The sequence below is a fragment of the Nitrosomonas limosa genome (genome assembly GCF_054188085.1).
On sequence record NZ_CM135180.1, the window covers coordinates 1,614,803 to 1,672,473 of the forward strand.

56 protein-coding genes and 1 tRNA gene (2 of these 57 running past the window's edge) are annotated in these 57,671 nt (G+C 46.9%); 12 read left to right on the top strand and 45 right to left on the bottom strand.

Annotation, left to right across the window (positions count from 1 at the left end; translation table 11 throughout):
• The 3 genes from ACV7NC_RS07390 to ACV7NC_RS07400 all read right to left on the bottom strand — a co-directional run.
• Positions 1–582: the 5' portion of an MlaA family lipoprotein gene (locus ACV7NC_RS07390; RefSeq protein WP_458151886.1), read on the bottom strand. The gene continues 243 nt to the left of window position 1, outside the view; 582 of the gene's 825 nt are visible here — the first part of the coding sequence; its start codon is at positions 580–582; its stop codon lies off the left edge, out of view.
• An 18-nt stretch (positions 583–600) separates the two neighbouring features.
• On the bottom strand, positions 601–1,617 hold the full coding sequence (locus tag ACV7NC_RS07395) for an NAD-dependent epimerase/dehydratase family protein (protein ID WP_458151887.1): 1,017 nt from the start codon (positions 1,615–1,617) through the stop codon (positions 601–603).
• 100 nt (positions 1,618–1,717) lie between these two features.
• Positions 1,718–2,326, bottom strand: coding sequence for a MotA/TolQ/ExbB proton channel family protein (locus ACV7NC_RS07400; protein WP_458151888.1), 609 nt, complete (start codon positions 2,324–2,326; stop codon positions 1,718–1,720).
• 488 nt (positions 2,327–2,814) lie between these two features.
• Here ACV7NC_RS07400 and xseA point away from each other — a divergent pair, with 488 nt between their 5' ends.
• Positions 2,815–4,161 (top strand): exodeoxyribonuclease VII large subunit, encoded by a 1,347-nt coding sequence (xseA, locus tag ACV7NC_RS07405; protein ID WP_458151889.1) that lies wholly within the window; start codon positions 2,815–2,817, stop codon positions 4,159–4,161.
• A gap of 51 nt (positions 4,162–4,212) precedes the next feature.
• Positions 4,213–4,587, top strand: coding sequence for a DUF423 domain-containing protein (locus ACV7NC_RS07410; protein WP_458151890.1), 375 nt, complete (start codon positions 4,213–4,215; stop codon positions 4,585–4,587).
• A gap of 78 nt (positions 4,588–4,665) precedes the next feature.
• Here the strand turns inward: ACV7NC_RS07410 and ACV7NC_RS07415 are convergent, their stop codons facing one another.
• A complete protein-coding gene (locus ACV7NC_RS07415) occupies positions 4,666–5,016 on the bottom strand; it encodes a hypothetical protein (protein ID WP_458151891.1) in 351 nt (116 codons plus the stop codon).
• Between the two features lie 156 nt (positions 5,017–5,172).
• Here ACV7NC_RS07415 and ACV7NC_RS07420 point away from each other — a divergent pair, with 156 nt between their 5' ends.
• Positions 5,173–5,652: a disulfide bond formation protein B gene (locus ACV7NC_RS07420; protein ID WP_458151892.1), complete on the top strand. Its 480-nt coding sequence runs from the start codon at positions 5,173–5,175 to the stop codon at positions 5,650–5,652.
• Between the two features lies 1 nt (position 5,653).
• Here ACV7NC_RS07420 and xerD read toward each other — a convergent pair whose 3' ends face one another.
• The 33 genes from xerD to ACV7NC_RS07585 all read right to left on the bottom strand — a co-directional run bounded on the left by xerD (position 5,654) and on the right by ACV7NC_RS07585 (position 40,311).
• Entirely contained in the window at positions 5,654–6,565 is a 912-nt protein-coding gene (gene xerD, locus ACV7NC_RS07425; RefSeq protein WP_458151893.1) for a site-specific tyrosine recombinase XerD, read from the bottom strand.
• Entirely contained in the window at positions 6,552–7,058 is a 507-nt protein-coding gene (locus ACV7NC_RS07430) for a methylated-DNA--[protein]-cysteine S-methyltransferase (RefSeq protein ID WP_458151894.1), read from the bottom strand. The genes xerD and ACV7NC_RS07430 overlap by 14 nt, the downstream gene beginning before the upstream one ends.
• Before the next feature lie 152 nt (positions 7,059–7,210).
• Positions 7,211–9,121: a molecular chaperone HtpG gene (gene htpG / locus ACV7NC_RS07435; RefSeq protein ID WP_458151895.1), complete on the bottom strand. Its 1,911-nt coding sequence runs from the start codon at positions 9,119–9,121 to the stop codon at positions 7,211–7,213.
• Between the two features lie 228 nt (positions 9,122–9,349).
• Complete coding sequence (gene nuoN / locus ACV7NC_RS07440) at positions 9,350–10,795, bottom strand: NADH-quinone oxidoreductase subunit NuoN (RefSeq protein WP_458151896.1); 1,446 nt, start codon at positions 10,793–10,795, stop codon at positions 9,350–9,352.
• Positions 10,796–10,837: 42 nt separating this feature from the next.
• Positions 10,838–12,322, bottom strand: a complete 1,485-nt coding sequence (locus ACV7NC_RS07445; RefSeq protein ID WP_458151897.1) for an NADH-quinone oxidoreductase subunit M — start codon at positions 12,320–12,322, stop codon at positions 10,838–10,840.
• A 96-nt stretch (positions 12,323–12,418) separates the two neighbouring features.
• Positions 12,419–14,359, bottom strand: coding sequence for an NADH-quinone oxidoreductase subunit L (gene nuoL, locus ACV7NC_RS07450; RefSeq protein ID WP_458151898.1), 1,941 nt, complete (start codon positions 14,357–14,359; stop codon positions 12,419–12,421).
• A 51-nt stretch (positions 14,360–14,410) separates the two neighbouring features.
• Positions 14,411–14,716, bottom strand: a complete 306-nt coding sequence (gene nuoK / locus ACV7NC_RS07455; protein ID WP_013966893.1) for an NADH-quinone oxidoreductase subunit NuoK — start codon at positions 14,714–14,716, stop codon at positions 14,411–14,413.
• Positions 14,717–14,759: 43 nt separating this feature from the next.
• Positions 14,760–15,365 carry an NADH-quinone oxidoreductase subunit J gene (locus ACV7NC_RS07460; protein WP_458151899.1) on the bottom strand — a complete coding sequence of 202 codons (606 nt, stop codon included), beginning with the start codon at positions 15,363–15,365 and terminating at the stop codon, positions 14,760–14,762.
• A 19-nt stretch (positions 15,366–15,384) separates the two neighbouring features.
• The gene (gene nuoI / locus ACV7NC_RS07465) at positions 15,385–15,873 is read right to left on the bottom strand and encodes an NADH-quinone oxidoreductase subunit NuoI (protein ID WP_458151900.1); all 489 of its coding nucleotides are present in this window, start codon (positions 15,871–15,873) and stop codon (positions 15,385–15,387) included.
• A 15-nt stretch (positions 15,874–15,888) separates the two neighbouring features.
• The gene (nuoH, locus tag ACV7NC_RS07470; RefSeq protein ID WP_458151901.1) at positions 15,889–16,986 is read right to left on the bottom strand and encodes an NADH-quinone oxidoreductase subunit NuoH; all 1,098 of its coding nucleotides are present in this window, start codon (positions 16,984–16,986) and stop codon (positions 15,889–15,891) included.
• Positions 16,987–17,008: 22 nt separating this feature from the next.
• Complete coding sequence (gene nuoG, locus ACV7NC_RS07475) at positions 17,009–19,417, bottom strand: NADH-quinone oxidoreductase subunit NuoG (protein WP_458151902.1); 2,409 nt, start codon at positions 19,415–19,417, stop codon at positions 17,009–17,011.
• A gap of 67 nt (positions 19,418–19,484) precedes the next feature.
• Positions 19,485–20,762 (bottom strand): NADH-quinone oxidoreductase subunit NuoF, encoded by a 1,278-nt coding sequence (gene nuoF / locus ACV7NC_RS07480; protein WP_458151903.1) that lies wholly within the window; start codon positions 20,760–20,762, stop codon positions 19,485–19,487.
• A complete protein-coding gene (gene nuoE, locus ACV7NC_RS07485) occupies positions 20,759–21,235 on the bottom strand; it encodes an NADH-quinone oxidoreductase subunit NuoE (RefSeq protein WP_458151904.1) in 477 nt (158 codons plus the stop codon). Before nuoE ends, nuoF begins: the two co-directional genes overlap by 4 nt.
• Positions 21,236–21,237: 2 nt before the next feature.
• Positions 21,238–22,491: an NADH-quinone oxidoreductase subunit D gene (locus tag ACV7NC_RS07490; protein ID WP_458151905.1), complete on the bottom strand. Its 1,254-nt coding sequence runs from the start codon at positions 22,489–22,491 to the stop codon at positions 21,238–21,240.
• Positions 22,492–22,539: 48 nt separating this feature from the next.
• On the bottom strand, positions 22,540–23,160 hold the full coding sequence (locus ACV7NC_RS07495; protein ID WP_458151906.1) for an NADH-quinone oxidoreductase subunit C: 621 nt from the start codon (positions 23,158–23,160) through the stop codon (positions 22,540–22,542).
• A 6-nt stretch (positions 23,161–23,166) separates the two neighbouring features.
• Complete coding sequence (locus ACV7NC_RS07500; protein WP_458151907.1) at positions 23,167–23,643, bottom strand: NuoB/complex I 20 kDa subunit family protein; 477 nt, start codon at positions 23,641–23,643, stop codon at positions 23,167–23,169.
• A 4-nt stretch (positions 23,644–23,647) separates the two neighbouring features.
• Complete coding sequence (locus tag ACV7NC_RS07505; protein WP_458151908.1) at positions 23,648–24,004, bottom strand: NADH-quinone oxidoreductase subunit A; 357 nt, start codon at positions 24,002–24,004, stop codon at positions 23,648–23,650.
• 54 nt (positions 24,005–24,058) lie between these two features.
• Positions 24,059–24,140, bottom strand: a tRNA-Leu gene (locus tag ACV7NC_RS07510).
• A 57-nt stretch (positions 24,141–24,197) separates the two neighbouring features.
• Entirely contained in the window at positions 24,198–24,572 is a 375-nt protein-coding gene (secG, locus tag ACV7NC_RS07515) for a preprotein translocase subunit SecG (RefSeq protein WP_458151909.1), read from the bottom strand.
• Positions 24,573–24,590: 18 nt separating this feature from the next.
• A complete protein-coding gene (tpiA, locus tag ACV7NC_RS07520; RefSeq protein WP_458151910.1) occupies positions 24,591–25,346 on the bottom strand; it encodes a triose-phosphate isomerase in 756 nt (251 codons plus the stop codon).
• Between the two features lie 149 nt (positions 25,347–25,495).
• Positions 25,496–26,290: a phosphate ABC transporter ATP-binding protein PstB gene (gene pstB, locus ACV7NC_RS07525; RefSeq protein WP_458151911.1), complete on the bottom strand. Its 795-nt coding sequence runs from the start codon at positions 26,288–26,290 to the stop codon at positions 25,496–25,498.
• Between the two features lie 7 nt (positions 26,291–26,297).
• Positions 26,298–27,224 (bottom strand): phosphate ABC transporter permease PstA, encoded by a 927-nt coding sequence (gene pstA, locus ACV7NC_RS07530; protein WP_458151912.1) that lies wholly within the window; start codon positions 27,222–27,224, stop codon positions 26,298–26,300.
• Positions 27,225–27,303: 79 nt separating this feature from the next.
• The gene (pstC, locus tag ACV7NC_RS07535) at positions 27,304–28,215 is read right to left on the bottom strand and encodes a phosphate ABC transporter permease subunit PstC (RefSeq protein ID WP_458154872.1); all 912 of its coding nucleotides are present in this window, start codon (positions 28,213–28,215) and stop codon (positions 27,304–27,306) included.
• A gap of 277 nt (positions 28,216–28,492) precedes the next feature.
• The gene (locus ACV7NC_RS07540) at positions 28,493–29,185 is read right to left on the bottom strand and encodes a NapC/NirT family cytochrome c (protein WP_458151913.1); all 693 of its coding nucleotides are present in this window, start codon (positions 29,183–29,185) and stop codon (positions 28,493–28,495) included.
• Positions 29,185–29,898 (bottom strand): cytochrome c-550 CycA, encoded by a 714-nt coding sequence (gene cycA, locus ACV7NC_RS07545; RefSeq protein WP_458151914.1) that lies wholly within the window; start codon positions 29,896–29,898, stop codon positions 29,185–29,187. The genes ACV7NC_RS07540 and cycA overlap by 1 nt, the downstream gene beginning before the upstream one ends.
• A gap of 160 nt (positions 29,899–30,058) precedes the next feature.
• Positions 30,059–31,096: a hydroxylamine oxidation protein HaoB gene (gene haoB, locus ACV7NC_RS07550; RefSeq protein WP_458151915.1), complete on the bottom strand. Its 1,038-nt coding sequence runs from the start codon at positions 31,094–31,096 to the stop codon at positions 30,059–30,061.
• Positions 31,093–32,808, bottom strand: coding sequence for a multiheme c-type cytochrome (locus ACV7NC_RS07555; RefSeq protein ID WP_458151916.1), 1,716 nt, complete (start codon positions 32,806–32,808; stop codon positions 31,093–31,095). Before ACV7NC_RS07555 ends, haoB begins: the two co-directional genes overlap by 4 nt.
• A gap of 292 nt (positions 32,809–33,100) precedes the next feature.
• Complete coding sequence (locus ACV7NC_RS07560) at positions 33,101–33,853, bottom strand: hypothetical protein (RefSeq protein WP_458151917.1); 753 nt, start codon at positions 33,851–33,853, stop codon at positions 33,101–33,103.
• A gap of 151 nt (positions 33,854–34,004) precedes the next feature.
• Positions 34,005–35,249, bottom strand: coding sequence for a glycolate oxidase subunit GlcF (gene glcF, locus ACV7NC_RS07565; RefSeq protein ID WP_458151918.1), 1,245 nt, complete (start codon positions 35,247–35,249; stop codon positions 34,005–34,007).
• Positions 35,250–36,323 carry a glycolate oxidase subunit GlcE gene (glcE, locus tag ACV7NC_RS07570; protein WP_458151919.1) on the bottom strand — a complete coding sequence of 358 codons (1,074 nt, stop codon included), beginning with the start codon at positions 36,321–36,323 and terminating at the stop codon, positions 35,250–35,252. It lies immediately after the preceding gene.
• A gap of 5 nt (positions 36,324–36,328) precedes the next feature.
• Positions 36,329–37,783, bottom strand: coding sequence for an FAD-linked oxidase C-terminal domain-containing protein (locus ACV7NC_RS07575; protein ID WP_458151920.1), 1,455 nt, complete (start codon positions 37,781–37,783; stop codon positions 36,329–36,331).
• A gap of 148 nt (positions 37,784–37,931) precedes the next feature.
• Entirely contained in the window at positions 37,932–38,846 is a 915-nt protein-coding gene (locus ACV7NC_RS07580) for a 2-hydroxy-3-oxopropionate reductase (RefSeq protein WP_458154873.1), read from the bottom strand.
• A 250-nt stretch (positions 38,847–39,096) separates the two neighbouring features.
• Complete coding sequence (locus ACV7NC_RS07585) at positions 39,097–40,311, bottom strand: SUMF1/EgtB/PvdO family nonheme iron enzyme (protein WP_458151921.1); 1,215 nt, start codon at positions 40,309–40,311, stop codon at positions 39,097–39,099.
• Between the two features lie 210 nt (positions 40,312–40,521).
• Between ACV7NC_RS07585 and ACV7NC_RS07590 the strand changes: the two genes are divergently transcribed.
• Positions 40,522–41,691 carry a L,D-transpeptidase family protein gene (locus ACV7NC_RS07590; protein ID WP_458151922.1) on the top strand — a complete coding sequence of 390 codons (1,170 nt, stop codon included), beginning with the start codon at positions 40,522–40,524 and terminating at the stop codon, positions 41,689–41,691.
• Positions 41,692–41,809: 118 nt separating this feature from the next.
• On the opposite strand, the gene ACV7NC_RS07595 is transcribed toward ACV7NC_RS07590, so the two are convergent.
• The 5 genes from ACV7NC_RS07595 to ACV7NC_RS07615 form a co-directional block, all read right to left on the bottom strand.
• Positions 41,810–42,628, bottom strand: a complete 819-nt coding sequence (locus ACV7NC_RS07595) for a sulfite exporter TauE/SafE family protein (protein ID WP_458151923.1) — start codon at positions 42,626–42,628, stop codon at positions 41,810–41,812.
• 10 nt (positions 42,629–42,638) lie between these two features.
• Complete coding sequence (locus ACV7NC_RS07600) at positions 42,639–44,249, bottom strand: TIGR01244 family sulfur transferase (protein WP_458151924.1); 1,611 nt, start codon at positions 44,247–44,249, stop codon at positions 42,639–42,641.
• A 254-nt stretch (positions 44,250–44,503) separates the two neighbouring features.
• Positions 44,504–44,839: an ArsR/SmtB family transcription factor gene (locus tag ACV7NC_RS07605; protein ID WP_458151925.1), complete on the bottom strand. Its 336-nt coding sequence runs from the start codon at positions 44,837–44,839 to the stop codon at positions 44,504–44,506.
• Positions 44,840–44,943: 104 nt separating this feature from the next.
• Positions 44,944–45,360, bottom strand: coding sequence for a DUF6691 family protein (locus ACV7NC_RS07610; RefSeq protein WP_458151926.1), 417 nt, complete (start codon positions 45,358–45,360; stop codon positions 44,944–44,946).
• Positions 45,361–45,394: 34 nt separating this feature from the next.
• A complete protein-coding gene (locus ACV7NC_RS07615; RefSeq protein ID WP_458151927.1) occupies positions 45,395–45,826 on the bottom strand; it encodes a YeeE/YedE family protein in 432 nt (143 codons plus the stop codon).
• 138 nt (positions 45,827–45,964) lie between these two features.
• Here ACV7NC_RS07615 and ACV7NC_RS07620 point away from each other — a divergent pair, with 138 nt between their 5' ends.
• Positions 45,965–46,825 (top strand): MBL fold metallo-hydrolase, encoded by an 861-nt coding sequence (locus ACV7NC_RS07620; protein WP_458151928.1) that lies wholly within the window; start codon positions 45,965–45,967, stop codon positions 46,823–46,825.
• A 47-nt stretch (positions 46,826–46,872) separates the two neighbouring features.
• Here ACV7NC_RS07620 and ACV7NC_RS07625 read toward each other — a convergent pair whose 3' ends face one another.
• Positions 46,873–47,892 (bottom strand): DnaJ domain-containing protein, encoded by a 1,020-nt coding sequence (locus ACV7NC_RS07625; RefSeq protein WP_458151929.1) that lies wholly within the window; start codon positions 47,890–47,892, stop codon positions 46,873–46,875.
• Between the two features lie 332 nt (positions 47,893–48,224).
• Between ACV7NC_RS07625 and ACV7NC_RS07630 the strand changes: the two genes are divergently transcribed.
• Positions 48,225–48,440 carry a hypothetical protein gene (locus tag ACV7NC_RS07630; protein ID WP_458151930.1) on the top strand — a complete coding sequence of 72 codons (216 nt, stop codon included), beginning with the start codon at positions 48,225–48,227 and terminating at the stop codon, positions 48,438–48,440.
• 5 nt (positions 48,441–48,445) lie between these two features.
• On the opposite strand, the gene ACV7NC_RS07635 is transcribed toward ACV7NC_RS07630, so the two are convergent.
• Positions 48,446–49,615, bottom strand: a complete 1,170-nt coding sequence (locus ACV7NC_RS07635) for a GGDEF domain-containing protein (protein WP_458151931.1) — start codon at positions 49,613–49,615, stop codon at positions 48,446–48,448.
• On the opposite strand from ACV7NC_RS07635, the gene ACV7NC_RS07640 reads away from it, so the two are divergent.
• Entirely contained in the window at positions 49,597–50,634 is a 1,038-nt protein-coding gene (locus ACV7NC_RS07640) for an IS630 family transposase (protein WP_458151853.1), read from the top strand. The two genes, ACV7NC_RS07635 and ACV7NC_RS07640, sit on opposite strands and share 19 nt — an antisense overlap.
• 10 nt (positions 50,635–50,644) lie before the next feature.
• On the opposite strand, the gene ACV7NC_RS07645 is transcribed toward ACV7NC_RS07640, so the two are convergent.
• On the bottom strand, positions 50,645–51,319 hold the full coding sequence (locus ACV7NC_RS07645) for a 7TM-DISM domain-containing protein (RefSeq protein ID WP_458151932.1): 675 nt from the start codon (positions 51,317–51,319) through the stop codon (positions 50,645–50,647).
• 187 nt (positions 51,320–51,506) lie between these two features.
• On the opposite strand from ACV7NC_RS07645, the gene ACV7NC_RS07650 reads away from it, so the two are divergent.
• The 5 genes from ACV7NC_RS07650 to ACV7NC_RS07670 form a co-directional block, all read left to right on the top strand.
• Positions 51,507–52,301 carry a DUF1499 domain-containing protein gene (locus ACV7NC_RS07650; RefSeq protein ID WP_458151933.1) on the top strand — a complete coding sequence of 265 codons (795 nt, stop codon included), beginning with the start codon at positions 51,507–51,509 and terminating at the stop codon, positions 52,299–52,301.
• 392 nt (positions 52,302–52,693) lie between these two features.
• Positions 52,694–55,498, top strand: a complete 2,805-nt coding sequence (locus ACV7NC_RS07655; protein WP_458151934.1) for a monovalent cation/H+ antiporter subunit A — start codon at positions 52,694–52,696, stop codon at positions 55,496–55,498.
• A complete protein-coding gene (locus ACV7NC_RS07660) occupies positions 55,498–55,827 on the top strand; it encodes a Na+/H+ antiporter subunit C (RefSeq protein WP_458151935.1) in 330 nt (109 codons plus the stop codon). The genes ACV7NC_RS07655 and ACV7NC_RS07660 overlap by 1 nt, the downstream gene beginning before the upstream one ends.
• The gene (locus ACV7NC_RS07665; protein ID WP_458151936.1) at positions 55,824–57,365 is read left to right on the top strand and encodes a monovalent cation/H+ antiporter subunit D; all 1,542 of its coding nucleotides are present in this window, start codon (positions 55,824–55,826) and stop codon (positions 57,363–57,365) included. The genes ACV7NC_RS07660 and ACV7NC_RS07665 overlap by 4 nt, the downstream gene beginning before the upstream one ends.
• Positions 57,362–57,671, top strand: the 5' portion of a protein-coding gene (locus ACV7NC_RS07670; protein ID WP_458151937.1) for a Na+/H+ antiporter subunit E. Its footprint extends 191 nt past the window's final position; 310 of the gene's 501 nt are visible here — the first part of the coding sequence; the start codon lies at positions 57,362–57,364; its stop codon lies beyond the right edge, outside the window. The genes ACV7NC_RS07665 and ACV7NC_RS07670 overlap by 4 nt, the downstream gene beginning before the upstream one ends.

The following is a 57,671-nucleotide window of genomic DNA, read 5'->3' on the forward strand; positions in this document are numbered from 1 at the left end:
CAGCCCCGCGTAGAATAAAACGTTAGTCACAAGCCCTATCGGAATATTGGTGACATCCCGTTCGCTACTGGGTCCAATCAAAGGAACAAACAAGTAAGAACCTGGCTTAACCCCCCACACCCCTAATGTTTGGCCGAAATCTTCATCGTGTTTTTGCAGCCCCATGTGCGTCGCCATATCAAACAATCCAAACATGCCAATTGTCGAATTGACAAAAAACCGTAAGGTATCTTCAGCTCCCTGTTTTACTTTGCCTTGAAGAAACGAGTTTAAAGCAACATTAGGATAAGCCAAATTGTCGTAAAAATTACCAATCGACCGTTGCGCCGGATCCGGCACATAATCAATATAGGCATTCACGACGGGTTCGAACACCGCGCGATCAACTTTATCCGTGAAGTCGTACGACGCACGATTGAATTTTTCATGAGGGTCAACCGGATCAAGTTCTTGATCGCCATTCTTGGGTGTTGAAGCACAGCCTTGCAAGACCGAAAAACAAATCGCCAAGACAATCAGCCATAAATAGCCATGATTTGTTTTTGCAAAAGTATTTTTAAAAAGTCCAATAATTCCAGCCATTGGTTTTACAAATCAATCTTAAATTTCTCTCAATAATGGCAAACGCCGCATGATCAAACCGTTATCGAGCAACCATTCAATTTCGTCAGCAATTGCCTGGCGTACGGAATTTTGTGGCAAACCAAGATCATTTACCGCCTTGCTGCAATCAAAATGCATCGGGTAACGCGCCAATCTAACACCAGCAAGCGGTGCCATAGGCGGTTTATGGGTCATGTAATCGGCGACAAACTCACTGACAGCGGCCGCCGCTAATGCGAGCCAATAGGGAATACGTCTTCTGGGCATGTGCAGACCGGTAATCTCTTCAATCCAGCACAATAATTGCCTCAAAGTGATATTTTCATTCCCCAAGATATAGCGCTCTCCGTGTTTTCCATGCGTAGCCGCCAATATATGACCCTGAGCAATATCCCGTACATCCGCCATATTAAAACCGCAATCCAGATAAGCCGGTGTCTTGACATTCAAAAAATCAAGTATCATGCGCGTAGGCGGGGTAATGGATCTATCTCCGGGTCCAACCGGTAATGTCGGTGCGACAATAATAACCGGCAATCCATCTTCAGCCGCTTTTAACGCTTCCCATTCCGCCAATAGCTTTGACTTGCAATAGGGTCCTGGCATTTCGTTTAATTGACATTCCAACGCGGAAAAAGCCGATACATTCCTGCGCACATGGCCGGTCACAATCGATTCGGTCGAAGTATACACGATTACTTCCAGATCATGCTTTGCCGCTTCTGCAAATATAGTCCGGGTGCCTTCAAAGTTGACCCGATTAAAGTCGCTTTTTTTCTGCGTCCATAAATTAGGATTGGCCGCTAAGTGATAAACTCTTTGAACACCTTTAAGCGCTTTACGGACTACATGAGGATCACAAATCGTGCCGCGCACGACTTCCACGTTGGCTGGCAAAGGAACATCCGGGAGCTCCAGGATTCTGACATTATCGCCACTTTCCTGGAGTTGTCTCACCAGATGTGATCCGATAAAGCCGCCGCCTCCGGTCACCAAAGAACGCCGGTTGCTCATAAAATCCCCTCCTATCACAGTGCAACAGCTTCAATGCGAAACATTCAAAACCTGATCAATTTGCGGATAGATCAACGTTGCCAAGACAGGCAAACAACAATCAGCTATCCCGCTCACCATGAACAATCTCCACTAATTTTAAAGCCTGCAGTTCCATTTCAATCACAAAATCATCAACCTTGGCTCGAAAATGGCGGTAGAAAATCATGCTTGGAATAGCAACGAGAATGCCGAATGCCGCATTGTACAAGGCCACTGAAATCCCGTAAGCCAGTTGCGCCGGGTTGCTGCCTGCCGGTGAATTGGATCCGAAAATCTCGATCATACCGACCAAAGTGCCAAATAATCCCATCAAGGGACTCAATGCCGCAATCGTTCCCAATGTTGTCAGATAACGATTCAGCTCATGCGCGATCACCCGGCCCGCTTCTTCTATCGATTCCTTCATAACTTCCCGGGAGCTTTTCACATTCTTAAGACCGGCTGCGAGAATCTGTCCTAGAGGAGAATGTTTTTGCAGCTTCGTCAACATCTCTGAACTTACACCATTACGCTTGTATTCATTAAGTACCTTTGGCAACAATTCCTTAGGTGAAATGACATTTAAACGCAAGGTCCACATGCGCTCTCCGATAATCCCGGCTGCGACTATGGAAGCGATGATAATCGGCCAGATTGGCCAACCTGCTGCTTGAATTAAAGATAACACGAGATAGTCTCCTCACTCACTGTAGATCCGGGTATCATTTTCTCTGAAAATCATCCAGTGTATATTTTAAAACCAAGTCTATCACCCAGTACGATGCAACTTAAAGAAACGCTGATTAATTGACTGCACGAACGGAACATTTTGTTGCGTGGCACTCACACCCACGTCTCTCGGATTGAATGTCCCGGCTGTTGTGTGTCGCGCACCTCGCGCTTCATTACGCTCGTCAAATTCTTCAGCATTTTCTTAATATCGGCTTAAAGATTGACCGATTTTTTTATCCACAATTTCTGTGAATAAATTTGTGAGTATGTCGCGAAAATAAGAATTAAGTTAACAAATCCAAACATCTTTTTTAACTTGATGGTTTTTTGTGCTCACCCATTGTTGATTAACAAACAATAAGTTAATTTGAAATTATATCATTTACAATTAGTTAAGCGGTACCCTGATATCATAAAAATATACATCGACTCTACGGCCTTGATATGAATCTGTTTCCAGTCACCGGACTTGCGCGTAAGATTTTAAGCGTCAGTGAATTAAATAATAGTACCCGGCAATTCCTGGAACAGAATATCCCGTTACTGTGGGTTAAAGGTGAAATTTCCAATTTAAAGCGCTATCAATCCGGTCATTGGTATTTTTCGCTGAAAGATGCCGAAGCTCAGGTACGATGCGTACTGTTCAGTCATAAGAATCGGTATTTCGACTGGCAGCCCGTCGATGGCATGCAAGTGGAAGTACTGGCATTGGTTACGCTATACGAACCTCGTGGAGATTTCCAGTTAAACGTTGAAACCATCCGGAGAGCTGGTCTGGGTGAATTATTCGAGGCTTTTGAGAAACTTAAGGCCAAGTTAGAAAAAGCCGGTTTTTTTAATCCCGGCAAAAAAAAGAAATTACCTGATTTTCCCAAGCAAATTGGCATTATCACATCGCTTGATACGGCTGCGTTGCGGGATGTGCTATCAACCTTGCGGCGGCGCATGCCATCTTTGCCAGTCATTATTTATCCCACGTTGGTTCAAGGAAAAACTGCCGCCGCCAGTATCGCCGATGCTATCGATACTGCCGTACTGCGCAATGAATGCGATGTATTGATTGTGTGTCGCGGGGGCGGAAATATTGAAGATTTGTGGGCATTTAATGAAGAAATTGTTGCATTGGCGATTGCCGGCAGCTCGATTTCTGTTGTGAGCGGCATCGGCCATGAAACAGACTTCACTATCGCGGATTTTGTTGCAGACATGCGCGCACCAACACCAACGGCTGCCGCCGAGTTAGTAAGCAAAGACCGGACTGAATTAAGCCGCCGTCTGAATACGATTTACCAGCGCATGTTCCACATAGCCCTGCATGGTCTCGAACGTGCCATGCAGCGTGTGGATATTCTGTCGCATCGTTTGATTTATCCCGGTAACCGGATTCAGCAGCAACTTTTTCAGTTGCAGTATTTGCAGGATCGGCTCAACAAGAATTGCGCACACTTAATTGAAAAGAAACAGTGGGTAGTGCTCGGATTCAATCAACGGTTAGTTAACACAAATTCTCGTATCGTACATTTGGAACAGCAGCATCAAGTTTTGGCATCACGCTTCCTCAGAGCTTTTTCCCTTTATTTCGAAGCACATTCAGTCAGGTTAAAACATATTCAAGTACAGTTATCACAGCTGAATCCGCAATCGGTCTTGGAGCGTGGGTATAGCATCACTTTTTCCGATGAAGGCACGATCATCCGTAACAGCAAACAGATACATTGTGGTGAAAAAATTCAGGTAAAATTCGCACACGGCTGCTGCGAAGCGGATGTTTCTAACGTCAAGGATTCCTGATCGACGCAGCCGCCCCAGCTCACTTTTTTCATTCAACAGTAAATAATCTTAATGCCTAAAACTTTCTTGATCCTCGGTGCGCTAAATATTTTCTTCTGCATAGCGTTTGGTGCTTTTGGTGCGCATGGCTTAAGGAATTTGCTCTCGGCAGACATGCTGGCAGTCTATCACACTGGGGTACAGTATCATTTCTATCATGCCTTTGGCATCCTCGTTAGCGGCCTGCTTTTAATGCATTTCCCGAACTCACGCTTTATTCCTGCTGCCGCCTGGTTGATGATGATCGGGATTATTCTTTTCAGCTTCAGCCTTTATGTGCTGAGTATTACGGGCATCCGTGCGATCGGCATGATCACGCCGTTTGGTGGAGTCTCATTCCTTACTGCCTGGGCATTGCTCGCGTACGCGATTTGGAAAAATAAATAGTCGGGCGCCACGCCTGTTTAATCTTTTTTTGATCCAATACCTCGCCGTTTTGGGCGAGGCGCTATTTGGTTATTTTGGTTATTTGGTTTTCTCCGCCATTTTCCGGTGAGCAACAGCCATTTCCTTATTACGCTCTACCGCTTTTTCATATTCTCGTAATAACGCTTCATGATGCGAATGAAAATCTTGACCACTCCGGCCATAGTATTCACTATGATCGCTATACTCTTTTAGTAACTCTTTTTGTTTCTCCGCTTTTGCATTCATTTCGTGAGCTTCTTTTTCATACATCTCAGCTAATCCGACATGATCAAACTTAGTTTTAGCTTGAGCTTCAGCTTTATCCATTTTCCCTAATTCTGCAAACGATACGTTTGAAACGAATAAAGCAAAAGTAACCAGTATTGCAATCAATAGCTTTGTTTTCATGACAAGTCCCTCTCAATTTGATAAATGAAATGTATGCTCTAGTGCTACTATAAATATTCGATGAACTGAGCTTTTTCATAATAGCAAACTATGTGAAATCCACAAAGGTTTCATGGATAAACTACGAAATCAACTTTAACAGTAGAAAAATACACAATGAAACTAATATTATTATTTATTCTGCTTTGCTGTATCGCCCTGCTTGGTTATGCACAATACTTACAACACGCCGAAGGATTGCTGCCCTGCCCGTTATGTGTAGCTCAGCGCCTGGCATATTGGCTATTAGGGATAACCGCATTACTGGCAATTCTTCATAATCCCCAAAAGACTGGATACCGTATTTACGCGATTTTGATGTTTGCATTTGCACTAATAGGAGCAGTCATTGCGGCACGTCACGCGTGGCTGATACGTTTTCCTGAAGCATTTGAATGCGGTATTAGCCCGGAAGAAGCTTTTTTGAATTCTTTGCCTGTTGCTGATTGGTGGCCTGGCATGTTTGAAGCCAACGGAGATTGTGCAAATGTTGACTGGGAGTTTTTATCGCTGGCTATACCTGATTGGTCATTAGCGGCTTTTGTAATTCTTGCTATCAGCGCGCTCTATGCATTCTTCACTAAGAAGTCGCCTTAATTTAGCCACGCGGGTGGTGACTAGCGTGTAATTGCTTTAATCGCTCACGCGCAATATGTGTGTATATCTGCGTCGTTGAGATGTCTGCATGCCCCAACAACAACTGCACAACTCGCAAATCCGCTCCATGATTCAGCAGATGCGTAGCAAACGCATGACGCAATGTATGCGGGGAAAGTTGCTTGGTGATGCCGACTTGTTGCGCATAGCGCTTGATAAGATACCAGAATGCTTGCCGGGTCATTGCTGCACCGCGAGTAGTCACAAATATCGTATCGGTCACAATGCCATTGAGCAACGTAGCCCTTGCTTCTTTTGTGTAGCGATTGAGCCATTCGAGCGCTTCTTCGCCTAATGGCGCCAGTCGCTCCTTCCTCCCCTTACCCATGACCCGTAAGACGCCCATGTCCATGCTAACCTGCGAGTACCGGAGATTAATCAATTCCGATACACGTAATCCGCTCGCATACAATACTTCGAGCATTGCACGATCACGCAAACCCAAGGGCAATCCGAGATCCGGGGCGCTTAATAGTAACTCCACTTCTTTTTCGGAAAGACTGTCAGGTAAATGGCGTTGAAGTTTGGGTGTTTCAATGTTTAAACTGGGATCGCTTGAAATCTTTCCTTGACGCAGCAAGAAACGATAGAAACGTTTTAAACTCGATAATTCACGGCTGGTTGTGCTGGCTTTCATCTTTGCAGACACTCTTGATGCAAGAAACTCAAGCAAATCGACATGAGTCGCGTCCGTAAGTATGCCATTACCTTGATTACGCTTTTTTAGCCATTCACCGAAAAGCTGCAAATCATTTCGGTAGCTATCGAGCGTATTTCGCGACAAGCCGTCTTCCAGCCATAACGCATCGGAAAACTCGTCTAGCAAACTGGCGTTAGTCTCAGGTGCTCTCATGGCATAATAACCAGCGCTTGATCTCAAGAGGGTTTCCATCACTTGCGTTCATAAAACCTCCTAATCCACCATTTTTGGATATTACCCGGTGACAAGGTATAATTATCGGGATCCGATTAGCGCCGCAGGCCCGGCCTACCGCTCTTGGCGCTGAATGAAGTTGTGACGCAATTTCTGCATAACTGCTTGTTTGCCCACTTGGAATAGCCATGATAGCTTTCCATACACGCTGTTGATGAGCCGTACCGCTAACATGCAAACTTAAGTCAAATTTGTAGTTAGGTTCCGTCAAATAGGCTGTTAATTGCCTGCATACTTCCTTAGCCAATAAGGTTTGTGGAGGCAATGTTGACGAATCGAGCGGTAAATAATCAATGTCGGTTAACCAGTCTTCATCAGTTCTGATGCCTAAAATAGCAAATGGAGTAGCTAGTTTTGCCTGATAAATTCTAGTTGAAGTGTTTACTCCCTGATCTTCCTTCTGCTTAGTCACTTTTTGCCTATATTAATTATCGAAAATAAAGAAAAAATAACGCTCTTTATCCGTAAAAATGGACATCCAGAATCTACAGAAGTTTCAGCTCCGACTCTTGATCCTCTAGTTACTGATCTTCACTGAAAGTACTATCGATCAAAGATCGAGTATCACGATCTCGACAGTAGCAACTCGTTAAGCCTTTTAACAAATGCAGCCGGATCTTCGAGCTGACCTCCTTCTGCCAACAAGGCTTGATCGAATAATAAATGGCACCAATCTTGGAAATTGTCCACTTCGTTTTTTAGTTTCTGCACCATTGGATGTTGCGGGTTAATTTCCAGAATCGGTTTGGCATGCTGGACTTTTTGACCAGCTGATTTCAATAATCGCTCTAAATTACCACCCATATCGTATGTATCCGCGACCAGACAGGCAGGGGATTCCGTTAGGCGAAACGTGATACGTACATCTTTTACTTGCTCACTGAGTGTTTCTTTCATTTTATCTGTCAGATCCTGGAACGCACCAGCTTCTTTAGCCTGTTCCTCTTTTTCTGCTGCATCCTCCAAAGCGCCCAAATCCAAACCACCTTTTGCAACCGATTGCAACGGTTTTCCTTCAAATTCCGTCAAATTACTGACCAGCCACTCATCCACTCGATCAGACAACAGTAAAACTTCGATTCCTTTTTTACGGAAAACTTCCAGATGTGGACTGTTTCTGGCTGCCTTCAGACTTTCGGCAGTCACATAGTAAATTTTTTCCTGCCCTTCTTTCATCCGTTGAACATAAGTCCCCAATGAAACTGCCGGCTCATCGATTTCAGTATGGGTTGTGACAAAACGCAGCAATTTGGCAATTCGTTCACGATTTGCGTAATCTTCACCGATACCTTCCTTGAGTACTTGTCCAAATTCACGATAAAACGTTTTATATTTGTCTTTTCCTTGCTCATCCTCATTTTTCGAAAGCTCTTCAATCAATCCCAGCACTTTCTTGACAACACCGGCTCTGATTGAATCGATATCCTTGGATTCTTGCAGGATTTCACGCGATACATTCAGTGGTAAATTATTTGAGTCAATCACCCCACGGACAAAACGCAAATAATTCGGCAGCAGTTTTTCCACGTCATCCATAATAAATACTCTTTGGACATAGAGCTTGATACCATGACGGCGTTCGCGATCGAATAAATCGAATGGCGCGCGCGCAGGGATGTAGAGCAACTGTGTGTATTCCTGTTTACCTTCTACACGTGCATGCACATAAGCTAAAGGTGGCTCAAAATCATGAGCGACGTGTTTATAAAATTCGTCATACTGTTCTGCAGTAATTTCGTTCTTCGGCCTTGCCCACAACGCATTGGCTTGATTGATAGTTTCGTCTTCATCAGTAACAACGTTCTTTTTCTCTTCCTGCGACCATTCTTCCTTCTTCATTACAATCGGTAAGGTAATATGATCGGAGTATTTACGGATGATGTTACGAATTCGCATCCCGTTGAGAAACTCATCCTCCTCTTTTCGCAGGTGCAATGTAATGTCTGTGCCACGTTGAGGTTTCACAACAGTTTCTATGGTGTATTCACCTTCACCGCTCGATTCCCAACGCACACCATGCTCGGAAGTCAATCCTGCTCTTCTGGTAATTAAAGTTACTTTATCAGCGATAATGAAGGCGGAATAAAATCCGACTCCAAATTGACCGATTAAATGAGCATCCTTGACTTGATCGCCCGTTAAAGAATTGAAGAATTCCCGGGTACCAGATTTTGCGATGGTACCAATATGATCAATAACTTCTTGTCGAGACATACCAATTCCATTATCAGAAATGTTAATCGTATGTTCGTTACTATCATAACTTACACGGATTTTTAGATCTGAATCAGATTCATAAAGTGCTGGATCAGTTAATCCCTCAAATCGCAATTTATCAGCAGCATCGGATGCGTTTGATATCAGTTCTCGCAAAAAAATTTCCTTATTACTATATAAGGAATGGATCATCAGCTTCAATAACTGTTTAGCTTCTGCCTGAAAACTGAATTGTTCTTTAGGTGTTTCAACTTGCACAATAAGCCTCCATGAAATATATTTTTTTGCAAATATGGGGGTCAGATTAGTAATTTCAAGTTTTTGTAATCAATGCGGTGGTTATCAAAAACACTAAATCTGAGATTACATCAGCAATAGCATTAGGAAATCTTCTATATAATTACAACTCGGCTTTATATGCTAAGATGCAATATAGAAAATGAGTGGGTAGTTACATTTAGGAAAGCATAACTTTCCAAATTTCGATCACATTGAGTTTTGAATGGCGTAGAGACTTAATCCCATCAATGCTTGGGGAAATATTCCAAAAGCCAGAACAGCTAATCCATTTGCACTTAATAGAATCTTCACATCGCTATTTGACACGATCGGTTCATCTGTTTCAGGCTCGTCAAAATACATCAATTTAATAATACGTAAGTAATAAAATGCGCCTATTAACGAAAATAAAACGGCTACAACAGCGAGCCATACAAACCCAGCATTCACTACAGCTTGCAATACTGCAAACTTCGCATAAAAACCGATCATCGGTGGAATACCGGCTAAAGAAAGCATCAGTAAAAGTGTTATAAAAGCATACCAAGCATTTCTTTTACTCAGTCCTTTAAAATCATCGATATTCTCTGCTTCAAATCCACTTCTGCATAGCATCATGATCATTGCAAATGTACCTAATGTCATCAATACATATGCGATTACATAAAAAAGTGCAGAACTATAACCATTCGAATCCGCACTGATAAATCCCAATAACAAAAAACCCATGTGCGAAATCGTTGAATAAGCCAACATCCTTTTAATATTCGTTTGCGCTATCGCAGCGATATTTCCTACCGCCATCGATAAAACCGCCAATATCACCAGCATACCTTGCCAATCAGCTACCATCTCTCCCATTCCTTCAATTAGCAGCCGCATTACAAAACCAAATGCTGCCAGTTTCGGCGCAGATCCAATAAACAAAGTAACTGCAGTCGGTGAACCTTGATAGACGTCAGGAGCCCACATATGAAATGGTGCCGCACTTAATTTAAAACTAATTCCAGCAACGATAAAGACCAGTCCCACAACTAGAACTTCTTTGCTGCTAGCTTCACTCTGAATGATTTGCGTAAGTTGTGATACATGTAAAGTACCAGTTGCACCGTATACCATAGACATGCCATATAGCAAAAAGCCGGATGCTAAAGCTCCCAATACAAAAAACTTCATTGCTGCTTCCGTAGCGATCTGTGAATCACGCCGAAGCGCAACCAATGCATACAAGGACAATGACAATAACTCCAAGCCAATATAGAGCGTCAGGAAGTGGCTTGCAGAAATCATAACCATCATGCCTAGTGTTGCAAAAAGTATCAGACTAAAGAATTCCCCTCGCAGCATACCTCTATCGCTAATGTATGTATGCGAATAGATTAATACAGCAGATACCGTACCATACACCATCAGTTTGAGTATATCCGCCATCGCATCATCAACAAACATGCCAGAAAACGTATGAATCACTTCTGTTGAGAAAGATATGAAGGTAAGCAGCGCGCACCCAAACAACGTGATTTGCGTCAGCAGATATGCTACGTGGCGCCGGTTATTACCGGCGGTAAGATCAGCCAGCATTACTACACACACCATAATGAGCATAAAGATCTCTGAAGAAGCCGGTGCGAAGTCAGGTGGTATAAAATTCATTAACTCTAAATCCTTATTGCTAGATATCCTACAGAATTACATTTACAGCTTGCTGGTGCTGACATGGATTAATAAATGATCAATCGTTGTATGCATCACTTCAACGAGCGGAAATGGATAAACACCGAACCACAGTACAAAAATAGCCAAAATTGCCAATATCAAAAATTCGCGTTTGGAAATATCCTGTAGTCCTTCAACAGCAGAATTAGCTACTGCACCAAATATCACTCGTTTATACATCCATAATGTATAAGCTGCTCCGAAAATCAAAGTCGTAGCTGCTAAAAATGCGTACCAGAAATTGATTTGGATAGCGCTCATGATAACCATAAATTCACCTACAAATCCGCTTGTTCCTGGAAGTCCGGCATTTGCCATCGCGAATAACATGAAGAAAGCTGCGAAAGCAGGCATCTTATTTACAACCCCACCGTAATCCGCAATTTGGCGCGAGTGCAAGCGATCATACAACACTCCCACACAAAGGAACATCGCACCAGATATAAACCCATGCGAGATCATCTGCACCATAGCACCTTCTATGCCATAGGCATTGAATAAGAAGAACCCTAGCGTAACGAATCCCATGTGTGCAACTGACGAATATGCAATCAGTTTTTTCATGTCAGCTTGCATCAGAGCAATTAAACCAATATAAACAACCGCAATTAATGACAAAACGATCATCATATCAGCGAGATACAGACTAGCATCCGGGGCAATAGGCAACGAAAAACGTAAAAAACCATACCCCCCCAATTTCAACAAAATTGCTGCCAAAACAACCGATCCCCCCGTAGGAGCCTCTACGTGAGCATCTGGAAGCCAGGTATGCACAGGCCACATTGGCACTTTAACCGCGAATGCCAGCAAGAATGCAATGAATAAATAAATCTGCGGCGTAAATGGTATCGAAAGTCGATGATAATCTTCGATGGAAAAACTTCCCTCGGATGTCCTATACAAATAAATAAATGCAATCAGCATTAATAAGGAACCTAGAAGCGTATACAGAAAAAACTTGATCGCGGCATAAACTCTATTGGGTCCGCCCCAAATACCGATGATTAAAAACATAGGAATTAGCGATGCTTCCCAAAAAACATAAAACAGAATTGCATCCAGTGATGAAAACACACCATTTACAATTCCGGACATCACGAGGAATGCCCCCATATATTGAGATACGCGTTGCTTAATTACTTCCCACCCTGCTATAACGACGATCGGTGTAATGAAACAATTTAATAAAATCAATGGCATCGATATCCCGTCAACACCAACATGATAATAGACATTAAATCGCTCAAACCAAACATGCTTCTCGACGAATTGCATTGAACCGGTTGTCACGTCAAAGCCGCTGTACAGCGGTATCGCGACCAGAAAACCTAGTGTCGATCCAGTCAGGGAAATCCAACGAGCAAGCTGCGCATTTCGATCATTACCGGTAGCGAATACAGCGATACCAAAAACAATTGGCAACCAAATAATTAAACTGAGTATTGGGAATTCAAACGACATGCTTATTCCGTTCTATTTATTAAAATCTTATGATTCTTGCTCGGTGATATCCCATCATGGATTTCTGACTTGACATTACATTATGAAATTGCAATCTTAATAAAGCCAAAATGTCAAAATAACAAAAATCCCTACAATCATTGTAAATGCATAATGATAGATATAACCCGTTTGATATCGTCTAACTAGTGTAGCTGTTAAAGACACTACTTTCGCTGTTCCATTGACAAAAAAACCATCAATTACTTTGACATCACCAATTTTCCAAAGAATTGTTCCTAAAGAACGAGTTCCTCCTGCAAATAGCCATGAATACAGTTCGTCAATATAGTATTTTCGATCCAGCAAGGTAAAAATCGGGGTACATCTCCCTTTAATCTTTTCAGGAAGATCAGTTTTATAATTATATAAATACCAAGCTGTAAAGATTCCAGCTATTGATAACCAGAAAGGTGCTGTTGAAAAAGCATGTGAAACCATACCCGCAATTCCAGTAAACTCTGCTCCCAATCTCACAATTGCATCATGTTGTGAAGAAACATAAATTGCATCTGTGAAATAATCTCCAAAAACAATTGGGCCAATAAACCACCCTGCAGCGATCGTTGGAATTGCCAATACTATCAGCGGTAACGTAACAACCCATGGCGATTCGTGTAAATGTTCTTTCGTATGTTTGTCCATTCTAGGTTGCCCATGAAAGGTCATAAATATGAGGCGGAACGTATACAATGCTGTTACAAAAACAGTAGCTAGCACACAGAAATAAGCAAAACCAACACCAGGTATATTGGCAAAATGTACAGCTTCAATAATTGCGTCTTTAGAGAAGAATCCTGAAAAGCCGGGTACACCTGCACTTGCCAATGCCGCTATGAACATCGTCCAGTAGGTGATGGGCATATACTTTTTGAGTCCGCCCATTTTTTGCATGTTCTGCTCATGATGCATCGCAATGATGACAGAACCAGCACCCAAAAATAGTACGGCTTTAAAAAAAGCATGCGTCATTAAATGGAAAATCGCAGCGGAATAAGCTGATGCGCCAAGCGCTACTGTCATATAGCCCAATTGTGAAAGAGTTGAATATGCAACCACACGCTTAATATCAGTTTGGACCACCGCGACAAGCGCCATAAACAGCGTTGTAATGCCGCCAATGATCAAGATAGTTGATAAAGCCATTTCCGATAATTCAAACAAGGGCGACATCCTTGCCACCATGAAGATGCCTGCTGTCACCATAGTTGCGGCGTGGATTAGTGCCGAAATCGGGGTCGGCCCTTCCATCGAATCAGGTAACCATACATGCAATGGAAATTGAGCTGATTTACCCATTGCACCAATAAATAATAGAATACAAATCAGTGTTATTACTAGCCAATGAAATCCGGGGATAATTTCAACTGATTTCTCGATTAATTCCGGTGCTTGTGCAAAAACTGCAGTGTAATCCAAGGTACCAAAATACATTAACACCAGCGCTATCCCAAGGAGGAAACCAAAATCACCTACCCGGTTTACCAGGAATGCTTTCAGATTGGCATACACAGCTGTTGGACGGGTATACCAAAAACCGATTAGCAAATACGATACAAGACCAACTGCTTCCCAGCCAAAAAATAATTGTAAGAAATTATTCGACATTACCAACATCATCATGGAGAAGGTAAACAGCGAAATATAACTGAAAAAGCGTTGATAACCGGGATCATCGTGCATATAACCAATGGTATAAATATGAACCATCAGAGAAACCAGACTTACAACGATCATCATGGTCGCTGAAAGATGATCAATTAAGAAGCCAATTTCGAAATGGGTATCCCCGGATATTAACCAAGTATATACGCTGCCGTTATAGCTATTACCTTCCAGAACATCCAAGAAAATAATAATTGATGAAATTAGAGAAACAAAGACTAAAGCAATCGTAACGCGATGGCTCCAATTTCGCCCGATATACCGACCAAATAAGCCAGCAATGATGGATCCTAACAAAGGGGCTAGAGGTACCAATAAATAGAGTTTTTGCATCACAAGTAAGTATTAGTTTTATTATTCAAAGAATTAATTTATAGATTCAAACTAACCTTTTAATTTATCGAGATCGTCAACATTAATAGTGCGCATATTCCGAAAAAGCACAACCAAAATTGCTAAGCCTATCGCTGATTCCGCCGCAGCAACGGTTAAAATAAAAAATACAAAAATTTGCCCTGATATATCTTGTAGATAGTGAGAAAATGCCACGAAATTCATATTGACAGCCAGTAACATCAATTCAATCGACATCAACAAAATAATCACATTTTTCCGATTGAGAAAGATACCAACCAAGCCGATTGCAAACAAAATTGCACCAAGCACCAAATAATGAGATAGCGAAACCAAGATTAATTCCTTTTTAATTCTAGTGATGCTAACAGCGTTGCAATCATTCCTTTTTTTCCGCAGGCATCGCTACAATACGTAACCGATCCTCTTTTCTAATCTTAACTTGCTTCGATGGATTCGGTGATTTTTTATCTTCCCGATGTCGGAGTGTCAATGCTATGGCAGCGATCATTGCTACAAGCAAAAGAACCGCTGCTAACTCGAACGCATAAACGTACTCGGTATAAAGCAGGCGCCCCAATTCCCGAGTGTTACTATAATCCGCATCTTGCGGAGTAGGATTAGGCATTTCTTCCAACCCAAAATGTTTTCCCATAAACACTGCGGACATCTCAGCAATCATGATCACTGAGACAATGGCACCAAATGGAAACCATTTCCAGAATCCTTCGCGCAGTCTATCTAAATTGATATCCAACATCATTACTACAAACAGAAACAGTACCATGACTGCGCCAACATATACTAATACCAATGCGATCGCGAGAAACTCCGCTTCTAGCAATAGCCATAAGCCAGCACAAGTTACGAATGCCAGAACCAACAGCAATGCTGAATTAACTGGATTCCTTACAGTAATGACTCCAAGCGCTGATACTATAAGAACAGTTGAAAAAAAATAAAATAAAAAGTCTTGAAAATTCATTTGAAGTAATTAGCCGAATTTAACGATAGCGTGCATCTGCTTCGCGATCTTTTGCGATTTGTTCCTCATATCGATCACCAATAGCCAATAACATTTCTTTCGTATATATCAAATCGCCCCTTTTTTCGCCGTGATACTCCAAAATGCGAGTCTCAACAATCGAATCAACCGGGCAAGATTCTTCACAAAAACCGCAAAAAATGCATTTACTCAAATCAATATCATAGCGTGTTGTTCGTCTAGTCCCATCCGCACGTTGTTCCGAATCAATAGTAATCGCCATCGCTGGACAAACAGCTTCACACAATTTACAAGCTATACATCGCTCCTCTCCATTTGGGTAACGACGCAACGCGTGCAAACCACGAAAACGTGGTGATTGCGGTGTTTTCTCTTCCGGAAAATGCACTGTAATCTTAGGCTTAAAAAGATACCGCCCGGTGACTGCCATACCTTTTATCAATTCGAATAATAAAAAGGTACTAAAGAATTTTTTAATACGGTTCATTGTACTATCTCTATATTAAAACCAAATGTTCAATGGAAAATAATTTCTCATTGATTCTGGTAATTGCATTATGAATCCTAGGAGCACAATCCATACCAGTGTAATCGGAATAAATATCTTCCAACCCAGTCTCATAATTTGATCATAGCGATAACGCGGAAATGTTGCTCTAAACCAGAGAAAGAAAAATAAAATAAACGCAATTTTCAATAATAACCAAATAAATCCTGGAATTAGGGTAAATGGAGCTATATCAAGCGGCGGCAACCACCCTCCAAGAAACATAATCGATGTCAAAGTTGCGACAAGAATCATGTTTGAATATTCCGCCAAAAAGAATACGGTAAATGCCATACCGGAATAATCCACATGAAATCCAGCTACAATTTCCGATTCACCTTCAGCTACGTCAAATGGCGCGCGATTTGTCTCAGCCACTCCCGAGATCAGATATACTAAAAACATGGGAAACAACGGTATTAAATACCAATTGAGCATACTATCGCCTTGTTGCCCATTAACAATATCACCCAAATTCAGGCTTTGAGCCATCATTAAGACGCATACTAATGCAAATCCCATAGCTAACTCATATGAGACTACTTGTGCAGCTGAACGCATTGCACCCAAAAAAGCATATTTTGAATTTGATGCCCACCCTGCAATAATGATGCCGTATATACCCATTGAAGTCATTGCCAGAATATAGAGCAATCCCGCATTGATATCAGCCAGTACCAATTCCGGCGAAAATGGAATAACTGCCCACGCCGCTAACGCCGGCATAATCGTTAATACCGGTGCAAGAATAAACAAGAATTTATTAGCCCCGGTAGGAATAATAATTTCCTTCATGATTGCTTTGACTGCATCAGCGATTGGCTGTCCCCATCCGCGCAACCACGGAATCCCAAAGAAAGTTACCCTATTTGGCCCAACACGTACCTGCATATAGGCGATTATTTTGCGTTCAGCGAAAGTTAGATATGCAACGCCAAGGAGCAATGGAACAACAATAGCAAAAATGAACAACAGATTTGTTGTCAGAGAAAACAGCATCGCCCCCCATTCTCCGCCAAATATATCCAAAAATAATTGCTCAAAGTTTTCCATCAATCAACTCCATCAACGCCTATTATTTCTTTATTATCTCTAATTCACCGAATAATGCACCCAATCCAAAAGTTTTTGGATGAGCCCCGGCTAGACGAATGCAATTAAATGGCAGTTTCTCATCGTGAGCAACTTCGATAGACAAAGTTTTGTCACCTTGCTTGACTGTTATTTGATCACCTGCCTTAACTCCAATTTTCTCTAGCATTGCTGCAGTCATCCATGCCTTTGGATCCGCGGCGTCTTGGGTGAGTTGAAGTGACTCGGCACGTCGCACAATTGGATCAGCCTGATATATAGGTACTTCACCGATACGTTGTATCCCTTGTGTCTCAGTGATTGTCAGTGTCTCATCGATTGCACTAGACTTATTATTCAAGTAGGACTTAACTTCGTTACCTAAAGGAAATACCTCTTCCCGCACTTGCTCGGAAGTTTCGAAATCAAAGCCTTCTAAATTAAGCAAATTGGCTAATACTCTCAGAACTTTCCAACCTGGCCGCGCATCTCCAAGCGGAGATACAACACCATTAAAACTCTGTATTCTCCCCTCGGTGTTTACGAAAGTGCCTGATGTTTCGCTAAAGGGCGTTATAGGCAGGATCACATCAGCATATTCTTTTGCATTGCCTTGATAGGCACTCAAGGATACAACAAAATCGCCTGCTTGAATGGCTTCAAGCGCTTTCATAGAATCAAAAGTATCAAATTCGGGCTCTATATTCATTAATACATAGGCCCTACATTTATCACTAAAACCTTTTTGGTAACCAAGCATCTGCGCAGCATTTAGACCAGAGTGCGTATTCCCAGCACGCATCGGCAATGAGAGACAACCAATCTCTGGTACCGCACCAGCCAAATAGGCGCCGACACTATTGGCAGCTTCACCCAATATTCCAAAACTTGCGCCCGATATCTCGGCAATCAGACCCGCAAGTATTTGAAGGGACGAATAATCGGGATGATGCTGCGATAAGTTACCCAAATAAATCGCAGCCGGTGCATTTTCGATCAAGCTGGAAGCAATAGCAAATGCATCAGCGGAGCTTGATACATTTGCCACATCAATATACTGTTTAATCGCTTGCGCTTGTTCACTCCCTTTAATCTCAACAGCGGCTTTCAGAATCTCAGCCAACACCTTGACCATAGAAGCTGGGGCAACGATAGCTTTATTCTTAACTTTAGTTAGCAAATCATCGTCTATTGGATTTACGATGTTCACTTCCATTCCGTTCTTAACCGCCTGACGCAGACGCTGAGCAATTAAAGGATGATCTTTACGAAGCGTACTTCCAATAATCAGCGCAGATTTTAAATTTGATATTTCAGCAATGCTAGTACCTAGCCATGGAACACATTGCAGCTTTTTATCCACGCGAAAATCTGATTGACGTAATCGGTGATCAATGTTTCCACTTCCCATTGCTCGTAATAACTTCTGAAGCAAATAAAGCTCTTCTGTCGTACTATGCGCCGATCCTAACGCAGCGATACTTTCCGCGCCATGCCTATGCTTAACAGATTGCAATGCTTGAGCTGTATACTCCAGGGCTTCTTGCCAATCACATTCAGTCCATTGTCCATCCCGCTTAATCATTGGGCGTGTTAATCTGTCTTCTGAATTCAAACCTTCATAAGAGAAGCGATCTTTATCCGACAACCAGCACTCATTGATTGCTTCATTGTCTCGTGGTAGCACACGCATCACACGATTCTGCTTAACTTGAACGACTAGATTTGAACCTAATCCACAATGCGGACTGATTGATTTACGTCGAGATAGCTCCCATGTGCGCGCAGAATATCGAAACGGTTTGCTTACCAACGCACCAACCGGACATAAATCAATAACATTTCCTGACAACTCTGAATCTACGGTTTTTCCAACAAAAGAAAGTATCTCTGAATGTTCTCCGCGCCCCGCCATTCCGAGTTCCATAATTCCGGCAATCTCCTGACCAAACCTTACACAGCGAGTGCAATGTATGCACCGCGTCATATCCGTCGAGATCAAAGGGCCAAGGTTTTTATTAACAACAACTCGCTTGGCTTCAGCATAGCGCGAACCGCTTGCTCCATAACCGACCGCAAGATCTTGCAGTTGACACTCTCCACCTTGATCACAAATAGGGCAATCGAGTGGATGATTGATTAAAAGAAATTCCATCACTCCTTTTTGTGCATTTACTGCTTGCGGAGAGTGGGTAAATACCTTCATACCATCCATAACTGGTGTTGCACAAGCCGGCAAGGGCTTTGGTGCTTTTTCTACTTGCACAAGGCACATACGGCAGTTGGCTGCTATCGATAATTTTTTGTGATAACAGAAATGAGGAATATATACACCAATCTGCTTGGCACCGTCCATAATGGTGCTTCCTTTCGGAACAGATACTTGCTTACCGTCGATTTCGATATTGACCATCGGTTAAAATTCTTGGGTTAATTACGAATAATAGATTCAATGTCATGATTTGATTATGCATAAATAATCAAACCATGCATTTCTTATGATCTATATGGTATAAAAATTCATCGCGAAAATGTTGAATCATTGCACGCACTGGCATTGCAGCCGCATCGCCTAAAGCACAAATTGTCCGCCCTTGAATGTTGTCCGCAATGTTATCAAGCAATTCCAAATCTTCCAGACGTCCTTTACCATGCTCAATACGATTCACGATTCGATATAACCACCCTGTTCCTTCACGGCAAGGTGTACATTGTCCGCACGATTCTTCGAAGTAGAAATATGATAAACGTTCCAGCGCTCTTACCATGCAAGTCGTCTCATCCATGATGATGACTGCCCCGGAACCTAACATGGAACCGGCCTTTGCAATCGAATCATAATCCATATCTGTCTGCATCATCACATCACCGGGCAATACCGGCATTGAGGATCCACCTGGAATACATGCCTTTAACTTCCGGTTCCCACGCATTCCACCAGCCAATTCCAATAATTCAGCAAATGGAGTTCCCAGTGGAATTTCATAATTTCCAGGTTTGTTAACATGACCTGAAACTGAGAATAATTTAGTGCCCCCGTTATTTGGTTTTCCAAGCTGAAGATATTTCTCACCGGTATTTCGAATAATCCATGGTACGGATGCAAAAGTTTCAGTGTTATTGATCGTAGTTGGCTTTCCGTATAAACCATAATTGGCCGGAAATGGCGGTTTAAAACGTGGTTGGCCTTTTTTTCCTTCGATAGATTCTAATAGTGCAGTTTCTTCTCCACAGATATAAGCACCATAACCATGATGATTGAATAATTGAAAACTGAATGTCGATCCTAAAATATTATTTCCCAAATAACCGGCAGCTCGCGCTTCATCAATAGCTTCTTCCATTCTTTCATAGGTTTCCCAGATTTCCCCATGAATATAGTTATAACCTGCTTTTGCCCCCATTGCATAAGCTGCTATTATCATTCCTTCTATCAAGAGATGGGGATTGTACCGTAGTATGTCTCTATCCTTGAAAGTACCCGGTTCACCTTCATCAGAATTACAAACAATATATTTATCCCCTTCATACCCTTTGGGCATGAAACTCCACTTCAATCCTGTAGGGAATCCCGCTCCACCTCTGCCGCGAAGCGCAGACTTTTTAACCTCTTCAATGATCTCTTCGGGGGCAATTTTTTTTGCCAAGACTTTTCTGAGCGCTGCATAACCTTCTCGTTTTTCATAACTCTTCAGGCGCCAATTGTCTGGATCCGTCCGATCAACACCATTCATCAATGTCAGGGGATGCTGATTCATTTGCGCAGCTCCTCCAACAATTGATCAATCTTCTCATTGGACATGAAACTACACATCCGCTTATTGTTTACCAACAAAACAGGCGCGTCACCACAAGCGCCAAAACACTCGCCTTCCTTGAGAGTAAACTTTCCATCCGGCGTGGTTTGATTGAATTCAATCCCCAGTTTTTTCTTTAAATATGTTGCCGTATCGTTACTACCTGAAAGTGCGCAAGGCAGATTAGTGCAAACCGTTATTTTGTGTCGCCCTACAGGCTGCAGGTTATACATATTATAAAATGAGGCCACTTCGTAGACCGCGATGGCCGGCATACCTAAATATTCCGCCACAAAATTCATAGTCTCATTTGCTAACCAGCCTTTTTCATCTTGAGCAATCGCAAGAGCCGACATAACGGCTGATTGTTTTTGATCTGCTGGATACTTCGAGATCTCTCGATCTATTTTTTTTAGTGATTCCGCGCTTAACATCGTTATCTATCTATTTCACCAAATACTATATCTTGAGTGCCAATAATTGCGACGACATCTGAAATCATATGTCCCCGTGACATTTCATCCAACGCAGCTAAATGTGCAAACCCTGGCGCACGAATCTTCAACCGATAAGGTTTATTGGCTCCATTGGATACCAAATAAATCCCAAACTCACCCTTCGGATGCTCGACAGCCACATAAGCTTCTCCAGGAGGAACATGAATCCCTTCGGTAAACAATTTGAAATGATGAATCATTTCCTCCATATTCTGTTTCATCGCAACACGCGATGGCGGTGCAACTTTGTGATTGTCAGTAATCACTGGACCTGGGTTCTTCCTTAACCAATCAACACATTGTTTGATGATACGGTTTGATTGCCGGAGTTCTTCCATACGCACCAAATAACGATCATAGCAATCTCCATTCACACCTACCGGAATATCGAATTCGAGACGATCATAAACTTCGTAGGGTTGTTTCTTTCTTAGATCCCATTCAACACCGGAGCCACGCAACATGGGACCCGTAAAACCTAATGCTTTGGCTCGTTCAGGAGAAACAATCCCGATATCAACCAACCGTTGCTTCCAAATCCTGTTATCAGTCAATAATGTCTCATACTCATCGACATACGCTGGAAAACGATTCGTAAAATCTTCAATAAAATCGAGAAGCGAGCCTTCCCGATTTGCATTTCTCAATCGGGTCTGCTTTTCATCATGAATTTTAGATGATTGATACTTAGGCATCGTATCCGGCAAATCCCGATAGACACCCCCAGGCCGATAGTACGCAGCATGCATTCGAGCACCTGATACCGCTTCATAACAATCCATCAGATCTTCCCGTTCACGGAAAGCATAGAGAAACATTGTCATCGCACCTACATCAAGCGCATGTGCACCAATCCAAAGCAAATGATTAAGTATTCGAGTAATTTCATCAAACATCACCCGTATGTACTGCGCTCTAATTGGCACATCAATCTGCAATAGCTTCTCAATGGCCATGACATATGCATGTTCATTAACCATCATCGATACATAATCCAGCCTGTCCATATAGGGCACCGATTGCAGATACGTCTTATTTTCGGCTAATTTTTCAGTTGCCCTATGCAACAAACCGATATGTGGATCCGCCCGCCGAACCACTTCACCATCCAGCTCCAACACCAGTCGCAAAACGCCGTGCGCCGCCGGATGTTGCGGTCCAAAATTCATGGTGTAATTACGTATTTCTGCCATAAGTTTCTTACTACATTCTCTTCTTCAACAAACTTTAATCAAATGATTTTATGTTTCGCAATCACCATAGAATTCTTCCCGCTTCACAAGTGGGGTTATTTCTCTTGGCTCTATAGTTACCGGTTGGTAGATAACTCGCTTTTGTTGCTCATCATAACGCATTTCAACGTAGCCAGTTATTGGAAAGTCTTTACGGAAAGGATTTCCAATAAATCCATAATCCGTCAGAATCCGACGTAAATCTGGATGGTTAGCAAAAATAATACCATAAAGATCAAATGCTTCCCTCTCAAACCAATTGGCAACCGCCCAAATGTCAGTAACCGAATCAATTACTGGAAAGTCATTATTATCAGCAAGCACTCTAACCCGCAACCTGAGATTTTTTTCAACCGAGAGCAAATGATAAATTACCGCGAATCGTTTATTCTTGAGGCTTAGTTTCTCTGATAATTCATCACCGTATGTCAGATAATCTATCCCGCACAAATCTATCAATGTATCAAATCGAAGCGCTGCATCATCGCGTAAAATTTTACAAACTGTCAAAACCTCTGTTGCATCAACCGCAATGGTAACTTCGTCATATTGTACGTGTAAATCAACGATCTTTTCGCCGAGTATAGTGGTTAAAACTTCCGCAAAATTATTATTTTGTATAGTATTCATACAGAGTTATCGTGCAATCGTGTTAGTTCGATTTATTTTATTTTGTAGCTGTATGATGCCGTACAATAAGGCCTCGGCTGTTGGTGGACACCCTGGCACATAAATATCAACGGGCACAACACGATCGCAACCGCGCACTACCGAGTAAGAATAATGATAATATCCTCCGCCGTTAGCACAGGACCCCATTGAGATCACCCATCGTGGCTCAGCCATCTGGTCATAGACTTTCCGCAATGCTGGAGCCATTTTATTGCATAATGTGCCTGCCACAATCATAACATCTGATTGACGTGGACTTGGACGAAACACTATCCCGAAACGATCAAGATCGTAACGCGAAGCTCCTGTCTCCATCATCTCAACGGCACAGCAAGCTAATCCAAATGTCATTGGCCACATTGATCCCGTGCGACCCCAGTTGATTATTGAGTCAAGGCTCGTTGTCACAAAACCTTTTTCAAGAGTTCCTTCTATGCTCATAACTTCAATCCCACTCTAGCGCACCCTTCATCCACTCGTAAATAAACCCCACTACCAGAATGCTCAAGAAAATCATCATTGCCATGAAACCAAACATACCGATTTCATCAATAACTATCGCCCATGGAAATAAAAACGCAATCTCCAAATCAAATAGAATAAATAGGATAGCTACTAAATAGTAACGCACATCAAACTTCATTCGAGCATCTTCGAAAGCTTCAAAACCACACTCATATGGGGATAATTTTTCGCTATCAGGCCTATTAGGCGCTAGTAACCAGCCACATAGCATCGGCACCACGCCAACCAAGAAGCCAACTATTAGAAATAATAAAATTGGAAAATAATTTTCTAGCATTTTAGTTATTGTGGATTCTCATATTTTAAACAAACGATAGGCAAATTATCGATGTGCCGACGGCGAGAGTCGAACTCGCACAGCTTTCGCCACCGCCCCCTCAAGACGGCGTGTCTACCAATTCCACCACGTCGGCGGCAGAAAAACTTAGCGCTCTGCGATAATTAAGCTATCAAGAAAAATAGTATTTTTATTAGTCGGGTATCTTACTTGCTTTCGAGTTATCGTCACTTTCTAAATCTGTCTGCTTGCCTTCAGCTGCGGCTTTTTCATTGATATTTGAACTCATTGCTTCATCCGATTCTTCCATGATACTCATCACACTTCCGCTTTCAACCCGATTTGCCGAGAAATAAGTCAAACTCATACTTGTAACAAAAAACATGGCTGCCACAAAACTTGTCGCTCGGCTTAAAAAAGTTGCTGAACCGCTAGGACCAAACAAGCTACCTGCAGAACCGCTACCAAATGCCGCTCCCATATCCGCGCCTTTGCCATGCTGCAATAATACCAAAATTACTAATGCGACAGCTAGCAATACATGCGCTGCCCAAACCAAAATCTCCAAGTTTTCACTCCAAAAAATTTAATTCTGTATAGCTTGGCAAATCGCCACAAAATCACTTGCGATCAAGGAAGCCCCACCTATCAACCCCCCATCAATATCAGGCATTGCAAATAATTCAACTGCATTATTAGCCTTGACGCTACCGCCATATAGAATTATCAACTCTTTAGCGGTATCTGAATTCTGCTTAGAAATAACCGATCTGATAAATACATGAATATCTTGCGCCTGCTGTGGCGTCGCTGTTTTTCCTGTCCCGATAGCCCATACCGGTTCATAAGCAATTACTGCTTTCCGCAGCGATTCAACACCTGCTTGGTCCAAAACAGCTGCTAACTGCTCTTCGATGATTTTTTCCGTTATGCCTGTGTCGCGTTGTTCTAGTGTCTCCCCGACACACAATATCGGTATCAAACCAGCCTTCTGAGCTGCCGCATATTTTTCTGCAACTATCGGACTCGTTTCTCCAAACAATGCTCTTCTTTCGGAGTGCCCCACGATTACATAACGACAGTCAAAATCATTGAGCATTGAAGCCGAAATTTCACCGGTATAAGCCCCTTTTTCAAATTGGCTAACATTCTGAGCCCCCCAAGCGATATTGGTATTTTGTAATATACTTTTTACTGAAGGAAGGTAGAGAAATGGAACGCACACTGCAAAATCACCATTGCGAACCTCTTGCAGTCCTTTTATAACTTCATCAAGTAACTGTTTATTGGTCTCCAGACTTCCATGCATCTTCCAATTTCCAGCAACTAACTTCCTACGCATTTACTGCCACCCCGATACTAAAATCGGGGATCGTACAGTTGATTATCCCCCAAGTCAATCTAATGACGACTTTAAATGTCAAATTGCTTATCGGTGAAATCTTAAATTCCATTGCTTTTAAATATTGAAGAAATCATTGTGATCAGAGTTTATCCGAATCTTCCAGTAATATAATCCTCAGTTTGCTTATTTTTCGGTTTGATAAATATTGTATCGGTCACATTAAATTCTATTAATTCCCCCAAATACATATAAGCTGTGTAATCAGAAACTCGCGCGGCTTGTTGCATATTATGGGTGACAATGAGAATAGTTACCTTATTTTTTAAATCAGTAATTAATTCTTCGATGCTTGCTGTCGCAATCGGATCAAGAGCCGAAGTTGGTTCATCAAATAATAGGATCTCAGGATCGGTCGCTAATGCCCGTGCTATGCATAAACGCTGCTGTTGCCCTCCCGAGAGATTGAACGCGAGATCATGCAACCGATCTTTTACTTCATCCCATAAAGCTGAATTACGTAAAGCAATTTCGACTTTCTCATCAAGAATTGCGCGTTGCTTGATACCTCGAACACGTAAACCATAGGCTACATTCTCATAGATTGATTTTGGAAATGGATTCGGTTTTTGAAAAACCATGCTGATTCTCATGCGGACCTCGATTGGATCCACATTTTGTGCCAATATATTCACATTATCGGGATAGATAATGATTTGACCATGGTAGCGATTACCTGGATACAAATCATGCATGCGGTTAAAACAGCGCAAAAATGTCGATTTGCCACACCCGGATGGTCCGATAAGTGCTGTAATTTTTTTGTCGTGCAACACCATATCAATCTTTTTAAGCGCATTAAAACTGCCATAGAAAAAACTGAGATCTTTAACTTCAGATTTATATTTTACTGTCTCTATAGATTTGTCTAAATCATTCTGCATATTTGTTTTACCACTTAATATTTTTGCGCATCCGATAACGCAAATAGATAGCCAATCCATTCATTGCAAGCGTCATTGCGACCAGGATCAGTCCGGCAGCGGCCGCATTCAATTGAAACGCCTCTTCAGGGCGAGACACCCAGTTAAACATTTGAATCGGCATGACAGTAAAAGGTGCTGTCAACCACTCAAAAGACAGGTATGGAAAATCATTTTTAATTGGTGATGGCGGTAAAAAAGCGATAAAGGTTAAAGCACCTATCGTTATGATAGGCGCAGTTTCACCAATCGCTCTTGCCAACCCGATGATAATACCTGTCAGAATTCCCGCTGACGAATACGGCAGCAAATGATCCGCGACCGTCTGCCATTTAGTAGCACCAAGCGCGTATGCACCTTCTCTGATAGATACAGGAATTGATCTTATCGCTTCGCGCGTCGCAACGATAACAACCGGTAAAATTAAAAGCGCTAATGCCAATCCTGCCGCTAATATGCTTTGACCAAAACCAAGCTGATAAACAAATAAGCCCAGTGCGAGTAATCCATAGATAATAGATGGAACGCCTGCTAAATTGGTTACATTAATCTCAATAATCTCTGTCAGTAAGTTCTTGGGGGCGTATTCTTCGAGATAAACTCCAGAGCCTATTCCTAGCGGCACAGCTGCGACAGCGGTAACTAACATCACCAGAGTAGTTCCGACCCAGGCAGACAGAATCCCCGCAGATTCCGGTCTGCGCGAAGGAAAAGATGTAAAAAAATCCAGTGACAAACGCGGCAACCCTTCAATCAGCATGTGCAGAAATAATGCCATAAAAGTCAAAACAGCAATCATCAATGCAATAATTCCTGTAACCAAAAAAATTAGATCCCAGCGCTTGTGGAGACTAATAATTCTTCTGATCTCTTCAAGATTATTAACACTTTTCATTGTGACTTCTTATCCATGATTTTTTTGCAAACAGTATTTCTTAGCTCGCTGTTTGTTTTTATTCTTCCGACTTCTAAAATCAATATATCTCGCGAAATTTTTTGCGCAATACGTGGCCAATAATATTGAACACCAGTGTGATCATCAACAGTGTTAAGCCTGCAGCAAATATGGTTTGATAGCCGATACTGCCATGCGGTAAATCGCCCAAGCTCACTTGCACGATATATGCCGTGATAGTAGCCGCTGGCTCCATAGGATTCCATGTTAAATTGGGTTGCATACCCGCAGCAATTGCCACCACCATAGTTTCTCCTACCGCGCGTGAAATGCCTAAGATATAGGCTGCCGCAATTCCAGAAAATGCGGCAGGCATCACCACTCGAATTGCAGTCTGGAATCTGGTTCCTCCCATTGCATAGGAACCCTCGCGCAGATTCATCGGCACTGCTCTCATAGCATCTTCGGTCATCGAGCTGACATAGGGAATAATCATAATACCCATAACCAATCCGGCGGACAACAAATTGAACCCTGGTAACTCCGGGAAAATCTTTTGTAATAAAGGCGTAACAAATAATAATGCGAAGTATCCATACACGACCGTCGGTATTCCACCAAGCAGTTCAAGAAATGGCTTGGCCATTTCGCGTACAGTAAAAGGTGCAAATTCTGACAAATAGATCGCAATGATTGTCCCCATCGGAAGCGCAACCGATAAAGCGATTAATGAGCTAACTACCGTGCCTGACACCAATGGCAAGATCCCATAGTGAGCATCTGCAAAAAGTGGTGTCCATTGTGTATCGGTCAGAAAATCCCAAACCGAGACATGTTGAAAAAAGACGATGGATTCTTTCAACAGCATTACGATGATTGCAAGCATTATCACAATCGACAAAACTGCTGATAAGAAAAGAAAAGATTCTATAAATCTTTCATGAATTCTTCGGCGAAAGCTATAACCAAGTTTACCCGCGTTCAGAATAATTTTTTTATCTTGTGACTTATCTGCCACAGTGGAGCCCTTCTATAAATGCAGCATTATAGTAAGAGAGATACCAATGAATTAGCAGTTTTATTTTAGTTTTGTTACTTACAACAGTTATCTTATTAATCTTCAAACAATTAGAAATCAACTAAATAACAAAACTTTATTTTTTCCGAATTTTCTCTCAAACTATATAAAAATTCTGGAGATTATCCAACCTCCAGAATTTTCACTTATATCAATGAATCAAACCAAGACTTAGAAGACAGAGTGTCACTTACTCCTCATCTTCCTCATCTTCTTCATCACCTTGGGATTCAGCCTCGCTTGCACTCGCTCCAGCCTCTCCCTCGTCTTCATCTTCTTCGTCTTCCTCGTCTCCACCTTCATCACTGTCTTCATCTTTCATCAGTACCATCTTGCCCGCAGCTAAACTCGCATTCAAGTCCGTCTTCGCTACTTCTTCATGTACCAAATTCTGATGACAGTCTATGCACGTCGCGCCTTCCGTCTTCAGCTTCTTATGCGCTTCCTGTGCATCCGCTCCCGGTGGATTTGGGTCTTTATGACAATCCCTGCATGTCACGCTGTCCCATTTCTTCAGATTCATCCGCGCATCATGCGCCATGATCAACCGCCGTTCGTTAAACTTCTCCAGCGTCGAGTAGTCGTTGATCAGTTCCAAGTACAATTCACGCGCTCCATCCACCGCATGGGTGTATAACGCTAAGTGGAAGTTCTTGAAACCTTGCGGTATATGACAGTCTTTACAGCCAGGATTCACGCCCAACGCGCCATAGTGCGTCGATTGCTTCAGTTCCGTCTGTGTGTAGGTCATCGAGTGACAGCTGGTACAGAATTCTTCAGTCGAGAGCGCTGCTTCTCCACCAAATACCACCGCTACCAGCAATATCCCGAGTAACCCGCCTGTCAGTAGCGTCCCTATCGCTCCTTTTTGTATCCCTGTCATTACTCTTTCCCTTTACCTTTTTTGTCTGCTGTCTTTTCCTTGGCGCTCGCTTGGAATTCATCGTGATACTTGAATTTCGGTTCGCCTACGAAGGTGCCATCCAGCTTGTAGTGTTCGTGCATCGCTTTGACGTCTTTGACCATCTTGTCAAAGTCAAATTTGTATTTCGCGTCTACTTCCGGTGTGAACGGTGTATACGGGGCTTTCGCGCCTTTCCACGGTGAACCTTCGTAGTTTAAGTGACAGGCTGCGCAGGCTTCTTCAAAATGAAAGTCTTGTCCTTTGTCTGCAACCACTTTACGCTGTGTGGTGGTACCTTTGCTTTCAAATGCCTGGCCTGCTTTGCGATGATCCCCACGGTAGTTCTTGCCGCCACCATGACAGGATTCACAGCCAACTGCCGCGAGTGGCTTTTTCGCCGCTTCAATGGTGTAGCCGCCTTTCTTGCCCCAACCGTCAACGTGACAGCCTACGCAGTCTTTATCTTGGGTGTAGTCTTTGTCCGGATCCAATTTCGCTTTGATCTTGGCTTCTTTGCGAGTGCCAGGCTTTAATGATTCCATCGCCTTGGCGTGTGCCGTGTCTTTCCATGATTTCGCTTGCGATTTGTGGCAGGAGCTGCATTTGGTGCGTCCTTCAAAATCAGCATGTGCTGCGCTGGAAAAAAATACCGCTGCCATTATTGACAGTATGTATACGATCGGGTGTTTCATCCTTCCTCCTTTATGCTTTTTTAATCCAATTCCGATGGCTTCGTATTGTACGCTATCGTCCGTTTGTGTAAATGACTATGTGGCTGCTTTGCGCCTTTTTGTTGTGCCTGTGTTGTACTTTCTTTGAGTTCTTCCGGCTTCTTCGAGTTCTTTATTCTTTCTACGGCAGCTTGTATACCCAGTAGCCGCCTTGTTGATAGATCAGTTGCGCCAGCTCCAGTTCTGTCGGTGCCTGCTTGTCTACAAACGGCAGCATTCTGGCCAGTAGCGTTTGGCTGCTCTTTTCGTCGCTCAGGAAGAATACTCTGATTTCATTGTCCGACACCGATTGCAGGGTGTAGGTGTCAAAGTTGTTTTCCTTTACTTGCACTTTCATTTGATTGATCAGGCCGTGCATGTTGCCTGTCATCGGGAAGTTTTGATAGGCTACCCCTATTTCGTCCGGGTACATGAGTCCCAGTTTGTAGAGGTCGGTTACGTGCACTATCAGGTAGGTTTCCCGGTCCGATCCTATCAGTTGCCGCAGTTGTTTGATGCCTTCTTCCGCAGGTGACGCCAGGGCATGGCTGAATCGTTTGAAACTTTCCAGTTCTTTGGCGTCGGGTTTGCTTTCCCAGAATTGCTTTTCATACGCGCGTATCGCTTCACTTTGTTCCAGCCATGGAACCGGTATCATCAGCGGTTCGTTCAGGTGGTTGGTAAAGAAAGTGTCGCGTCCGGTGAGCAGTTTGATTTGCCGCGAGGTGTCCCACCAGGAGAGTATCAGTGCGTCTTTCGGTGCATATTTGTTGATCGCGGTCGCCAGTATCGTTAGTTCCGATGGCTTGCGGTCAAAGTTATAGAGTACTTCGTTGGTGCTGTTCTTCCAGTAAATCAATACTGGCGGTCCATCGCTTTGTTTGGCTACGATAAATTCCGCGATCGGTTTGTCTACGCCTTCCGCTTTGACTTTGTATTCGCTGAGCTTCAGCCCGGACCAGTCATCCAGTCCCATTTTGCTGAATTTCTGTGTCTGCGCGTCGCTTTCTTCAACCAGTTGGTATTGATAGGGGGCCGGAATCGGTTTAAACCAAAGATACGCAAACCAGCCCAGTAAAAGCAAACCTCCCGTCACCAGGAGTATCCCTAATGACGGGAGCAGCTTGTCTCCCGATCGCACTACCGGGGTAGTGCGATCTGTCGTATCAGCGCCTATCAAGCTTCGCTTTGCTTACGTCTGCGCCAGCCTGCTAATGCCAGTGTTCCGGCTAGTAGCATGCCACCACCTAAACCGCCCAGAGAGATTTTCTCTGCTGTGCCGTCCAAGTCGAGTAAGCTGGTTTTCTTGGTTTCAAGATTTTTAACACGTTCTTGCAGTGCAACCATTTCACGGATGCGGGTGTTTTCGTCTTGAATTTCAACGTAGGCACGGTTGATCGGACCCCAGCCTTCGGTGTAAGTCCAGCCGCCCGGGTTAACGTGTGCTAAGCCTACGTGCATTTTAGCCAGGTCGTTTTCGTGCATTTCCAGTACTTTCAGCTCGATCGCTGCCGGGCTGTTGCCTTTCGACCAGAACAGTTGCGCAAAGTAGGCATAGCCTTCTTTTTCCGGTGCTGGTGGTGCAGGACGGTTGGTTTTTTGTCCTGTCAACAGGCCTTCTTTATACAGTTGATGTACGATTGCGTTGGCTTCTTGATATTTCGCCAGTCCTTCCAGGGTGCCTTTGTCCATCAGTTCCAGGTAAGAACGTGCAAAACGCTCGGAGTGGCATTGGGTACAGGTAACTACCCATGAGTCCAAACGCGCTTCCGACCATTCGCTTCTGATGTTTTCCGCAATACCGGGTACAAACGGGTAGTTCGCCCAGCGGATCTTTCTCACCATGTTATGGCTGTATTCGCCTTCGTATTCCATGTGACAGCCCGCACAGGTCGGTGCGTTTTGTCCACCTACTGCGTAGGCGTCTTTCAGCGGCGCTTCCCAGTTCCATTTGTCGCCCAGCATCGATACCATCTTGCCGTGCTTGGACATTGAGTACGCTTCCCAGTTGTTGTGGTCTACACCGCTGTGGCAGGTAGCACAGGCTTCCGGTTTGCGGGATTCCGCTGCCGAGAATTCGTGACGGGTATGGCAGGAGTCGCATTTGTTTTGGTTGGTGTGGCACATCGAGCAGCCTTCCGCTACTTCACGTTGTGGCATCGCCGCCCATACCGTGGTTTCTACGTTGGCTTTGTAGTCCAGCGCGTGCGATGGACGTCCATCCGGCCATTGTCCGTGCGGCCATATCATCGTGTCTCTTTCCGATTCACGTTCGACAAATTCCGCCAAGTGACAGGTTCCGCATACGTCGGCTGTCGGCATGATGATGTCTTTGGTGTGATCCGCTTTTTTCTTCGCGTTCGGTTCTACGTGGCAGTCAATACACCCTACTTCTTTCAGGTTCTCGCCTTCCGCCAGTTTGCCCATCGAGCGCAAGTTCTTTTCTACTTCTTCTAACTTCGCTTTCTTGTAAAATGTCGGGTCGCTCGGTTTTAAATTACGTACCTTGTCCAAATTCGCATGGGTGCTGCGCTTCCATGCTTGTACCCATACCGGCGATTCGTCCGTGTGACATTCTACGCATTCCTTGCGGCTCGCTATCTCTTTGTTCGTGGTCGGCGATTTGTAAAATGTCGCTGGGTCCAAATAGATTCCATACGGTATCGGTTCCCAGTATTGCGCCAGTGTCCCGCGCCCAGCCCCTTGCTCAGGATCCTTGTAACGCTTCACTACCGCTTCATATAATTCCTTCGGCGATACCTTCTCACGATCCAGCTTCAGCGCTTCGTAAAGCTCGTTCGGTACCGTCGGTATGTTGCCCGCTTGTAATCCCCCTCCTAGCAAAAGCCCTAACATCAGCGCCCCGCTCTTCAGCCATCTCTTGGCATTCATCTCTCTCTCCTTTGGTTTTCCATTTTATTCTCCTATCCTTCCAATCTTCTTATTGTTCTTAACCTGTCCCTACTTCTTTCTTCCTTCCTTACTCCATGCCCTTCCCAGGGTCCGCCGACTAGACTACTCAGTCAAATACTCACTGTCAAGATCTTTAGCCCGCTTAAAAAGCTAATGGAAAGATTCAATTTGAATCTTTCCATTTGACTCAAAAGATTACATTCAATCAGATTCCGATACTCTTTTACCATTCACAACCAGCATTATTACCTGATTTCGGTCATTTAAATCTTTAAGCCGCCGTTCCACCCGCTTTCTTGCGACTGTAAAAATAATAACCTGCACCACCACCGACAACCAGCAACAACAATGCAATTTCCATCACGCCAAAGCCGCCGCCATGGCTGCCGTGACCGCCACCTTTACCAACATTCAACGGGATACTCACGACAGTTTTCATATTGCCATCGCCATCGTCTCTTTCCAGCAGAACATTGTATCTACCACGTTCGGTCAGGTTAGTCGCAACCACAATAATTCCGGATTTATGAATCATCGGTGCTAAGTAATAATTACCATGTTCCATCGCGCCATGCGTTGGATCCGCATGTTTGTCACCCACGTGGGAACCATGATCCATTCCTTCATGATCCGAATGATCCATTTCTTTTTCGGCTGTTTTTTTATCAGCAGCGGCAGGCTTCGCACCATGTCCACCATGCCCGCCATGTCCTTCCATTACGACGCGAACTGCCAGGGGTGTATCGCGGGCACGCGCATCACGCGGCAATTCAATGGTTAAATTTACTTTGCCGGGATTGGGTAAATTTTCGCAATAAGAATGCATCGGCGGAATGTTGCCTTCCGGCACTTCATACGCACTAAACGTCACCGGAAACTCTCCAGTATTAATCGTACAACCACCGGCGTCATGATGACCTTCGTGCGCAAGCATCAACTGTGCATGAACTGGCAATGCAAATACTGAAACCAGAACTGCACCACCTAATTTTGTGACCCAACTAATTTTAGAACCAACCTTCATATTTTCTCCAAATATTCAAATAAAATAATCTATTAACCAATTCATTTTAGCATGCTCAGTTTTCCGCCCGAACAATAAGCACGGGATTGTATAACAAATAATTCAGAATATTAAATGAAACGAGCATTATTCAATCTACAACTGGCATCGGCTATAGAGAAGACAACTGTTGATCAATCAGCTCGATCCAATGCCTCACAGAAATCGTCGTGCCATTCTGCAGATGCATTAAACAGCCGATATTGGCAGTTGCGATTTGATCCGGCTGACCGGATTCGAGCGCTTCCACTTTGTTTTTTAGCAGTTGCTGCGAAAGCTCGGGTTGCAAAATGGAATAGGTTCCTGCCGACCCGCAACACAGATGTCCATTAGGAACGTTAGTTAAATCAAAACCAGCCGAAGACAATATTTGCTCAACCACGCCGCGGATTTTCATGCCATGCTGCAACGTGCAGGGCGAATGAAACGCCAATTTTGTTTGATTCCCGTTCTTTTTCGATTCGACCAATTCCTGCAGTCTGTCTTTTTCGGTGTACAGAATTTCACTGATGTCTTTGGTCATTGCCGAGATTCTTGCGGCTTTTTCCGCGTAGTCCCGATCATGGCTTAACAAATGGCCATAATCCCTCACCGTAACCCCGCAGCCGCTGGCAGTCATGACAATCGCCTCGGCTTTTTCTTGCTCGATATACGGCCACCAGGCATCGATATTACGCCGCATATAATCCAAACCTTCCGCCTGTGCGTTCAAATGAAAAGTCACCGCACCGCAGCACCCTGCTTTATCCGCCTTGATCAGCGATATTCCCATTCGATCCAGTACCCGTGCACAAGCGGCGTTGATATTCGGTGCCAGGGTTGGTTGCACACAGCCATCGAGCACTAGCATGGTACGGGCATGCCGCGCTGCCGGCCAGGCTTGCGCAGCGCCAAGTTTTACCGGGACTTTTTTCTTCAGACTGGATGGCAACATGGGGCGCACCAACTGTCCCGCTTTAAACAAAGTATTAAATAGCAATGCATTCGGCAGAATCTTGCGCAACGAGTAGCGCATCACGTCTGCCTGCAGATTACGTTTTACTTGTTTTTCGACGATGCCGCGGCCAATATCGACCAATGCGCCGTAACGCACGCCCGACGGACACGTGGTTTCACATGCGCGGCAAGTCAAGCAACGATCCAGGTGCAACTGGGTTTTCTCGGTCACCGGTTGCCCTTCGAGCAGTTGCTTCATCAAATAAATACGCCCGCGCGGACTGTCCAGTTCATCGCCCAGCAGTTGATAGGTTGGGCACGTCGCCAGACAAAAACCGCAGTGCACGCAGCTACGCAGGATCTCGTCGGCTTCCTGGCCTTCCGCAGAGTGTTTGATGAAATCGGCAAGCTTGGTTTGCATTTATAAATCCGGATAAAGTCTTCCGCGGTTAAAAATTCCCGCAGGATCGAATTGTTGTTTCAACGAACGATGAATGGCCATCAGCGCCGGATCCAGCGGATGAAACACCGGCTGCTGCGATGTTGGATTACGAAACAATGTTGCATGCCCGCCCGCGTCTTTCGCCCATTGGCGAATCGTATCCACGTCCAAGCCATCGCCGCCCGATAACCAGCGCAAGCCGCCGTTCCATTCGAGCAGTTGTTTTCCCGGCAACGCCAACGGCGCAGCGGTGGATCGAACCGATAAGCGCCACAGCGGCTGGCCGGATTGAAAAAAACCGTGCGTTTGTTCGCGTATCGATTGCCAAAATGCTTCGCTATCCGGCAGCACTTCACCGCCCAGTTTGATTTGAGCGGCTCGAACCGTCGATTCCGCGCCGGATAAGCGCACCAACAATTCACCATCGATATAGCAGGTCGCGGAAACCGGCAATGGCTTACCCGCCCACTGGTTTATTTGTTCGATGGTCGCCGCTTCGTTCATGGCTAATCGCAGCGTGGTTTCAGCCGGCGGCTTCGGCAACACCTTGAGCGACACTTCCAATATCACACCCAAGGTACCCATCGCCCCGGCCATCAACCGCGACACATCGTAACCGGCGACATTTTTCATCACCTGCCCGCCAAACCGCAAATCCTTGCCGGTTCCATCGAGCAAGCGCAGCCCCAACACAAAATCGCGTACCGCTCCCGCAGCCGCACGGCGCGGACCGGATAAACCGGCGGCAATGCAACCGCCCAAGGTCGCAGCCGCGCCGAAATGCGGCGGCTCGAACGCCAGCATTTGACCATGTTCGGCCAATAACGCTTCGACATCCGCCAACCGGGTACCGGCGCGCGCAGTCAGCACCAGTTCGGTCGGTTCGTAATCGACAATGCCGTGGTAAGCCGTGGTATCGAGGATTGCAGCCGGTTGTTGGGCCGGCGCGTTGCCATAAAAATCCTTGGTGCCGCCGCCGCGTATCTGCAACGGGGTTTGGTTGTCCGCCGCAGCGCGAATAATAGTTTGATATTGCTCGATGATCGCTTGCATGGGGATTAGAATCTCGGCAAATCCGCGAATTTCAGCTCGCCGTGGTGCACGTGCATCGCGCCCAATTCCGCGCAACGGTGCAAGGTCGGCACGGCCTTGCCGGGGTTCAACAACCCCAAAGGATCGAACGCCGCTTTCACCGCATGAAATAGCTGCAGTTCATCGGTTTTGAATTGGATGCACATCTGATTGATTTTTTCCATACCCACACCATGCTCGCCAGTAATCGTGCCACCGGCATGAATACACATTTCCAGGATTTTTCCGCCGAACTCTTCCGCTTTTTCCAGTTCGCCGGGCTGGTTGGCGTCGTACAAAATCAGCGGATGCAAATTACCGTCACCGGCATGAAACACGTTCATGCACCGCAGTCCATAGTGCTGCGACAACTGATCGATGCCGTGCAACACCTCCGCCAGACGCTTGCGCGGTATCGTGCCGTCCATGCAGTAATAATCGGGTGACACCCGCCCCGCGGCTGGGAATGCCGCTTTGCGTCCCGCCCAGAGCTTGAGCCGCTCGGCTTCGTCGCGCGAAGTGCGGATGCCGGTCGCGCCGCTTTGCTGCATGATCGTGTGGATGCGTTCAATTTCATCGGCGACTTCTTCGGCGCTGCCATCCGATTCGCACAGCAAAATCGCTGCCGCGTTCAAATCATAACCGGCGTGCAAAAATTCCTCGACCGCATGGATGGTGATTTTATCCATCATTTCCATCCCGGCGGGAATAATCCCGGCGGCAATGACATTCGCCACCGCGTTGCCCGCTTTCAGCACGTCGTCAAACGCCGCCATCACCAGTTGCGCCTTTTCCGGTTTCGGAAGCAGTTTCACGGTAATCTCGGTCACGATGCCGAGCATGCCCTCGGAGCCGGTCATCAACGCCAGCAAATCGTAACCGGCGCTGTCCAGGCTGTCGCCGCCGATTTCCAGACATTCACCGTCGATGGTCAGCACGCGCAATTTAAGAATATTGTGCACCGTCAGTCCGTATTTCAGGCAATGCACGCCGCCGGAATTTTCCGCGATATTGCCGCCGATCGAGCAAGCGATTTGCGACGAAGGATCGGGCGCGTAATACAAACCATAAGGCGCCACCGCTTCGCTGATCGCCAGATTGCGCACGCCGGGCTGCACCCGCGCGGTGCGCGCCAGCGGATCGATAGCAATGATGCGATTGAGCTTTGCAAGCGACATCAGCACGCCTTGCGCATGCGGCAATGCGCCTCCCGACAAACCGGTTCCCGCGCCGCGCGCCACCAGCGGCGTGCGGGTCTCGTGGCAAAGCTGCAAAATCTTGACGATCTGCTCCTCGGTTTGCGGTAACACCACCGCTCCCGGCAGTTGCCGGTACGCCGACAAGCCGTCGCATTCGTACGGCCGCAGATCCTCGGTTTCAAATAACACCGCTTCGCGTGGTAAGAACGAGCGGAAGCGATCGGCTAGGGTTTGAACAGACATGTGGGCGACTCTAAAAATTCAGATTTTTAAACAAGACGAGGCGAGAGCAAAAAATATTGACGCAACATATTACTGATATGCAAGGAAATATTTTTTGTGAGCAACAAAGTATTGTAACAAAATATGATTTTTTAGAGACGTCCATGGATTATTCCGGATACTTTTGAATTTCATGATTGGCCAGTTTTTCCAGCATTTTAACAATGGCGGAATTATCCCATGTTGCGCCGCCGTGCGCGAGACAGGCGGAAAACAATTCGCGCACCGCCGCAGTAGTCGGCAGGCTCACGCCCAATTCCGCGGCGCTTTGCAACGCGATGTTCAAATCCTTGTGGTGCAGTTCGATGCGAAAACCCGGCTCGAAACGCCGCTCAATCATGCGCTGCCCGTGCACCTCCAGCGCCTTCGACGCAGCAAATCCGCCGAGCAATGCTTGCCGCACCTTCGCCGGATCGACACCGGCCTTGGACGCGAACAACAGCGCCTCGGCTACCGCTTCGATCGCCGACGACACCACGATCTGGTTGGCGACCTTGCACACCTGGCCGGAACCAACGTCGCCGATACGCGTCACGCTTTTGCCCATCAACCCGAGAATCGGCTGAATCCGCTCAAACACCGCTTGACTGGCGCCGACCATGATCGTCAGCGTGGCGTTTTGCGCGCCGATATCGCCGCCCGACACCGGCGCATCGGCGTAATCGTGGCCGAGCACGTTCAGCCGCGCGGCAAATTCGCGCGTCGCCAGCGGCGAAATCGAACTCATGTCGACGACAACTTTGCGCCCGCCCGCCGAAGCTTGCAAACCGCTGGCAATACCGTTGTCATCAAACAACACCTTTTCCACGTCCGGCGTATCCGGCAACATGGTGACGATGATATCCGCCTGTTGTGCCACCGCTTGCGGCGATGAAAGCGCAGTACCGCCCGCCGCGACCAAATCATCCGGCACCCCGCTGCGCGTGTGCAGCAACAAGCGGTGCCCGCCTTTGATCAAATGCCCGGCCATGGGTTTGCCCATGATGCCGAGACCGATAAAACCGAGTGTGGTCATAGTTGTCATTGTTGTTTCAAAAAAATTTCCTGCGCTGGCGGGTAATGCTGTGGTGGATGGCATTGCATTTATCCACCCTACTGCACAATCCTTCCCCGTAGGGTGGATAAGCAAAGCGCCATCCACCGATGCACCATGAATAGGGTTGGAAATTATGGTGGATGGCATTACATTTATCCACCCTACAACCCCAAAAACCAAAACCCGCAGGGGCTCCGCCCCTGCACCCCGCAAAGGGCAAAAGCACAAAGGACAAAGATCAAAAATCCCTGGCGATCCGAAAACCCAGGTCGCCGTCGGCTTCATCGGCGTCGTCCCAGTTACGGAAAGCCGACCGTACGTCCTGAGGTATGTCGTACCACGAACCGCCGCGAACCACCCGGCGGCTGCAATCGCCGCCGTCCTTTTCCAACCAGGCGGAACCGTCGCTCGGCGCTTTGTTATAATTATCGTGCCAGCAATCCTGCGTCCATTCCCACACGTTTCCGGTGGTATCGTGCAAGCCGAACGCATTCGCTTTAAACGAACCGGCCGGGGCGGTTTGTTTACCATCCCATTGACTACCGCAACCGTCGCAATTGGCATTATTCCTGCCGATGTCATCGCCCCACCAATAGCGGGTTTGCGTACCCGCTCGCGCCGCGTATTCCCATTCCGCTTCGGTCGGCAAGCGGTATTTCTTGCCGGTCTGCTTTGATAGCCATTGCACATAGTCTTGCGCATCGTTCCAGGTAACATTGATCACCGGCCGCTTGCCGCGCCCCCAACCTTCATCGTTTGGTAATTTGCGCTTGGTGGCATTGGCAAACGCGTCGTATTCGTCGAACGTCACCGCGTATTTGCCGATTTCGAATGCGTAATTGATGATAACCTCGTGAATTGGCTTTTCATCTCGATGGCCATCGTTAGAACCCATCAGAAACTTTCCCGGCGGAATACGCACCATTTCCGGCTCAAACGGCAATTGCTCCTCGCGGGGTGGTTCAGTGGCAATCGGTTGCTTTTCAGGCGGTGGGATACTCAGGATTTTTTCCAATGCTCGAATCAATTTATCGATGTCGCTATGAAAGCGCTGATCGCTGATCTCCAAAGCATGCCGCCGTGCCAACGGCATCAGACATTTGGGCAATTGCGTTGACTTTGGCATTGCGGCACCGCCGACCAACACCGGGATGACGCGGATATTACGTTCGAGCACGGCGGCAATCTCCAACCGCACCCAATCGTCGGGATTGTCCAAACGCCGTCCGTTGGCATCGGTGCTATCCAGCCAGTGCTTGCCGATCAACACTACCGCCGCTTGCACGACGCGTAACTTTTCATTAATCACTTCAAAAAAATCCTCACCCGGCTCGATTTGATCAATGTCCATGAACACATGATCCGTTCCAAAATGCCGCACCAGCCAGTCATATAAACGGCCAGCATGCGGCGCACTATCTTCGCGGCGGTAATTGATGAAAATTTTGTCCATGAAACGATTCAACCGGATGTTGTTTCAAAGCGGTAATGATACTGGCATTCGATTTTACCGGTCAAAAAATGCGTGGCGATTTTTCAACCATCACATCAGATGACTGCGGGAGTACCTTGATTTGTTTCAATGAACGGTTGTGTCATCGTTCAAAACCTTGTAAATTGACCGCTGCGGGTCACGCCACTTTTTTATAATCTCATTGATTCTATGTATAAAAATAAATTCTTATACTTGCGTGACGGCCTTGCCTACGGTTTTTGCGCCAGTGTTTTTCTGTTGAGCGGTTGCCAGACTTTCAGCACGCATCCAACACTGCCTTCCGCCCCCCGGGTTCAATCGCTGCCGATGCCGGTTGCCAGTCATGAATTCAGTTTCGATGCGGCGCGCGACGATGTGGTTGGTACGGTGCAAATCGTCACCGCGCAGCCGGACGATACGCTGTCTGACATCGCGCGGCGTTTTAACGTCGGTTATGAAGAAATCGTCAGCGCCAATCCCGGCATCGATCCGTGGCTTCCGAAAGCCGGCACCCGTGTCGTGGTGCCGACGCAGTTCGTGTTGCCCGATGCGCCGCGCCAAGGCATTGTGATCAATCTCGCAGCGATGCGGTTGTTTTATTTCCCGAAAGCCAACCCCGGCGAATTGCAACGCGTGATTACGCATCCAGTTGGCATCGGCCGGGTGGAGTGGAAAACGCCGGTGGGCGTGACTCGGGTTGCGTCAAAAAAAGAAAATCCGGCGTGGATTCCAACGCCTTCGATCCGCAAGGAGCACGCCAAGAACGGCAATCCGTTACCGGCTATCGTGCCGCCCGGACCGGATAACCCGATGGGCACGCATGTGTTGAAACTCGATTGGCCGAACTACGCCATTCACGGCACTGACAAACCGCCGAGCATCGGCTTGCGCGGCAGCCACGGCTGCGTGCGTATGTACCCGGAAGATATCGTCGGTATTTTTAACAACGTGCCGGTCGGCACGCCGGTCCGCGTGGTGAACCAACCGCGCTTGCTCGGCTGGCGCGGCGATGATTTGTACCTGCAAGCTTACCCGGTACTGGAAGACGACAAGCGCGATCACGGCCAGTTGCTGAAAAAATCACTGCGTGCCGTGCGCACCACCGCAAAAGCAAAGCACAACACCCGACCGCAAGCGCAGATCAATCAGGCTTTACTGGCGGAAACCACAGCCAATCCGCGTACAGTCGCAGTGCCGGTCACGCAACCGGAAATTTCGCTGCAAGCCTATCTGAACCACGCCAAGCATGTGCAAAATACGCTGCCGTTCAATGCCACCTGGGACGGTAATATGGCGGGACAATTGACGGCGAGCCGGGTATTGGAAATGGCCAACGAGGAGCCGCAGAAAGTCCGCTGACGTATCCTGTGAGACCTTTGCACGGTTACTACGCGGCACGATAATTGCGTTAAAAATTTGCGAAAAATGCTCATTTACCTCGTCGAGGAGCCACGGAAAGTCCGCTGACGTTGCCTGTTTATATCAAAGGCAAAACCGCTTTAACCGCTAGCCCAAGCGCTACCAGAATGGCAACCAGCGCAAAGGCTTGCTGCAGCCGGGGGCCTTCCAGGTGGCTGGCTGCCAGCCGCCCGATCAGCATGCCACCCAAAGCACCCGCCGCAAACGGCAACGCCACCAGCCAATTCATCCCGCCCAGCGAGCTTGCCGTGATCACGCCCATTGCCGAGATCAGCGCGATTACTGCCAGCGAGGTTGCGAGAATCGATTGCATCGGCAGGTTGGTGGCTTTTTGCAACGCCGGCACCACCACAAACCCACCGCCCACGCCCAGCAGTCCCGACAAAAAACCGGTAATTGCGCCAAATAAGGCCAATGCCCGGGCACACGGCCAATTCCAGAGCAACCGGCCTTGGTCATATTCCAGGCGGCATGGCACCGAAACCGACTCGCAGGGCTGTTGGGCGGGCAGTTGACTCGGAGCTTTACTGTGTACCAACATCCTGACCGCGACAAACAGCAAGACGGCGGCAAACAACAAGGTGAGCGGGGTATTCGGCAGGTGCTGCGCCAACCAGATGCCGAGCGGTGCGGTGATGATGCCGGTAATGGCGATAAACCCGGCAGCCCGGTAGCGCACCAGCCGCTGGCGATGCGCAATCAACGCGCCAATCCCAGCCGACAGGCATACCGCAAGCAACGCAACCGGCGCTGCTTGCGCCACGGTGAAATGCAACCCGAAGATGAGCAATGGCACCGCGATGATGGTGCCACCCGCACCGGCCAGCGCCAGCACCAAACCGGTTAGCGCGCCCAGCGCAATACTGATGAGCGTCATGATCGCCGATTCAACGGGACCGGCCTGGCCGGGCAAGCCATTCCTTGCCTTTTAACATGCCATTCCAGTAAATCCATGGAAAAACCGTTGTTTTCAGAAACCAATAGAACTTGCTAGGGATGGTGGGATCCAGCGGAAAAGTCGGTAATAATTTGCCGCCGAAGCCGAATTCCGCCAATAGCACCTTGCCGTATTCCACCGTCAGCGGACATGCGCCATAGCCGTCGTAAAACGCGGTCAATTCGCGATCTTCTTTGGCAGCCAGCAGATTCTCGGCAACCACGGCAATTTGTTTTCTGGCCGCTGCCGCGGTTTTGGTATTCGGCGACGAGCACGCATCACCCAGCGAGAAAATCGCCGGATAATCGGTATGTTGCAGCGTTTTTTCATTGACTTGGCAAAAACCGCCGGCATCTCCCAAACCGCTGTCCCGGATAAAATCCGGAGCGACCTGCGGCGGCGTCACGTGCAGCATGTCAAACGGCTTGGCTTCGACAGTGACCGTACCATCCGCGCTTTTTCTTTCGAAATACGCAATTTTTTGCTCACCGTCGACTTTGACCAGATTGGAATTGAAAACCAGATGGGCATGATAGCGCCGCACATACTCCATCAAGGGTGGCACGAAATCGGCGACCCCGAACAACACCGCAGTTGCGGTATCGAATTCGACGTCGATTTGTTCCAGACAACCGATCCGCATCCAGTGATCACAGGCCAGGTACATGGCTTTTTGCGGCGCGCCGGCGCATTTGATCGGCATCGGCGGCTGGGTGAACAGCGCAGCGCCGGATTTAAGCCCTTGCACCAGTTCCCAGGTATACGGCGCCAGATCGAAGCGGTAATTGGAAGTTACGCCGTTTTGACCGAGCGTTTCCTGTAGCCCTTCAATCTTTTCCCAAGCTGTGCGGATTCCTGGGCAAACGATCAGTTGCCGGTAGCCCATGACGCGGCCGTCTGTTAAATACACCCGGTGATGCTGAGGGTCGATCCTGACCGCCGCTGCTTGAATCCACTGCGCTTTTTCGGGAATCACCGCCGCCATCGGCTTGGCTGTTTTGGCGATTTCGTATGCCCCGCCACCGACCAGCGTCCAGGCAGGCTGATAATAATGTTGATCACCCGGTTCGATTATCGCGATGCGCAACGCCGGACGCCGCTGCAGCAAACTGGCGGTGACACCGATGCCCGCCGAACCGCCGCCGATCACTACCACATCGAATTCATCGCCCCAATTGCAAGCATCGACGACTGATTCCTGCTCCTCTGTTTCATCGCTGGCACGCTGCTGGGTCATTTCATGCAACGCGGCCGCACGCCTGCCGGAATTACAGAATGCCAGCACCGGCTTCGGCAACTCCGCCAGCAATTTCTGAAAAGCTGCCACACGCTCATCCGGTATCACACCCATATTGACCGGCAAATAGACGAACGTCACCCCCAGCGATTTCGCCATCACTTCCAAGGCTTCACTGGACGGCTGGTTTTCACCGCCTTCGAAATCCGGACGGTTACAAATGATGGACCGGTAACCCGTTGCGGCAATCTCGCTGATGTCGTCGATGCTAATCTGACCACATACCGATAACTTGTGATCCAGCTTCGTAATAGTAACGGTCATACCCCCTCCCGATGAAAACGATCGAACGGCTCCGCCTGCTTGACCATCCGGTGATTAGCGCGGCCTGACTGACAGGCCGTTGAGAAACGTTTTCGAGGCAGCCGATACAAGGCAAAAACAGGCGAAAAACACAGTTTATGCGGTATAAATGAGCATTTTAGCTTGTTTTTAACACCGTAGCGGCAACGCAGATAGTTTTTCAACGGCCCGCTAAAGCACAAAGGCAAAAGGGTGGCATCACTGAACTCGCGGACTCAGCTTACCTCTTCACACGTTGTTTTGCAGTACAACTCGAATAAAGTTTCCATGACTTTGATGGCTTCCTGACTCGCCAAACTGTAATAGATATACTTGCCCTTGCGCTCTGTCGCAACCAGATTTTCTTCGCGCAACACGGTCAATTGCTGTGACAATGTCGGTTGGTGTATCCCCAGAATCTCTTCCAGTTCCCCTACATTCCGGGTTCCCCGGCTAAGTTCGCATAAAATAAGCAATCGATCTTCATTCGCCAGAATTTTCAGCAAAGCGCATGCATCCGAGGCTGACGCATGCAGTGCTGCCATATCGTTTAATGCCGGTTGAGTTTTCATATTTATTTATCATTATGATAGTAATTATTAACGAGACCACGAATCCTACAATGACTGCAAGGGCATTTATGCTAATTTATTTTTATGGGATTGTCAGTAGAATCTTACCGTTGTTTTTTTTCGATGATTTCAAAAACACCCATTCCCAAGAGCATCGCCGCCAAGAAAACAAAAATTTCGGTCTCTCCGGAACCGACCAACACCAACGCCGGGCCAGGGCAAATACCGGCGATTCCCCAACCGATACCGAAGAGGAAGCTCCCTAATAACAATCGCTTATCTATTTTTGTCGCAACAGGTATTTGCATCGGCGCACCCAAAAAACTGGATTTCCGTTTCTTTGCCAAGGCAAATACAACAGAACCGATCGTAACAGCGCCTCCCATCACCCACAACAGCGAGGAATCCCAATCTCCCGCCACATCCAGAAAGGCCAGAACAATGGCCGGATTCACCATGCCCGATAGAATCAACCCGGCGCCAAAAACCAAACCTGCAAGCAAAGCAGTTATGCTATTCATGTCATATTCTCCTTAAGTCCACGCTCACCTCTTTCTAAAATACCCACACGTGACGAATCAAAAAAACCGTCAAAAATCCCATGATCATAAAAACAACAGTCGCTGCAATTGAGCGCGGTGATCGTCGCGATAAACCGCAAACGCCGTGACCGCTGGTACAGCCCGAACCCAGCCGCGTACCGTAGCCTACCAGCAACCCCGCCAACGCCAGCATGCCGTAACCGGTTTCAATCTTTATCTCCGGCATAACCCAAAAAAGTTTCCACATCGCAACCGACAAAACCAATCCCGCAATAAAGGCAACCCGCCAACTGATATCGCCCCTTTGCATCCGGAACAACCCGCCTACAATTCCGGAGATACCGGCGACTCGCCCATTTAAAAACAGCAATAACGCTACTGCCACGCCGATTACCGCTCCACCGGCGGCGGCATGCCATGGCATCGATTCCAGTAAAATATTCATAGTCAGCTTCTCAATCGCTTATAGTGGATAAAAATTTTCACCATTTCCGTATAAAGTATATATGTTATATTATAATACATATTATCAATATATTGATAACCGCTCAAAAAACAATGATCATTCTCTCTGGAGTTACCTATGAAGCCCCAAATCCATGCGACCTTTGATCCCGCCACCTGGACTGTCAGTTATGTTGTATTCGATGAAGCCGGCGGAAGCTGCGCCATTATTGATCCCGTGCTTGATTATGATCCGAAAGCCAGCCGGACTCGCACACATAGCGCCAACCGATTGATCGAATTTATCCGCAACCAGCGGCTGACGGTGCAATGGATCCTTGAAACCCATGCACATGCTGATCATCTATCCGCCGCCGACTATCTCAAAGCCGAGCTTGGCGGAAAAACAGCGATCGGCAGTAACATTCCGGTCGTGCAACAAACGTTTAAGAAAATTTTTAACCTCGGTGACGATTTCACCCCCGATGGCCGTCATTTCGATCATTTATTCGCCGACAATGAAGTTTTCCAAGTTGGAAATTTGGCCGCCAAAGCGATTTCAGTATCCGGTCACACACCAGCCGATATGGCCTATCAATTTGGCGACGCCATTTTTGTCGGCGATACCTTGTTCATGCCGGATGTCGGTACGGCTCGCGCGGATTTCCCAGGCGGCGACGCCCGCCACTTATTTCACGCCATCCGGAAAATATTAGCATTCCCGCCTGAAACCAGATTATTGATGTGTCACGATTATCCACCGGGCAACCGTTCCCCCGCTTGGGAAAGCACCGTTGCTGACCAGCGAGCGCACAACATTCATGTGCACGATGGCATTAGCGAAGAAGCTTTTGTAGCGATGCGCAACAAACGGGATGCTACGCTGGAAATGCCTAACTTGCTGCTGCCATCCATCCAGGTCAATATCAGAGCCGGCAGAATGCCTGAAGCCGAATCCAACGGCGTCGCTTATCTAAAAATTCCGGTTAACTTGATTTGAAAGCTCGGCACATGGGCTGAAAAATACAGCCCGGCCCTTTTTGCCATTCAAACTTGCAGCGACACAAAATTGCCATGCCGTTGATCGAATTTCGCGGCCAAAAACCGTGTACCAACCGAAAACCCGCCATTTTCTTGCCGTGTATGGGTAACTTCCGCCACTGCCTGAAAATTAGGCGCGTCGATTTTAATAATATCGCTCCGGTCCAGCATCACTTGCGTCAGAAACCGAATACCGGCTGGCGACAAATCCTGAAATACTCCTTGGCATGGCCGTCCTGGCCAAAACAAATAAAAAGACAATTCCCCGCGCACATTGATGCGGGTTAGCGTGCGAAAAGGCGATTCCAGGTGGCCTTGCTCGAAAACCGCCAAAGGGCTGAAGCACTCCAGGCAATTGTCACTCCGATAAAAACCGGTCTGCGCAACATAAGGCGTTTTGCAAAAAGAGCAGTAATGCGTGATCACCGCATGATAGGGTTCGATCGCTGATGATATCGGGTTAGAAAAATTCGCAAACAGCGCCGGAAGCTGATCGCTCTTGGCTTCCATCTCCTTTCTGGCCGCCTGCCACATATCGCCCGCGAGTAACGCGTCATAATGTTTGCGCGATGCTGGGTTGGATAATATCCGGTAGGCTTCGTCAAGCAAGGCATGATCGTGCGGTGAATTTTTTCTCAACGCCCAGTAGCTTGCGGTGATCGTAGTAATCGGTGCATCGGCTTGCACCTGCAAAATCCGGTAATAATTGCGCTGTTTAAAATTTGCAGCGCCTTCCGCGTGTGAATGGTTTGTGCCTGAATTCGCCGTCGTCGCACCCAGTGCGCCTTGGCTCAGTATCTTAATGTGATAGCGCTTCAATAATTCACGGTCATATTCGGCCCGCTTTAAAGGATCCCGTAAGGTATTAAAGGCAATATTCAGTAAACCGGCATTCCAGTCCGGGCTTTCCAATTCCGGATGGGCTTTGAGTTTCTGCATCAGAATCCGGTAACTCTCATTAATCACCGTCATTGGCGCATCGGGCTGGACATGAAGAATACGATAATAATTGCGCCGTTCAATCATAATAACTGGAATTAATGAGCCTCTGGTTCTCTGGAAAGCCGCTATTCTATTATGTCATTTTCATTGTATCTCAATGGCTTGCAATGATAATCGAAAGCTCGTTCGCAGTATATAAAAATCCGTTCTCCATATACGCAATACGCCGCTCTTTCCGACCGCACAACAGTCTCCAAAAAAAATTAAGCACATTCCGCTGCCTGGTTTCGCTTCACAGCGCTGCTTTTCCAACCCTCAAAATGCTGCCAAAAACTGATTTTACTCGTTGATTTAATTTGATTCCCGGCATGCTTTACTATAACTGTCACCCTACCCGTGAAGTAAGGAGGTTTGTTATGTTCAGCAAAAAACTCTCTGACGAGAAATTTGATGGCGCTAGCAACACTAGCGATATTGACGACGAAGGTGTTTTAGCCGATGGCATGATTCCTGACAGCCGCATCGTCAAATTGATCGATGAACTGGAAATCAGCCATGATGATTCTGGTGGAGAATCACCGCCGGAAATCACACAAAATAACTTGAAACCGGCTCAGCACAACGATAAATAGCCTGATCACTGCAATGGTCTGTCTGATGATGTTGCTTCCGAACCGCGGTCTCCGGCCGCTGCAAAATCCGAACACACGCAATTACGGCCTTGTTTCTTAGCGCGATATAACTGCTGATCGGCGCTGGCAATCAGTTCGTCCAGCACCACATAATCGTTTCGATTGCTTGCAACGCCGAAACTCGCCGAAATCGCAAGCTTTTCTCCTTTCGCGGATGTCACTTGCAATGAGCTGACTTTGTTACGCACCCTTTCCGCAATGGTTACTGCATCTTGCAGCCGTGTTTCCGGTAAGAAAATCAGAAATTCCTCGCCTCCCCAGCGCGCCAGAATATCGCCGCTTCGAGCCTCTTTTTGTAAGGTTTCCGCCAATTTCACCAAAACCTGATCGCCCAACGCATGGCCGTAACTGTCATTGATTAATTTAAAATCGTCGATATCCAGCATGATGATCGACGTATTACTTTTGCTGCGTAAGCTTATAGACCAGATCGGCTGCACATATTTGTAAAAAGAACGGCGGTTGTTCAGGTTTGTCAGCACGTCGATCCCGGCCATTTTCTCCGCAACCAGTTTCTCGTTTTGAGTGATATTGAACCGTGCCGCAAGCGCCAATGCCAACAAAATCGCATCCAGCGTCATGCCAATATCCGCCGCGCGGTAAGTCAACCAGTTAAATGGAATAACGCCCCACACGGCATTTGCCGTGATGACGCCCCCGCATATCGTCAGAATCGAAGCGATCAAGAAATATTTTGCAAATTTGTTTCCGATTCTCAGCGACACTATCCCGAGAATTACCGCCGCGACATAGAAACTGAAAATAAAAACAATCGATATCAATAAGGCAATGACCAGCTCGTCGAACAGCATCGCTATCAATACCAAGGCGCAAAAACCTAAGCAGCCAAAGATAATGAATCGATACAAACGCGGCCAGGTCTGTTTGATATTCAGAAACTGCAACATAAACGCAAAACCGCCGACGGTAGCCGCTGCCATTAAAATTGCGCTGGTCCAGCGCTGCCAGAACGGAGATTCCGGCCACAACCATTGATATCCGTGACCGGTATAAGCCAGATTCAGGGCAATGAATAATAATATTGACTCGGCACAATAATACTTGAAATTTATGAATCGCCCCCCATCTTGTTGAAATGGAAAAAGACGACGCAAGATATTCGACGCTGGAGCAACTGCATGAACGGCGCAAGCAAGTGGTGCGGTTGCATCGCAAGGGCTACGGCGTGATGCAAATTGTTGAGCTCAGTGGGCTTTCGTATCCGACAGTTCGGTTTGCGATAGATCGGTATGAAGAAGGCGGATTTTCCGCCCTGAAGCCAGGGATGCGAGGCAAGCGTGCTGGTCAAGGGCGGGCACTGACAGAGGAACAGGAACAAGCCATCCGCAAGATCATTTGTGACAAGCGCCCGGAGCAACTGAAGATGGAATTTGCGCTGTGGAATCGGGCGGCGGTCATGCAACTGATAGAGCGGGAGTACAGCATCAAGCTGTCGGTGCGCGGCGTAGGCAACTATCTGTCACGTTGGGGTTTCACTCCCCAGAAGCCGATCAAGAAGGCCTATGAGCAGCGGCCTGAAGCCGTACAAGCCTGGCTCAACGAGCAATACCCGGAAATTGAGAAGCGCGCCAAGGCGGAAGGCGGCGAGATTCACTGGGGCGATGAAACTGCCTTGGTCAATACCGATGTGCGCGGTCGTTGCTATGCTCCGGCAGGCAAGACGCCAGTCACCTACGCGACTGGTGGTGCGCGACAGAAGCTATCGATGATTGCCGCAGTGACGAATCAGGGCAAAACACGCTGGATGATCATCGACGAGGCCTTCAACGCCGACAGGCTGATCGAATTCCTCGAAGCGCTGATCAAGGATGCCGGGAAGAAGGTATTCTTGATTCTCGACAATCTGCGGGTTCATCACAGCAAACAGGTCAAGGCATGGGTCGCTGAACGACAAGACAAAATCGAGCTGTTCTACCTGCCCAGCTATAGCCCGGAACTGAATCCGGAGGAACGCCTCAATGCCGACCTCAAGCATGCCATCGGGACGAAAGTGCCGGTGCGCACCAAGGCCAAACTCAAACTCGCTGCCACCGAACACATGGTTAAACTTGAACAATCACCCGAACGGGTCAAAAGCTTCTTTCAAGATCCGAGGGTCAAATATGCCGCTTGAAACTTCAAACTTAATCTGACCGGATCAATAAGAAGATCGAATACAGGAGATAGGAACTGATGCGCAGACCGATATATAGCACCAGATTATATGCAACCAGCGCCAGAATCGCGCCGTACATCACACCGTAACTATAGGCATTCAACAAATCCTTGCTGGCTAATTGCTCGGCATTGGTAAAGTAAATGGGTAAAACCATCGCGTCATCCGCTTCCACGCGAATTAGAATCAGCGTGTCACCGTGATTGTATGCATGCTCGAAAACGAAGAAGCGGTGATTGACCGGCCGTTGTGCAAATGGCAAGCTGTCACCGGTATGATAGCCGCTGACTAATTGTTCATCTTGAAAAAAGAACACATCGATCTTATCCAGCCAGGCATTTTCCACTAATAACTTTCGAATCACGGACTCATGCTGCGCATTAACGACTTGCAAAGCAAGCCACACCGGTTTTGCACCGACCCCGAAATTCATCACGTCGGATTGGGATGGTGCGAAACTGCCACTCTTGAAAGCGCGCAGCGCGTCATCTACGTTAAAATCGCGATTTTCAGGTTGAAAGACTTGAATATATTGCCCGATCGCTGCGGGATATTCCTCAGCGGCTTGGATGGCAGCTTTGGCGCTCAAACTTGAGATCATCGTTACAAGCGCCAGGCTTAGCAGTATCAATGTGCGTTTCATGAAAGGTAGCGCCGGAACAATAAAAAAACAGTCTAATCGCTAAATCAGCAGGTTAATCAAATAATCCCGTAGACAATACCGGAGATCGATTATTCAAGAAGCCATAGGAAAAAAATCCTAATACAATTGCACATCTTCACCAAGGTCAGTAAAAATTGCAACCACAATTCTTTTATTTTCATCAATCATGAAACCGACCAAAAACAAAAGAAAAAGTATTCCCGCGCAACCGGCCCCAGCTATCATCAAACAACGGTCCGATTTTACCGCTCGAAGCATGAAAACAGCGGTACTTGCCGCCATCCTTTCTTTGCTCGCGATCATTTGTCACCGTCTGGATCTGATCGATTACCGCGCGGCTTTGTTAGGACTCCTTCTGAGCACTGCCAGCGGATTATTCGCGATTTTCTTCGGAGCAGTCGGAACTTGGCGCGCCAAGCAAGCCAAGGAACCAGAGCTTGCCGCAACGCTTGGCGGCTCGACGCTTGCGTTACTGATCGTCGCTCCGCTGCTTGCAACCGCTGTGACGGGTATTGGAAAGCCGATGATCCATGATATTTCCACCGATTTGCAAAATCCCCCTGAATTTATTGCCATCCCAGCGCTTCGATCGACCAGCGACAATTCGCTGGACCGTTCTGATCCTGAGAACTTGATCAATCTGCAACAAGAACATTACGCCGATCTGAGCACGTTATTCATTGACCGGCCCTTCGAGCAAGTATTCGAGCAAGCGGTTACGCTGGTAAAACAACGCGACTGGGAAATCGCTTTGGTATCCGCCGCCAATGGCCGGATCGAAGCGACCGACACCACTCTCTTGATGGGATTTAAAGATGATGTGGTGATTCGGATTCAAACCGAAGGCAATCGAACACGCGTTGATATGCGATCCGTTTCCAGAGTCGGAAAGGGCGATCTTGGGGTGAACGCTCAACGCATCCGGTCTTTCCTGGCAGCACTGAAACAACAACTCTCATGATAAAGAAACGTTAACAGGCCGTTGAAAAACGTTTTCGAGGCAGCCGATACAAGGCAAAAACAGGCGAAAAAGCGCAGTTTATGCAGTATAAATGAGCATTTTGAGCTTGTTTTTAACACCGTAACGGCAACGCAGATAGTTTTTCAACGGCCTGTTAAGGAATCAAATGCCGAATACGCAATTGGCTTGAACAATAATGGTATCATTAGCCGCATTGCATTTCCGGTTCGATCAGATTGCAAACAATATCCGGAAAAACAATGCAAAGCTGATCAATCATGCAATAAGAAAGATCCATACCGGTCATGATAACCATCGTTCTATTGTAGCTATCGAATGAAATCTCGTATGTTGAACAGACCCGCTTTCAGCAAGCCGGTTTATCCATTTTTATGAATTTACTGCTAGTTGCTCTAATCCCCTTTGCCGGAGGCATTTTTGTCGCTTCCATCTCGCGTTTTGGCCGGTTGTATTCGGCATGGGGCGCCGGCGCCGTAACATTGCTTGCACTGGCTTTCTTATACCCATCAATCGCCGATGTTTTTGCTGAGCAAACAGTCATACAACGCTGGCGCTGGATACCCATGCTTGGGTTGGATCTCGCGTTCCGGCTTGATGGATTGGGCTTGCTGTTTTCCTTGCTGATTCTCGGTATCGGCATACTGATTATTATCTACGCGCGATATTACTTATCCGAGCGCGATGACATGGGCCGGTTTTATGCATATCTGATGATGTTCATGGGCTCCATGCTGGGTATCGTTTTATCTGAAAACGTCATCCAATTGTTGATTTTTTGGGAATTGACCAGCTTGTCGTCATTTCTGCTCATCAGTTACTGGCAGCAGCGGCATGAATCCCGCAGTGGCGCACGCATGGCATTGGCCGTGACCGGTGGCGGCGGACTGGCTTTGCTGGGTGGTTTTTTGTTGCTGGGGGAAATCTGCGGCAGCTATGATCTATCTGTGATTCTGGCTTCCGGCGATAGCATCTCGCAGCATCCATGGTATCTGCCGATGCTAATCCTGGTTCTACTGGGCGCATTCACCAAATCCGCGCAATTCCCGTTTCATTTCTGGCTGCCGAATGCGATGGCGGCTCCCACACCGGTATCCGCCTACTTGCATTCAGCCACCATGGTAAAAGCCGGGGTGTTCCTGCTGGCCCGCTTGTATCCGGCTTTGTCGGGCACACCGGAATGGTTTTGGCTGGTCAGCATGACCGGTTTGGCAACCCTGCTCATCGCCGCTTACATTGCGATGTTCGAACACGACCTGAAGGGATTGCTCGCCTACTCGACGATCAGTCACCTGGGTTTAATCACTTTGCTTTTTGGCATGGATACGCCGCTGGCGGCAGTAGCAGCGGTTTTTCATATTATCAATCATGCCATTTTCAAAGCATCTCTGTTCATGGCCGCGGGAATTATCGATCACGAAGCAGGCACGCGGGATATGCGCCGCCTGCGCGGGCTATGGCAATTTATGCCGCATACTGCATCACTGGCTATGGTAGCCGCGGCCTCTATGGCCGGTGTTCCGTTATTCAACGGCTTTCTGTCCAAGGAAATGTTTTTTGCTGAAACACTGCATCATATCAATCAGCCGTGGGGCTGGTTGATGCCCGCTGCAGCTACCCTTGCCGGCATTTTCGCCGTGGCTTATTCATTGCGCTTCATTCATACGGTGTTTTTCAATGGCGCACCGGTTGATTTGCCTAAGACACCCCATGAGCCGCCCCGTTGGATGAAAGTGCCGGTGGAATTGCTGGTTGCCTTATGCTTGCTGGTCGGTATGCTGCCAGCGCTTACCGTTGAACCGATCCTGGGTGTAGCAGCCAGCGGTGTCCTGCAGGGACCGGTTCCCGATCATGACCTCGCAATCTGGCATGGTTTTAACCCGGCGGTATGGATGAGTATTATTGCACTTACCGGCGGTATTCTGGCTTACCTGGGACGAAGGCCGCTGTCGGTGTTGCACGATCATTTAGGAAACCGTCTTGAATTCAAGCTGTTTTATAACTCCCTGATTGACTTGCTGTTTAAAATCGCCGATCAGACAACCCGATTACTCAATGCCAATTCTTTGCAACGAATGGTGCTGGTGTTCATGCTCTTCATCATGATACTCGGTGTGACAAGCTTTATTGAGAGTTCATCCACTTTGACCGGAAACCGCATGTTGTTACCCATGGATGCCGTCAGCCTGCTGATAACCATCATTTTGATAATTGCGGCGCTTGGAACCGTCATCATGCACCGGCAACGTTTGGTGTCACTGATCCTGTTGGGTGCAGTGGGTCTGGGCGTAGCGCTGGTTTTTGTCAAATTTTCCGCACCGGATCTGGCCTTAACGCAATTATCCGTGGAAGTGGTCACTATTGTGCTGATGCTGCTGGCGCTCTATTTCTTACCCCAATACTCGCCCAAAGAATCCAGTCAAACAGCGCGCAGCCGCGATGCACTGATCGCGGTGGGGGCCGGCACTGGCGTGGGTTTACTGGTATGGGCCGTATTAACCCGGCCTTATCAGACGATTGCAGATTACTTCATGAGCAACAGCGTACCTGGCGGAGGCGGCACCAATGTCGTAAACGTCATACTGGTGGATTTCAGGGGTTATGATACGCTGGGTGAAATCACTGTACTGGCATTAGCCGGACTGGGCATCTTTGCAATGTTGCACCAATTGAAGCTATCCGGTTCGGAAGCAGATCAGCAAGGACGTCCCTGGGATAACGATATGCACCCGCTCATCATGGCATCATTTGTGCGATTGCTGCTGCCTTTAGCACTCCTCGTATCAATATACATCTTGCTGCGTGGTCACAATCTACCCGGCGGCGGATTTATTGCCGGGTTGATTACCGCAGTCGCATTGATCATGCAATATCTGGCCAATGGCGTTAGTTGGGCGCAAACACGCTTAACCGTCAACATGCACACCGTAATTAGCGCCGGACTACTGATTGCAACCTTGACAGGTCTGGCAAGCTGGGCATTTGATCATCCCTTTCTGACATCCACTTTCGGTCATCTGGATTGGCCGGTAATTGGAGAATTCGAGCTGGCTTCAGCAATGGCCTTTGATTTGGGCGTCTATCTGGTTGTTGTCGGCACCACGCTGTTGATACTGATTTATCTAGGCCTTGTTCATAAAGAGAGTCATACGACTCACGTCAGAAAGAGAATCCGCTAATGGAAGCACTGGTATCGATATTGATTGGAACACTCACCGGCTGCGGTGTTTATTTGATTCTACGGAATCGCACGTTTCCGGTTGTTGTGGGTTTAACGTTTTTATCCTATGCAGTGAACCTATTTTTGCTGGTAATGGGCCGGCTCACAATTGGCAAACCACCTATCATTACAGAGAATATTACGGAATACGCGGATCCGTTACCACAGGCATTGGTGCTCACCGCCATTGTGATCAGTTTTGCCATGACCGCCTTTGTCATCGTGTTATCCCTCAAGGCATACCTTGAAATGGGAAACGATCATGTCGATGGAAAACATAAATCATGATCAGTCATATCGCGATACTCCCCGTTATCTGGCCGCTATTGATAGGTGCATTGTTATTACTACTGCAAAAACAGGGCTTGCAAACAGTACGTACCGTGAGTGTCTTATCGGTGAGTATTCTGGCAGTTCTAACAGGATATCTGCTCGATATCGTCAATGACGGCGAGATTCTGGTTTACGAACTCGGAAACTGGCCGCCGCCTTTCGGTATCGTACTGGTCGCGGACCGCCTGGCTGCCTGGATGTTGCTTATTACTTCATTAGTCTCATTGTTTGCGCTACTTTACGCAATCCAAGGTACAGATAGTGATGGCCCGCATTTTCATGCGTTATTTCAGTTGCAATTATTCGGTCTGAATGGCGCATTTCTTACGGGCGACTTGTTTAATCTGTTTGTATTTTTTGAAATTCTGCTGCTTGCCTCTTATGGTTTACTGCTGCACGGCGGCGGACGATTGCGCACGATGGCCGGGTTACATTTTGTCATCATTAATCTGGTTGGCTCAACACTGTTTTTATTTGCCGTCGGAACACTCTACGGCTTGCTGGGAACACTGAATATGGCGGACCTCGCCGTTAAGGCCGCCAGAGCCGCTGACGAGGATGTTGCGTTGATTCGTACCGCAGGTTTATTGCTTTTCGCCGTATTTGCGCTTAAAGCCGCACTGTTACCGCTTTACTTGTGGCTTCCGGCGGCTTATGCGTATACCACAGCACCGGTTGCCGCCTTATTTGCAATCATGACCAAGGTTGGGGCTTACAGCATTCTGCGGGTTTATACCCTGATCTTCGGTTCACACGCAGGCGGCGTTGCCGATTTGATTGCTCCATGGTTACTGCCGTTAGCCTTGGCGACATTGATAGCGGGCGTGCTCGGTGTGCTGGCGAGCACGCATCTACGGCAACAGATCGCCTATCTAGTAATTGCATCCATCGGTACGCTCCTCATCGCTTTTGGTATCAATACCCACACCAGCATCGCCGCCGGATTGTTTTATCTGCCTCACTCCACCTTTGCAGCGGCGGCGTTCTTTTTACTCGCCGATATTGTCGCTACGCGCCGTTCAGAGATAAGTGACCGGTTTGAACCAGGCCCGGTAATTGCGCATCATCGAATTACCGGTACACTCTTTTTTATTGTTGCGATCTTGATTGCAGGACTGCCGCCATTATCCGGCTTCGTTGGGAAATTGTTGATTTTGCAAGCGGCCATTCCCCATACCGCTTTACCGTGGATTATGGGTGCCATGCTGATTACCAGCTTGCTCACAATCATTGCGCTGGCGCGAAGCGGCAGTATGCTGTTTTACCGTGCGCAATTGCCGCAAACATCCCATACCGATACCAGCAACGATACTGGTTCTCAACAAAATTTAACGCCCGGTTTCAACGGCTTGGCGATAGTAGTTTGCTTGCTGGCGTTATGCGTGGCTTTAACGATTGGAGCCGGCGCTGTCAGTGAGTTTGCACTGGCCACGGCCAATCAGCTGTTACAGCCCGAAGGCTATGTGCAATCCGTATTAGGTGCTGCAAGATGACAATGCGCTCGCGTTTTTTGCCCCATCCAATCTTATCCCCGCTATTGGCTGGTCTCTGGTTATTACTGACAAACAGTATTGCACCCGGGCAAATTCTTCTCGGATTATTGCTGGGCTGGACAATACCTTTATTGACCCTGCGTTTCTGGCCGGAGCGAGTTACCATTCGTAAGCCATTCACTTTAGTCCGGTATACCGGTGTACTGTTGTACGATATTATCGTTGCTAACTTTATCGTTGCGCGGTTAATCCTGGGCAATCCGGACCGGCTCAAGCCGGTTTTTATTGAATTGCCGCTGGATTTAA

Coding starts and splice junctions, on each gene's coding strand:
- ACV7NC_RS07620 (WP_458151928.1), top strand. CDS start 45,965: ATGAAGCCCCAAATCCATGCGACCTTTGATCCCGCCACCTGGACTGTC.
- ACV7NC_RS07415 (WP_458151891.1), bottom strand. CDS start 5,016: ATGAAAACAAAGCTATTGATTGCAATACTGGTTACTTTTGCTTTATTC.
- ACV7NC_RS07595 (WP_458151923.1), bottom strand. CDS start 42,628: ATGACGCTCATCAGTATTGCGCTGGGCGCGCTAACCGGTTTGGTGCTG.
- ACV7NC_RS07650 (WP_458151933.1), top strand. CDS start 51,507: ATGAAACCGACCAAAAACAAAAGAAAAAGTATTCCCGCGCAACCGGCC.
- ACV7NC_RS07495 (WP_458151906.1), bottom strand. CDS start 23,160: ATGAATACTATACAAAATAATAATTTTGCGGAAGTTTTAACCACTATA.
- tpiA (WP_458151910.1), bottom strand. CDS start 25,346: ATGCGTAGGAAGTTAGTTGCTGGAAATTGGAAGATGCATGGAAGTCTG.
- ACV7NC_RS07610 (WP_458151926.1), bottom strand. CDS start 45,360: ATGAATAGCATAACTGCTTTGCTTGCAGGTTTGGTTTTTGGCGCCGGG.
- ACV7NC_RS07655 (WP_458151934.1), top strand. CDS start 52,694: ATGAATTTACTGCTAGTTGCTCTAATCCCCTTTGCCGGAGGCATTTTT.
- ACV7NC_RS07600 (WP_458151924.1), bottom strand. CDS start 44,249: ATGACCGTTACTATTACGAAGCTGGATCACAAGTTATCGGTATGTGGT.
- ACV7NC_RS07660 (WP_458151935.1), top strand. CDS start 55,498: ATGGAAGCACTGGTATCGATATTGATTGGAACACTCACCGGCTGCGGT.
- nuoF (WP_458151903.1), bottom strand. CDS start 20,762: ATGAATCAGCATCCCCTGACATTGATGAATGGTGTTGATCGGACGGAT.
- ACV7NC_RS07615 (WP_458151927.1), bottom strand. CDS start 45,826: ATGAATATTTTACTGGAATCGATGCCATGGCATGCCGCCGCCGGTGGA.
- ACV7NC_RS07540 (WP_458151913.1), bottom strand. CDS start 29,185: ATGACAGGGATACAAAAAGGAGCGATAGGGACGCTACTGACAGGCGGG.
- nuoG (WP_458151902.1), bottom strand. CDS start 19,417: ATGGTCAATATCGAAATCGACGGTAAGCAAGTATCTGTTCCGAAAGGA.
- ACV7NC_RS07640 (WP_458151853.1), top strand. CDS start 49,597: ATGGAAAAAGACGACGCAAGATATTCGACGCTGGAGCAACTGCATGAA.
- pstA (WP_458151912.1), bottom strand. CDS start 27,224: ATGAAAAGTGTTAATAATCTTGAAGAGATCAGAAGAATTATTAGTCTC.
- ACV7NC_RS07500 (WP_458151907.1), bottom strand. CDS start 23,643: ATGAGCATAGAAGGAACTCTTGAAAAAGGTTTTGTGACAACGAGCCTT.
- nuoH (WP_458151901.1), bottom strand. CDS start 16,986: ATGGAAAACTTTGAGCAATTATTTTTGGATATATTTGGCGGAGAATGG.
- xerD (WP_458151893.1), bottom strand. CDS start 6,565: ATGAGAGCACCTGAGACTAACGCCAGTTTGCTAGACGAGTTTTCCGAT.
- ACV7NC_RS07490 (WP_458151905.1), bottom strand. CDS start 22,491: ATGGCAGAAATACGTAATTACACCATGAATTTTGGACCGCAACATCCG.
- ACV7NC_RS07575 (WP_458151920.1), bottom strand. CDS start 37,783: ATGTCTGTTCAAACCCTAGCCGATCGCTTCCGCTCGTTCTTACCACGC.
- ACV7NC_RS07625 (WP_458151929.1), bottom strand. CDS start 47,892: ATGATTGAACGGCGCAATTATTATCGTATTCTTCATGTCCAGCCCGAT.
- ACV7NC_RS07460 (WP_458151899.1), bottom strand. CDS start 15,365: ATGAATTTTCAAGACTTTTTATTTTATTTTTTTTCAACTGTTCTTATA.
- ACV7NC_RS07395 (WP_458151887.1), bottom strand. CDS start 1,617: ATGAGCAACCGGCGTTCTTTGGTGACCGGAGGCGGCGGCTTTATCGGA.
- xseA (WP_458151889.1), top strand. CDS start 2,815: ATGAATCTGTTTCCAGTCACCGGACTTGCGCGTAAGATTTTAAGCGTC.
- nuoL (WP_458151898.1), bottom strand. CDS start 14,359: ATGCAAAAACTCTATTTATTGGTACCTCTAGCCCCTTTGTTAGGATCC.
- ACV7NC_RS07505 (WP_458151908.1), bottom strand. CDS start 24,004: ATGCTAGAAAATTATTTTCCAATTTTATTATTTCTAATAGTTGGCTTC.
- ACV7NC_RS07410 (WP_458151890.1), top strand. CDS start 4,213: ATGCCTAAAACTTTCTTGATCCTCGGTGCGCTAAATATTTTCTTCTGC.
- ACV7NC_RS07645 (WP_458151932.1), bottom strand. CDS start 51,319: ATGAAACGCACATTGATACTGCTAAGCCTGGCGCTTGTAACGATGATC.
- nuoN (WP_458151896.1), bottom strand. CDS start 10,795: ATGAATTTTATACCACCTGACTTCGCACCGGCTTCTTCAGAGATCTTT.
- nuoE (WP_458151904.1), bottom strand. CDS start 21,235: ATGTTAAGCGCGGAATCACTAAAAAAAATAGATCGAGAGATCTCGAAG.
- ACV7NC_RS07555 (WP_458151916.1), bottom strand. CDS start 32,808: ATGAATGCCAAGAGATGGCTGAAGAGCGGGGCGCTGATGTTAGGGCTT.
- ACV7NC_RS07560 (WP_458151917.1), bottom strand. CDS start 33,853: ATGAAGGTTGGTTCTAAAATTAGTTGGGTCACAAAATTAGGTGGTGCA.
- cycA (WP_458151914.1), bottom strand. CDS start 29,898: ATGAAACACCCGATCGTATACATACTGTCAATAATGGCAGCGGTATTT.
- pstB (WP_458151911.1), bottom strand. CDS start 26,290: ATGCAGAATGATTTAGACAAATCTATAGAGACAGTAAAATATAAATCT.
- ACV7NC_RS07630 (WP_458151930.1), top strand. CDS start 48,225: ATGTTCAGCAAAAAACTCTCTGACGAGAAATTTGATGGCGCTAGCAAC.
- glcE (WP_458151919.1), bottom strand. CDS start 36,323: ATGCAAGCGATCATCGAGCAATATCAAACTATTATTCGCGCTGCGGCG.
- ACV7NC_RS07445 (WP_458151897.1), bottom strand. CDS start 12,322: ATGTCGTTTGAATTCCCAATACTCAGTTTAATTATTTGGTTGCCAATT.
- ACV7NC_RS07665 (WP_458151936.1), top strand. CDS start 55,824: ATGATCAGTCATATCGCGATACTCCCCGTTATCTGGCCGCTATTGATA.
- ACV7NC_RS07580 (WP_458154873.1), bottom strand. CDS start 38,846: ATGACAACTATGACCACACTCGGTTTTATCGGTCTCGGCATCATGGGC.
- ACV7NC_RS07585 (WP_458151921.1), bottom strand. CDS start 40,311: ATGGACAAAATTTTCATCAATTACCGCCGCGAAGATAGTGCGCCGCAT.
- ACV7NC_RS07605 (WP_458151925.1), bottom strand. CDS start 44,839: ATGAAAACTCAACCGGCATTAAACGATATGGCAGCACTGCATGCGTCA.
- ACV7NC_RS07590 (WP_458151922.1), top strand. CDS start 40,522: ATGTATAAAAATAAATTCTTATACTTGCGTGACGGCCTTGCCTACGGT.
- glcF (WP_458151918.1), bottom strand. CDS start 35,249: ATGCAAACCAAGCTTGCCGATTTCATCAAACACTCTGCGGAAGGCCAG.
- ACV7NC_RS07420 (WP_458151892.1), top strand. CDS start 5,173: ATGAAACTAATATTATTATTTATTCTGCTTTGCTGTATCGCCCTGCTT.
- nuoI (WP_458151900.1), bottom strand. CDS start 15,873: ATGAACCGTATTAAAAAATTCTTTAGTACCTTTTTATTATTCGAATTG.